We start from the raw sequence: 55,961 nt of genomic DNA, 5'->3' as shown, positions 1-55,961 counted from the left end.
GGTGTTCAGCGCCGCGGTGTACGCCGCCTTGGGGTTGCCGTTGTTGTCGAACAGCAGGGGGTTCTCACCGGTGCGCCAGGAGTCGCTGTCCCGGATGCCCCAGACGGTGACGCCGGTGCAGCGGGCGACGTTCAGGCAGGCCTGGACGGTGTTCGCGTACGCCGTGGCCGGAGCCTGCGCGATGTCGAGTTCGGTGATCTGGACGTCGACGCCGAGCGCCGCGAAGTTCGCCAGCGTGGTCTGGAAGCTCGCCGGCGGCCCGCTGGAGCTGAAGTGGCTCTGGAACCCGACGCAGTCGATCGGCACGCCCCGGGCCTTGAAGTCGCGCACCATGCGGTACACGCCCTGGGTCTTGGCGTCGCTCCAGTTCTCGATGTTGTAGTCGTTGTAGCAGAGCTTGGCGGCGGGGTCGGCGGTGCGCGCGGTGCGGAACGCCTCCTCGATGAAGCCGTCGCCGAGGACGTTCTGGAAGACCGAGGAGCGGTGTGCGCCGCTGGAGCCGTCGGCGAACGCCTCGTTGACGACGTCCCAGGCGTAGATCTTGCCCTGGTAGTGCGCCATCGTCTGGGTGATGTGGTTGTCCATCACGCTGCGCAGCGTCGTGGCGTCACCGATGGAGGAGACCCAGCTGGGCAGCTGGGAGTGCCAGACGAGGGTGTGCCCGCGCATCCGCTGGTCGTGCGCCTGCGCGTGGTTCATGATCTGGTCGCCGGGGCCGAAGTTGAACGAGCCGCGGGACGGTTCGACGGTGTCCCACTTCATCTCGTTCTCCGCGGTGATCATGTTGAACTCGCGGTCGAGAACGGTCGAGTACGTCGAGTCGCCGAGCTTGGACGCGGCGACGGCCGTGCCGAAGTAGCGGCCCGACTGCGCCGCGGCGGCCCCGAGTGAACTCGCCGCGGCGGCGGCCGGGGTGCTCGCGGCGCCGACGAATGCCAGGGTCGCGGTGACCGTCCATCCGACTGCCGCGAGCACCAGCCGCCGTGAGCGGCCGTGCCGGTTCCGTCTGGTCATGGGGTTCTCCTTCACATGGGGGGTGCGGGCCGTGGGGTGGTGCCGGGTCAGCAGGAGGAGTTGGACTGGGTCAACAGGCCCATCCGGTAGGGGAGTTGTGAGTAGTCCCCGCCGGAGCTCGGGTCGCGGCCCTGATACACGTACTGCAGATGGCAGGGGTCGATCGTCAGCGTCTGGTCGTTGCTCGCCCGGACCATCTCGCCGTGACTGATGTCGTTCGTCCAGGCGGAGCCGTTGAACGAGACGTTGGCCTTGCCGGCGAACGGGGCGCTCTCGGTGGTCGCCTGCGGGGACCAGGTACCGGTGAGGCTCGACGACGTCCAGGAGCGGAAGTAGCGTCCGTTCGCGCCGATCGCCTCGACGACGAGGAGGTACTGGCCGGTGCCGGACACCTTGTAGACGTTCGAGGCCTCGAAGAGCGCGTACTTGGAGTCCGTCATGACGATCTGGGTGTTGCCGAAGCCGTTCGGGAAGTTCGCGAGGCTGGTCTGCGCGCGGTACAGGTGGCCGTTGTCGTCGCTGAAGAACAGGTAGCAGTTCGACGTGTCGCAGATCGTCCAGAAGTCGATCCAGCCGCCGTTGCCCTTGTTCTGCGTCACGACCGCGGGCTCGGACGCGATGAACGTCTTCGGCGCCGACCAGGAGGACGGGTCGGAGGGGTCGGTCGTCGTCGAGTAGGTCGGCGGGCCGGTCTGGTAGACCATGTACCAGAGGGCCTGCGCGGAGTTGTAGAAGACCTGGGGCGCGGCGCGGTAGCCCGTCCCGATGCCCGAGGCGTCGAGGTAGTGCTGGGTGGCCGAGGCGGCGTCCGCCCACTTGTCGAAGCTGAAGTACTCCAGGTTCCAGCCGCCGGACGTGCTGGCCGTGGTGGCGTACACGTGGTACTTGCCGTTGTACCGGATGACCGAGAAGTCCTTGATCGAGGCGAGGCTGTGCGTGGCGTCCGACTGGGGCCCGGCCAGGACGCCGGTCGACACCCAGGACGGCGACGACGTCAGGGCGGTGGAGACGGTCGCGGTCCGCACCAACTGCCACTGCTGCGCCGCGGCTTGCGTGTCGGTGGCCTGAACGACCGCCGCACCGTCGGCGGTTGATGACCCCGACACACCGACGGCCTTGCCGCTGCCCCGCCCGATCAGCCGGACGTACCCGTCGGTGGAGTCGGCGAGCGTGAACCGCTGGTTGGTGCCGCCTGCGTCGTCCCACTGCTGGATGCGGGCGCCGTCGGCGGTGGACGCCCCGGCCACGTCGAGCACCTTGCCGGTGAAGCGGGAGCGGACCTCGTACGTCCCGTTGCCCGTGTCGACGAATCGCCATTGCTGCCAGGCGCCGTCGTTACGGGTGTACTGCTGCATGCCCGTGCCGTTGTCCGCGTTGCGGTCGGTGACGTCGAGCGCCTTGCCGCTGCCGCGGTTGACCAGGACGTACCAGGCGCCCGTGTCGACCGAGGCCGCCGACGCGGGGGCCGCGGTGAGTGCGAGGCACAGCCCGGCGAGCAGCGCCGCCACCGTGACGGCCACGGTCCCGCGTCGCCCGCGCCGCAGTCCTCTGTCTCCTCGTCTTCCTGCGGTCATGTGGTCCTCCTGATGTGGGGTGCAGGTGAACGTGCCGTCCCTGTCCGGCGGTTGGGGCTCGCGCGAGCGGTCAGGGAGCGGAGACCTCGACGCGCGTGACCCGTACGGAGCCGCCGAGCGAGCCGGTGGCGAAGTTGAAGAGGGCGTAGCGGTAGCCCATGAAGAACTGCCAGGCGTTGTTGAGGGTGAACGCGGTCCCGAGGGGGGTGAAGCGGGTGCCGTCGGTGCTGTAGGAGAACCGGGCGGTCCGGCCCGTGCCGGGCGTGATGTCCGCCGTGGCCCGCAGCCACACGCGGTCACCGGGCAGGCCGGCGCTCGCACGCACCGTGCCGGTGCCGGTGGTGTTCCAGTTGGCGTCCATGGTGAGTCCGTCGACCATCACCACTTGGGCGCCGCCCCCGTCCCGTACGACGCCGATGTACGCGGACGAGTCGCGCAACAGGGCGAGGCCGGCCCGGTCGCCGTCCCGCATCCCGGAGAAGTCCAGCAGCGCGGTCGCGGTGGAGGCCGGGCCGGGAACGCGGTGGGTGAGCGTGTTGCGGGCCCAGTACAGGTCGTCGGTGACGGTCGCGGTGCGCAGGGTGAGTCCGTCGCCCACCGACCACTTGCTGTCGTCGGGGTTGTGGTTCCACTCCCACCGGGGCGACAGCGACGTACCGGTGAACGCGTCGACGCCGGTCATCGGCTCCACCGCACGGTGCGGCGGAGGCGTGACGGGCAGCGGATACGAGCTGCCCCACGCGTCGTCGACGAGCCGCACGGTGGGCCAGCCCTCGGAGTTCCAGCTGACCGGCGCCAGTGCGGGGACCCGGCCGCCGGGGTAGGCGTCGACGAACGCCATGTAGTACCAGTCCCCGTGCCGCGTCCTGACCAGGCCGCCCTGGTGCGGCACGCCACCGCCGGGAATCGGCCCGGGCAGGTCGAGCAGCACCTCCCGCAGCGTGTACGGACCGAAGGGGCCGCTCGTCGACTTCAGGATGTACTGCCCGTTGGCCGGCCGGGTCAGGAAGATGTAGTAGTTCCCGTTGATCTTGTAGAAGCGGGAACCCTCCAGCGTGCCGACGCTCGACGGGGTGCTGAACACCTGCTGGGTACGCACCTGTTGACGCCCGTCCGCGGACAGCTGCGCCACGTGGATGGTGGTGTTCCCGTACGCCACGTAGAGCGTGTCGTCGGTGTCGACGAGCAGACCCGCGTCGTAGTACACGGCGTCGAGGGTGGCCAGCCGGGTCCAGGGCCCTTCGACGGCGCTCGCCGTATACAGATACGTCTTGGCGAAGTCGATCTGGCCCACCCAGTAGAACTTCTTGTCGGACGGCCGGTATCCCAGTGACGAGGCCCAGATGCCGCGGACGTAACCGCGGCCGCCGTCGAGGTCGTACTTCGCGCCGAAGTCCAGACGCGGCACCGAGTGGCCGGCCAGTTCCCAGTGCGCGAGGTCGTACGAGCGAAGGATCGGCGCTCCGGGCGAGTAGTGCATCGTCGACGCCGAGGCGTAGTACGTGTCGCCGACGCGGATGATGTCGATGTCCGCGAAGTCCTGCCAGAGCACCGGGTTGACGTAGGTGACCGCGCCCGGCCCGCGTCCTTTGCCCGGCACCGCGGCCTGCGCCTCACCTCCGCCGGCGACGGCGGACAGGACGCCTCCCGCACACAGGCCCGTGCCCGTCGCGAGCACGGAACGGCGATCCATCGGCCGGAACGATTCGTGGCGTGACCATGACATATCGAGAACGCTCCTTGCGGCGGGGGCGTGCGAGCGGACGGCGGGGCGGCGCGGGCGGTTCGATGTTTCGAACATGTGACGGCTGTTCGGACGCTAAGAATGCTGGGTGACTGCTGGGGTGCGTCAACCCCTCTGCACTGTTCGGCCTGAAGTCCGAGAAAGTTTCGGTGATTTCAATGAGCGAAGAGGGGCGCCCGGCTCATCGAGGGTGGGCCGAGGAGTCCGCGAAAACGGCATGTGAATGGCCTGACACCGCCCCCTCCGCCCGACCCTCTCCGCCTCGTCGCTCACCACTGAGACACCCGGCGACGCGACGCCCGCCCCGGCGACGCCCGTCCCGCGGCATGACTCTGCTGCGACAGTGATCGAAAATTTCGCCGAATCTTTCGGAGGCGATGGGTGGCAGCCCAACTGTTCCGCCTCGACGCCCTGGGGTTCGGGCCCCTCACGTCGAGCGGTTGCGCTCGGCAAACAGTGAGGTCCCCGCACGTGTGCAACGTGGGGGACCTCGAACCGAGGGCAGGGCCGGGCTTGACCATGCCTCGAAGGGCGCCTGTGGTGACATGCTGCGCTCATGCGACGGCCCATGGATCACGAGGGCCACGCGCTCGCGCCGCCCGAGGCCGTCAGCCCGGGTAGGGCAGCAGGGTTGCGTTCACCGTCTCCCAGCCGGCCTTCAGCTCGGCCAGCAACTGCGGCTGGTCCGAGGCCAGGTCGGCCTGTTCGCGGGCGTCGGCCGCGAGGTCGAAGAGGTGGTCTTTGCCGTCGGCGTCCCGGTAGTACTTGAGGTCGCCTCGTCTGAGCGCCCGGTTGCCGCGTACCCGCCAGAACAGGTCGCGTTCCGGCGGCTGTTCGCCGCGCAACAGATAGCCGGCCAGGCTCTGGCCGTCCAGCGGGTACGCCGGGTCGGGTCGGGCGCCGGCCACCTCCAGCAGGGTCGCGGTCCAGTCCGGCGTGTACACCGGGACATGGCTGACCTGCCGGCCGTCGACCCGGTCCGGCCAGCGCAGGATCGTCGGCACCCGGATGCCGCCCTCCAGCAGCGAGGCCTTTTCACCGCTGAGCGGCCACTGGTAGGAGAAGCGCTCACCGCCGTTGTCGGAGGAGAACACCACGATGGTGTTGTCCTCCTGCCCGGAGCGGCGCAGCGCGGCCAGCACCTGGCCGACGGCCCGGTCCAGGCTCTCGACCATCTCCGTGTACTTCGTCACCGAGCCGCCGTCGTTGTGCAGCAGTGCGCCGAGCGCGCTGCCGGCGCGGACCTTCGCGGCGATCTCCGCGCCGGTCTCCTCGTCGTCCTCGGTGAGCCAGGGCCAGTGCGGCGTGGTGAAGTTCAGGTTCAGCAGCCACGGCTGTTCGTGCCCCCGGCCGACATAATCCACGGCGCGCTCGGTCAGGACGGTCGTGTAGTAGCGCAGGTCCTTGTACTCGGCATCGCCCTCGTACAGGTCGTAGTCGCCGAGCTGGCCCAGCTTGGAGAAGTACTCGAGGGCTCCGCCGAAGTTGCCGAAGAACTCGTCCCAGCCGGACTTGGTCGGGCTGTAGTCGGGCAGCCAGCCGCAGTGCCACTTGCCGATCAGAGCGGTGGAGTACCCCGCCTTCTTCAGCAGCGAGGCGAGGGTCGGATGGCCGGGGTCCAGTCCCTGGCTGCGGTTGGCGATGGGCTCGGCGAGTCCGCCTTTGGTGCGGCCCGGGAAGCGGCCGGTGTACAGGCTGAACCGGGTCGGGGAGCAGGTCGCCGACCCGGAGTAGGCGTCGGTGAACCGCACGCCCTGTGCGGCGAGCCGGTCCAGGTTCGGGGTTCTGATGTGCGGGGCGCCGTAGACGGACAGGTCGGCCCAGCCGAGATCGTCGGCGAAGACGAAGAGGATGTTCGGCCGCCGGCCCCGGCCGGCATGTGCACGGGCGCGGAAGGGGCGCTCGGCGGGAGTGGATGCTTCGGCGGTAGCGGCCGTGCCTGCGACGGCCGTCGCGGCGCCGCCGCCGATCAGGCTGGTGAAGGCACGGCGGGATATTCCAGACATATGGGCTCCTCGGAGGCGGCCGTGTCCCAGGACGGGCACGGCGGGTGAGAGGAAAAGAAGGAGAGAGGAGAGAGGAGAAGGGAGAGGCCGGCCTTCAGCTACAGATCGCGCTGGCCTGACGGCACAGGTCGACATGGCGTCGCGCCACCAGCGCGACGCACACCCCTGTGCGGACAGTGGAGAGCCTCATGATCACGCACGCTGTCAGGGCGAGCGGTGGCCGTCAATACAGAACGCGGCCGATGGGGAAGGGCTTCATACGCCGTTCATACCGGCGCGTCGACCCGATGCGCCCGCGGTGGGCGCCCCCTCGACAGACATGTTGCGCTCGGTGGTGAAAGGACGCGGGCGGCGGTGTGTTGGTCGGGCACAGGCCCGCGGAGCGCGACGAAGAGTCCGGGGTCTGTCCGGCGAGTCCTGACCAAGGTCCGCCAGGATGCTCGGGATCAGGGGGGGTCGGGTCGGTCTCGCCCCATGCGACGGCGACTCGTGTGCACGCCGTTCGGGGGTCGGTCCTGCGGAAGACGACGCCTTTGAGGCGGATCCGGCGGATCCTCTCTGGGGCCGGCGACACGCCTGGACCGGTTTCCACCAGGGCGCGGACCGTCTGCCGTACCACGGCGTGCGGGGCTACCAGGGGGTGGAGCCCGCGGCGACGCGGAGATCGACGATCTGGTCGTACAGCGGCGGACCGACGGCACGCGGCAGAAGTGCGTCATCTCCAGGATGTCCAGCGCCACGGCGGGAAACGGTTCCCGGAAGGTACGCAGGAGGCTGGGGAGGACGGTGAGGGCGAGCGAGGCCGCGAGGCCGCCGCGCCGTGACCAGGGGCGGCGGCCGGCCCCCTGCGAGGTGGAGGAGAGTCTGCCGAGCGGCGGGGCGCAGTTCTCGCCCTGCCGGCGTGAGGCTGATGCGGGGTCACCAGGCCAGAGGGGAGGCGCCGAGCGGTTCGGCGCCGCGGTCCAGGTGCGGGCGCAGGGTCGAGTACGTGATGCGGGTGGGCAGGTAGCCGACCTCGCCGAACGGCCCCTGCACGGTGGCCAGTTCACCTACGGCGCGCCCCGGGTCGGGGGCGGGCAGCGCGGCGACGGCGGCGCGGGGGAACAGTCCGAGGTCCTGCACCCACATGCAGACCTTCGCCAGGTCGATGTGCACTCGCCAGCTGCCCCCCTCGCATGCCCGGCGGCGCAGCGCCTCGATCGTCCCGGCCGCGCCGAGGATCGCCGCGAGGTAGTCGTTGAGGAGGTAGGTCGGCGGCAGCCGCGGAGCGTCGAAGGAGCCCTCGGCGGCGGCGAATCCGGTGGCGGCGCAGGCGAGTTGGTCGAAGCCGCCGCGCCGTGACCAGGGGCCGGTCGTGCCCCAGCCGTGGTAGTCGAGGATCACCAGGCCGGGGCGCTGTGCGAAGAGGGCCTCGGGGCCGAAGCCCTTGGTGTCCAGGTTGAGGTAGTTGCTGACGTACACGTCCGCCTCGGTGAGCACCTGCCGGAAGGCCGCGGCCTGCGCCGGGTCGAGCAGGTCGCAGAAGGCGGCGCGCTTGCCGATCCCGGTCTCGATGATCATTCCGTTGGGGTCGGGGTGCACGGGCGAGGAGACGTGCAGGACGTCGGCGCCCAGCTCGGCGGAGACCCGTGCGGCCATCGGGCCTGCGATGACGTGGGAGTTGTCGAGCACGCGCAGCCCCGCCAGTGGCAGGTCCCCGACGGCCGGGAAGGGCTCGGGCGCACTGTCGGCCACCTTCTCCAGATGGATCAGCGGTCGGCCGTCGAGGAGGCGCCCCTGCGGGTGGGCGCGCCACTCCGCTTGCGTGCGTACGGCGATGGCGGTGCCGCCGCGCGAGCAGACCGCTTCCTCAAGCGCGAACGCGTCCCAGTGCGCGATCGCGTCGGCCATGCGCTGCCGGTCCGGCGGGCAGTCGAGCACCTCGCAGGCGATGTCGCGCAACTGCGGGTAGGAGAGCAGCACGTAGATGTGGCGGCCGTCGGCGGCGCGGTAGAAGTCGCTGTTGCCCAGCAGGTTGGGATCCTCGCCCAGCTCGGTCACGGACACGCCGCTGACCCGGGTGAGGAAGACCGCCATCAGCTGGTGGATCGCGGACTCGACGGAGACGGTCACGTCCTGACCGGCCCCGCCGCGCTCCCGCCACAGCGCCGACACCTCGGTGCCGAGCGCCGCGAGAGCGGCCGCGCAGGCTTCGCCGATGCGGTGCACGGAGGGGGTCAGCGGGTCGGCGCCGGTGATGGTCACCTTGCCGCCGGCCTGTTCACCGGTGATGCCGAGCTGGTGGTAGAGGTCCTGCAGTGCGTCGTACGCGTTCGTGGTCCCGGTCCCGGTCCCGGTCCCGGTCCCGGTCCCGGTCCCGGTCTCGGTCCCAGTCCCGGTCCCGGTCGCGCTCTCGGTCATGGCCCTTGTCCTTCCGCGGTGGCTGGTTCGGCATTTCCATAAGAGCAGCGGGAATTGAAGGACGTCCAATACAAGTGACAGTGGGAAGCGATATGCAATGCCCTATACGTGTGGGCTGACCTGCTGTCATATCCGGTCCGCTATCGGCTTCTCGGGTGGCCGGTATTGGACACGCCCTGCGGTTCGGACTTTTCTTGAAGGTGTCGCAACGACCGACAGGAATTCCATGAAGGGAATGCCGTGAAAGGAATGCTTTCCGGAGTCCGCGTCGTCGAACTGGGCAGCGTGATCATGGTTCCGTATGCCGCCCAACAACTCGGTGACCTGGGTGCTGACGTCATCAAGGTCGAGGCCCCGGGCGGAGACATGACCCGCCACTATCCACCGGCCCGGCACCCCGCCATGGGCGGCGCCGGCCTCAATCTCAACCGCAACAAGCGCAGCGCGGTCATCGATCTCAAGGCGCCGAACGGCCGCGACGCGCTGCTCGCCCTGATCCGTACGGCGGACGTGTTCGTGACCAACGTCCGCCCGCAGGCCCTGGCCCGGCTCCGGCTCGGGTACGAGGAACTGCGGGCGATCAACCCCGCTCTGGTGTACGTCAACGCGCAGGGCTTCCGCTCGGACTCCGCGCTCGGCGGCCACGCCGCGTACGACGACATCATCCAGGCCGTGTCCGGTCTGGTGTGGCTCAACGAGCAGGCGGGTGGAGAACCTCGGTTCGTGCCCAGTCTGATCGCCGACAAGGTCTGCGGACTGCAGATCAGTCAGTCCGTCCTCGCCGCCCTGCTGCACCGTGAGCGCGGCGGCGGCGGACAGCACATCGAGGTGCCGATGGCCGACACCATGCTCGCCTTCAACCTGGTGGAGCACCTGGCCGGGGCCGTCATGGAGGGCGAGTTCGGCGCGCCGCGCTCGCTCAGCCGCACCCGGCGGGCGCAGCGTACGGCGGACGGCTGGATGTGCGTCCTGCCGCACAGCGACCGCAACTGGCGGGACCTGTGCACCTTCGCCGGGCGCCGCGAGCTCGTCGCCGACCCACGGTTCGCCGACCGCGCGCTGCGAGCCCGCAACGCCGACGCGATGTACCCGGTGCTGGAGGAGATGACGCTGACGCGCACCTGCGCCGAGTGGCAGGAGTTCTGCGACGGTTCCGGCATCCCCGCCTCTCCCGTGCTCAGCCTGGAGTCGGCTGTCGCCACCGCCTACGCCCGCGACGGCGGACTGCTGGCCGAGGCCGAGCACCCCACCGAGGGCAGGTACCGCTCCATCGCCCGCCCGGTGCGCTACTCCGCCGACCCCGAACCGGCCGTTCGCCCCTGTCCCGCCCTCGGGGAGCACACCGACGAGGTGCTGCGCGAGGCCGGTTTCGATCCCGCCCTGCTGAACCAGTCGAGCGACCTGAACAAGGAGCAGTGCCATGACCACGACCACTGACACCGTTCAACTGCGCCGGGAGGTCAGGGAGTTCCTCGTCGAGGAGCGCGCCCGCGGCACGGTGCTCGGCCGTCCCGACTCCTGGCTGACCGGCTGGGACCCGGAGTTCAGCCACCGGCTCGCCGGGCGCGGCTGGGTCGGCATGGCGTTGCCGCCCGAGTACGGGGGCGGTGGGCGCGGGTTCGCCGCCCGCGTCGTCGTGATCGAGGAGTTGCTCGCCGCCGGGGCTCCCGTCTCGGCGCACTGGGTCGCCGACCGCCAGGCAGGGCCCTCGATCCTGGCCCACGGCACCGAGGAGCAGAAGCAGCGGTTCCTGCCCGCCATAGCCGCCGGGCGCTGCTTCTTCTCCATCGGCATGAGCGAACAGGAGGCCGGGTCCGACCTGGCCCATGTGCAGACCCGCGCCGAACGGGTGCCCGGCGGCTGGCGGCTGACGGGTACGAAGAAGTGGACCGGCGGCGCACACGTCAACGACTACGCGATCGTGCTGGCCCGAACCAGCGAGCGCGAGGACCGGCACCAGGGGCTCAGCCAGTTCATCGTGGACCTGCGCGCCCCCGGCGTACGCACGGAGCCGATCCGTCTGCTCACCGGCGAGCACACCTTCAACTGGTTCCACCTCGACGGTGTGGAGGTTCCCGACGGCATGCTGCTCGGCCAGGAGGGCGACGGCTGGAAGCAGGTCACCGGCGAGCTGGCCTTCGAACGCAGCGGGCCCGAGCGGTACCTGTCCACCTTCCCGCTGCTGGTCTCACTGACGCGCGAACTGCGCCGGGGCGCTGCGACCCCCGACCAACAGGCCCGGCTCGGCGCCCTGCTCGCCCGGATCTTCGCGGTACGCCAGCTCTCGCTCGGTGTCGCCGACGCGCTGGACGCGGGCCGCCCCGCCGACGTGCGGGCCGCACTGGTCAAGGACCTGGGCACGCGCCTGGAAGGCGAGCTCGTCCACGAGGCACGGCGCATCCTGCCGGTCACCGCCGACACCGCGGCCACCCCCGGCTCGTATCCCCATCACCTCGCCTACGCGCTCCTGCACAGCCCCGGCTACACGCTGCGTGGCGGCACCAACGAGATTCTTCGCGGCATCATCACCCGCGGTCTGGAGCAGCAGTCATGACCACCACCTTGACCACCCACGTCACCGCCCTGCGTGAGGCGGGCCGCCTCGCCGAGCCCGGCCCGTTCGCCGATACCGTGCTCGGGCACCTCGAACTCGCCCTCCCTGACACCGCGTTGACGGTCGCACTCGCCGACGGCCTCACTCTCGCGTACGCCCACCCCGCCGTCACCCGGGTCGGCCCGGTCGGCACCTCGGGCGAGGACGCCGCCCTGCACGTCTCGGGCACCCTGCCCCGGGTGCCGTACGGCGCCACGTCCACGGTCCTCGTACTGACGCAGGGTCCGGGCGGGCCTGTCCTGTTCCCGGTCGAGACAGGCCGAACCACCGTCACCGTCGTCCGCGGCACCAACCTCGCCGGTGAGCCCCGCGACACCCTCCACCTGCACGACTACGCGGTGGCCGCCGCCGACGTCCACCCCCTCGCCCCGGCCGAGCTCGCCGAGGCCGAGCTCCGCGCCGCCCTCGCCCGCGCCGCGCTCATCGCCGGCGCCGCCGAGCGCTGCGTCGAGCTGACCGTCCAACACACCACCACCCGTGTCCAGTTCGGCCGCCCGCTCAGCCGCTTCCAGGCCGTCAAGCAGGAGGAGGCCCGCCTGATCGAGGAGTGTGCACTGGTCCGTGCCGCCGTGGACGCCGCCGCCCGCGGCCTGTCGCCGGTCGCCGTGGCCGCCGCCAAGGCGCAGGCCTCCGCTTCGGTCGCCGAGATCGCCCGTATCGCCCACCAGCTGCACGGCGCGATCGGCTTCACCGAACTCAGCGAACTGCGCCTGGCGACCACCCGGTTGTGGTCCTGGCGCGACGAGGACGGTGACGAGACGTACTGGGGCGCACGGCTGGGCCGCGAGGCGCTCGCCGCGGACGACGTCTGGGCGCTGCTCGCCGGTTGACCCGTGGGTCCCCGGCCCCGGGCCCCCGGCCGACCGGGGCCCGGGCAACTGGCCGCACCGACAGACCATGTGAGCTGCGTCGATCTACGCTCACCGTATGGATCTCACGCCCCGCCTGCTGGAACAGTTCACCGTCCTGGCCGAGGAGAAGCATTTCGGCCGCGCGGCGAGCCGTCTGATGATGAGTCAGCCACCGCTCAGTCAGGCGGTCCAGCGCCTGGAGCGGATCATCGGCACCCGCCTGCTCGACCGGAGCAGTCAGGGCGTCAGCCTGACCCCCGCCGGTGAGGCCTTCGCGACCGACGCCCGAAAGATACTGGAGGCGCAGGAGTCCGCTCTCGCCCGCGCGCGCCGGATCGCCTCCGGCAAGGAGGGCGAAGTGCGGGTCGGCTTCGTCACCGGCCTCGGCCACTGGCACCTGCCGCGGGTGCTCGCCGACGCCGCCGAGCAACTGCCGGGCCTGCGGCTGCACGTGCGGCAGGGATCCAGCGGGGCGCTGACCGAGCTCGTCCGCAGCGGCACCGTGGACCTCGCGCTGGTACGCCAGCCCGAACTCGACGAGGACGACCTGACGGTCCACCGGCTCACCGAAGAACGCCTCGTCGCCGCCCTGCCCGTGGCGGACCCCCTCGCCAAGAACGAGCGCCTCGCGCTCGCCGACCTGCGCCACCACCAGTTCGCCGGCCTCGGCGACGGGCCACTGCAGCAACTGGCACGGCGCGTGCTCCAGGCATGCGAACGCGCGGGTTTCGTCCCCGGCCTGCAGGCTTACGCTGACGACCTGCCGGGCCTGCTCGGCTACGTCGCCTCCGGTCTGTGCGTCGCCCTGGTCCCCGAGCACACCGCCGCGCTCTCCTTCCCGGGCATCCGCTTCCTCCCGCTCACCGACGAGGCGCCCGAACTCACCACCACCATCGCGGCCCTGCACCGGCCGCACGCCGACCCGGCCGTACGCTCGCTGCTCGCCGTCGCAGCCGCCTCGCTCTCGGGCTGACGAGCTCGTCGGTCGGCAACCCGTCCGCTACGTCCTCCGGAACGGAGCTGTCCGCCTGCCGCTACGGTCCAGCGCTCAGCGCATCGGACGGTACGTCGCGATGATCACGCCACTGCTGGTGGGCTCGGCGCTGACCAGTTCCAGCTTCTTCAGAGCAGTGTCGTCCTTGAACAGCTTCTTCCGGCCTTCGCCGGCCACCACCGGGTGGATCAGCAGCACCAGTTCGTCCAGCAGATCCATCTCCAGCAGCGAACGCACCAGCGTCGGGCTGCCCGCGACGGTGATGTCCTTGCCCTCGCCCGCCTTGAGCTTCTCGATCGCGGCCGGCAGGTCGCCGTTGATGAGGGTGCTGTTGGCCCAGTCCTCGACGCTGTCCAGGGTGGAGGAGACGACGTACTTGGGGGACTCGTTGATCCACCGGGCGAAACCGGCGTCCTCGCCGCTGGTCACCGTCGGCCAGTAGCCGGCCCACTCGGTGAAGGTCACCCGGCCCATCAGGATCGTGTCCGCCGTCTCCAGCGCCTTCCCCAGCGCCGCGCCCATCTCCGCGTCGAAGGCGAACTGCCACTGATCCGGTGACTGGACGACACCGTCGAGCGAGATGAACGGACTCGAAACGACCTTGCGCATGATTCCTCCGTGATGAGTTCCGGGCCGCCTGCCCGGCTACGTGAGGAAACCTATGCGGGCATCGAGGACGAGGGCTTGTACAGAAGCGACAGGGGTTCGGTCGCGTCCGGGCAGCTCAACCGCGTGGCGGTCCGGCCGATGTACCGGGTCAAGGACCGAGCCAGGTGTGGCTGATCGAAGTAGCCCAGCCGGTGCACGACGTCCTGGGCAGGTGTGCCCTCCTGGATCAGCACCGCCGCCTCACGGGCCCGTTGGATCTGCCGGATGGCGCCCCGGGTGAGCCCCGTGGTCGCGACGAAGCGGCGTTGGAGGGTGCGCTCGGAGACATCGGGAGCGGCGCCGTCGAGCACGGCGGGCACGATCGGGTCGCGGTCCACGATGCCCTCACGCACCATGCGCCGTACGAACGCCTCCGCGTTGTCGTAATCGGGCGGATGCCAGGCAGAGCCCTTCAGCCAGACCGAGCGGCGCGTCACATCGGGTATCTCCGCGCTGGCGCCCACGAGCCGGCTGATCGGTATGTGCGGCATCGAGGTACCCAGCGCGAAGCTGATGCCGAAGAACGTGGCGTCCTTGGGCACGGCGGCCGGACAAGCCCTGGGTTCGGGGCCCATGACGGCCGCCTGGACCTGGCCTTCGTGCTCCCAGAAGACGAGCTCCCAGTGCGATGCCGCGATCGACGTCATCCGGCCCACCGCGTCGCTGCGGCTGCGCCAGACCCGCTCGATGTACGGCAGCTCCGACGGTCTGCTCTCGATCTCCAGACCCACCGCATCCCCCCACAACTGCTGCCTGAGCGGTCAGTGTGCCACGCCGCCATGACAGCCGGGCCGCGTGCGAGACGAGCAGGGAGGACCGGCGCGGACCGGTCCGACCGAGTGTCTCGCACGGTCGCTTCTTGGTAAGTGCCGCTCCAGCCACGCCCATGCGGCGCCGCTGAGATCATCCCGACGGCGCTGTCCGCGGCCTCGGCAGACCAAGCACACCGTCCCGGTGCTGCAGACGCGGCCGACCATGCGGCGGCGCCGCGGAAGCGTCGGCGGCCGGCCTCCGGGCTCCGACCGCGGACGGCCCGCCCGTCGCAAGGCGGTGCGGCGAACCACCTTGGCGCGCAGAGGAGTTCGGTCGGTGGCGACCCGATACAACAAAGGAGGCATACGTGTTCGGCGACACCGCTGGCCCCACCACGGTCCGGCTGTGGCTGCGTTCCTGACCTGCGGGGGTCACGCGATGTCGGCGTGCCGGTCGACCTCGTCCAGCACGGCGTCGAGCAGACGGGGGAAGCGGGCGTCGAGCTCTTGGCGGCGGAGGGTGACCAGGCGGGTCTTCCCGCTGGTGCGCACGGAGATGACGCCCGCTTCGCGCAGGATGCGCCAGTGGTTGGACAGGGTGGAGCGGGCCACGGTGACGCCTTCCGGGCTGCAGGTGCATTCTCCGTCCGCGGCCAGGCGTCGCAGCAGGTCCAGGCGGACCGGGTCGCCGAGTGCGTGCAGCACGGTGGCGATGGCGAAGTCCTGGGGCCGGGGCTGGGGCAGTGCGGGCATCGGGTCGTCCTCCTTTGGGTCTGTGTCTATGATGACGCACGATTCCACAGTTCGGGAATATCGAATTGATCTTCAGGGGTGGGCGTGAAGGTACTGAGGACACTGGCTCGGCTGTACGTGGACGATCTGGATCGGGCGTTGCCTTCACTGCGCGCGCTGACCGGGGAGGACGTCAGGATGCGCTTCCCCTACGCCGACGTGGAACTGGCGGGGATCGGCGGGTTCCTGGTCGTGGCGGGTACGGAGGAGGCCCTCGCCCCCTTTCGGGACGTGCGGAGCACGGTCCTCGTCGACGATCTCGACGGCCTGGGCGATCTTCTCGATGCGCACGGCGGCGAGATCCTCTCCGGCCCGCATCAGGTCCCCACCGGCCGTAATGCCACGGTGCGACACCCTGGTGGCATCGTTTTCGAGTACGTCGAGCACGCCGTGTGAGGTCGCCTACGGGCATCCCCGAGAGGATCGCCCCTGACCCGTCGGGTGCGGTGCTCTCCAGGAGCCGCTGCGCGCCCGGGACCGGCAGGCCCTGGGCGAACCGGGGCGGCCGGCGCCCCGAGTCGACGGGGAGGCGGGTCAACGGGATCGTCGGGCGGCGTTCGACCGATGGTGTTCCAGCGCGCCGATGGACAGTGCCGCCGCGCCCATCAGCCCGAACGTGATCGAGCTCGACGCGCCTCCGTGGTGCCGCTCCCAGATACGGAACCCGACCAGAAGAACGACGGCTCCGAACAACGCGACCTGTATCCACCGGATGGTCGCGGCCTGCGGGCCGTGACCACCGACGTCGCTGTCCCTTGTCCGCACCGGCGAACTCCTCTGCATCTCGAGTGCGCCAACTGTACTGCCGGCGCCAGCCGTTGGAGCCGATCGGACCTGGCCCGTCCGCCGCTGCCGCGGGGGCGCCGGTGGTGAGCACGGGGTCGAGGCGGCCCGGCCGGGCCGAGTCGGCTCGGCATACAGCGCCGCGAGTGATCGTTGCGTTGGTCGGGCGAGAAGACCGAGCGGGGTAGAAGAAGCAAGCTGGAGGCTTGACGATGTGGCATGGTGCTGACTCGGTACAGGTGCCGGTGACGGACAGATTCGACTGGTTTGCGCAGACGGTGTCCAACGCGTTGATGCCTTCCGCGTTCGCTCCGCAGGATGCTGCCGGATTTCATGCGGAAGGTGCCTTCCTGGACCTCGGTGCGGCCCAGGTGTCGAGGTTCTCGTATGCACCACTGCGTTCATGGCGCACCCCGGCGCTGATCCGCCGTGGGGATCCGGAGCAATACCAACTGGGTCTGGTGACCAGGGGATCCGCCTGGTACGCGCAGGGGGACAGCGAGGCGGAGCTGTACGCCGGGGACATGGTGCTGTGGGACACCTCCCGCCCGTACAAGTCCGGTTCGGGCCTCGACGGCGGCACGGTGGATGCCCTGGTCCTGCAGATACCCAAAGCGCGGATGCCACTGCCCTCCCAGCAGATCGACCGACTGCTCGCACGACGCATGTCCAGCGGCACGGGCATGGGGGCCATCCTGGCCCAGTTCCTGGTCTCTTTGGCCGGGAGCGGTCCGGACTGCAGGCCCCTGGATCTGGGTGTGCTCGCCAACTCGGCAGTGGAGCTGGCCGTTTCGTGCCTGAGCCAGCAACTGGGCGCGGAAGTGCATACACCGGCCGGCGCCCGGGCGCAGGTCATGCGGCGTCGGATCGACGCCTTCATCGAACAGAGGCTGGGCGATCCGGGCCTGACACCCCGTGCGATCGCCGATCATCACCACATCTCGCTGCGCACCTTGTACACGCTGTTCCAGAGCCATGACGAGTCTCTTGGCGCGGGCGAAGGGGTGGCGGCGGTGATCCGCCGACGTCGACTGGAGCGCTGCAGGGCCGACCTGGCCCGTCCGCAGCTGCGTCATCTTGCCGTTCACGTCATCGCCGCTCGGTGGGGGTTCACCAGTGCGGCGTCGTTCAACCGGACCTTCCGTGCCAGTTACGGGACCACCCCGCACGCTTACCGCACCGAGGCCATGGGGTCCGGGCGGAGGGTATGACCTGGCGGACAGAAGACACATCGGTCCGGGGCGCGTGAGCCGGGGACGGCGCTCGACGGATTCCGCGTGGGCGGGGACCTCAAGGCACTTCCAGGTCGCACCCTCACGCAGCTCCTGCACGCGTTGTCCGTGAGGTCTGCACGCGATGCGCCTCACTCCGTGCGGCGTCGGCCTAGCATCCGGAAGCGGGATCGACGGAGGCAGCGGAGTCACACGTATGCCGTTCGTATGCCGAGCCGGGCCGATCGCCCGTGCGCAGCGCGGTCGTTGCCCCTTGATTGTCGACGTCATCGCCCTCGGCCCTGCTCCGTCAGCTGTGGAACACCGCACCCGAAGAAGGCAACCGCGCATGAAGAAACTCCTCAACGCCGCCCACCTCTACATGATCCTCGGTGTGGTCAGCGGCCTGTACTACCGGGAACTCACCAAGGCCGAGCATTTCACCGGGCAGACCCAGCTGGGGGTCGTGCACACCCATGTTCTCGCCCTGGGAATGCTGTTCTTCCTCGTCGTGCTGGCGCTGGAGAAGCTGTTCTCCCTGACGGCCAGTGCGCTGTTCGGCTGGTTCTTCTGGATCTACAACGCGGGCCTGGTCATCACCGTCGGCATGATGACCCTGCACGGCACCCTGACGGTCCTCGGGCGCGACAGCGGCGCCGCCGTATCAGGCATCGCAGGCCTCGGCCACATCCTGCTGACCGCGGGTCTGGTCCTGCTGTTCATCACGATCGGCAAGCGCCTGCAGGCCCAGCCGCAGCCATCCACCGCGGGCGCGGCCACCGTCGCCCCTTCGACGCTCCAGGACCGGTGACACCTCCATGACGATCACCGCATACACCCTCGCGATTCTTCTCGATCTGCTCGTCCTGTTCGTCGGCGCGCGGTTCCTCTACTCCCCACATGCCGCGGCCAACGGGTACGGAGTCGCGTCCCCATCGGGCAGTCCCACCGCCTACCTGCGTATCAAGGGCCTGCGTGACGGCAGTTACGGCCTGCTCGGTCTCGCCCTGCTTGCGTTCGTCGGAGCCCGCGCCGAAGCCTGGTACATGCTCGTCGTCGCGCTGCTGCCGCTGGGCGACACCTTGATCGTGCTGCGCAACGGCGGTTCCCGGGCGATCGCCTTCGGCATCCACTTCGCCACCGCTGTCCTGGTGTTGGTGGCGTCCGCCCTGCTGTTCGCCCTCTGACCCGGCACATCGGCACAACTCCTCGGCGTCGAGCCGACCTGAACCCCTCACGGAGGATTGAAGGATGTCCCTCATCACTGGAGATTTCGATGAATCCGTGGTGGTCCGCGCCGCGCAGGCCGAGGTCATCGGCCGGGCCCCGAGCACGGTCCGGCTCCTGGCGGACAGCAGCGCGACCGGTGGCGCCCTGTCCACGCAGCGGGTCACCCTCACCCATGGCGCGGACGGTGCCCGGCCGCACCACCATGCCCACTCGGCCGAACTGTTCTACCTGTTGGACGGGACCGCGCAGCTCCTGTCCGGCGAACAGCTCGTCACAGCCGAACGCGGCGACCTGGTCATCGTCCCGCCCGGCCTGGCCCACGCCTTCGCGGCCGCACCCGGCCACGACGCCGACATCCTCATCGTCATCACCCCGGGTGTCGAGCGCTTCGAATACTTCCGGCATCTCGAGCGCATCGCCTACGGCAAGGTCCCACCCGAGAGCCTTCTGGATGTCCAGGAGCTTTACGACACGTACTTCGCGACCAGCACCACCTGGACCAATGCCAGGGAGGCGCACCCTGCCGGCTGACTGGCCTGGACGGTTGAGCGGAAGGCCGACCGTACGCGGGGGACGGCCGCAGCCGATGGCGTGCCCGCCCACGTGCTCCGGGAGCACCACACACCACACACCACACACCACACACCACACACCACACACCACACACCACACACCACACACGGGAAATGGCCATGCTCAAACACGTGACACGCACACTCGCCGCACTTGCGCTGACGGTTGCCGCCCTTGCTACCGGCGCCACTCAGGCCAGCGCGCGGTCCGCGCCCACAGGTTTCATCTGCTACCAGGCACACGTGCAGAACATCGGGTGGATGGACTGGAACTGCGACGGTGAATGGGCAGGCACCCGAGATCGCGCGCTGAACCTCGAAGCCGTCCGCATCCATGTCAACTCCGGGACCGACTCCTTCAAGGTCTGCGCCAAGGCCCACCGGTCCAACTACGGCTGGGACGACCACTACGAGTGCGCCAGCAATGGCCACGACATCCAGATCGGCACCACCGGAACCATTGGCTACTACAACCCGATGGAGGCCATGCGGGTCTACTTCGACGTGTCCATGGGCACGCCGGACGGCAACGCCTACGTCAGGAACATCGGCTGGCTGCCCGGACCCACCTTCTACAACTACGGGGGGACCATGGAGATCGGCACCACGGGTCGTGGTATCCCGATGGAGTCGTTCTGGATCAAGTCGGTTTGATCCGAGGCAGGGGCGCGGCAGCCACCCCCGCCCCTGGACACCACCTCGCGAGCGGACTTTTCGGCTATGCGGCCGCCCACTGGTGGACCGGCGAGTGGGACGCGGCACTCGCCCGTGCCACCGACATCGCCCGTGCCCACGACGACTCCCTCGGCCTGGCCTGGATGCACCGCAGGACCGCCGTCGCCCACGGCACGGCCTACCGCGACAAGGAGGCACTGGACGAACTGGAGCGCGCCCTGCAGCTGTTCACGGAGCGCGGAGACCGCCTTGCCCGGGCCTCCACCCTGGCAACGTGGCCAACGCCCACGTCCAGCTCAAGGACGGCGCCCGCGCGCTGCCCTGCGCCGAGCTGTCCGGCCCGCGCCCGCCAGCACCTCGGCCTGGAACGCCTTGCGGAACAGGGATTCTGAGCGGCGTTGGGCCGATGTTGGGTCGTCGTTGGAGACATCCGGTGAAGTGCGTGACGGCAACGGGCCCGTACGCAGGCGGCCCGCGGAAGGCAAGGAAGAGAACAGACATGTTCAAGAAGAAGACCGGCACGCTGCTCGCTGCCGCGGCGCTCGCGGCCGGCGTCCTCGGCGTCACCACGACCACCGCGCAGGCGACCACGGCCAACGGGTACGTCGACGGGTCCGGCCCCATCCACGACGACTGGTCCGACGAAGGCATGCTCTCCGTCACCCAGCACCCGCGCAGCGGCGCCACGGGTCTGTGGCAGATGGTCCTCTGGCAGGACGGCTACCTCACCGAAGCCGACGTCGACTGCAAGTTCGGCGCCAGGACGCAGGAGGCCACCAAGCGCTGGCAGGCCGACCACCTCGGCGCTTCCGAGGCGGACGGCGTCGTCGGCCCCAAGACCTTCGGCAAGGCCTCCCAGAACCTCGACTACGGCAGCAGCGGCTCCATCCTCTACAAGAAGCAGTACCTGGGCCGCGAGCCGGGCTCCAACCGGTACTTCTTCTCCACCGACTACAGCCACGGGTTCATCTTCGCGGACTACAACAGCATGACCGGCTGCCCGTAACTCCCGGATCACGGGGGAACAGCGGGGGAGCACGGCGCAAGGGCGGCGCCCGGACCGGGGGAATCCGGTCCGGGCGCCGACGTCGTGAGGTGACCTGAACCGGACTCCGTTCAGTTGCGGCACCGGAAGATGATCCGCATGAATTCTCCGCCTGGGGCGCGGCCCGCTCCGGAAAATCTAGTGGGTCAGCTGCACGAGTTGTAGTCGTACCCGGCCGCCCTCACATTCCCCTTGCGGTCGATGAAAAGGTAGTGGCCGTACTGATCCCGCGTAAGGGGGAGGTGATAACCAGAATACGGTCCCTGGTATTGGAGATACAGATTCTGTCCGTCTGCCTCACTACCGGATACGTACCGCAGGCCCGCGCCGCTCCAGCTGTCCACAGCGCCCCAGGTTCCCTTGCCCACCGACCCGTCGGCGGTGAGGCCGAACCATCTCTGCAGCTTCTTTGTGGCGTCCTGGGTCTTCAGGCCGAAGATTCCGTCGATCTCCGTCTCCGCGAGATACCCGTGAGCCCACAGGATTCTCTGCCACAGGCAGATGGCATTGGAGCCGCGGCTGCCCTCGGGCCCGCCGACTTGCAGGATGCCTTCATCGCCGAAGTCGTCGGTGAAGGTTCCGCCCCCGGTCACATAGGGCAGGCCGCTGTAGTACCCGACCGCAGCCGCAGGCGTGGTGCTGGAGGCCAGCATGCTGGCAGCCAGCGCTACCACCGCGCACGCTCCCAGCCTGATCCGCTTACCTGTTGACATAGTTCGACTCCTGGTTCCATTGAAGAGGGGAATGCGCCTCGACGGCATGTGGCCACGCGTTCTTCCCGTTCCGCGTTTTCACGCCATCGGCGCATGATTGCCCGACCGCTCAACGCGACGTCAACGCCTGCTCAACGCCGGGAGCCGTGCGGCATGAACGGGACGGCCCCGAGCCGGTTTTCCCTCGGCTTTCACGCCCGGCTCCGATACCCGACAACGCTTCGTGCGGCAGCGCCCGCGCCTTACGACGGCGGCTTCCGCGGCAACCGTGCTCCCGGTGCCCATGGAACCGCGTCTTCCTTGACACGCCGTCGTCACGCGGGCACGGTCACGTCGGGGAGCGCCGTGGCCGAGCGGTGTGGGGCCTGAACGCTGCCGCGGCCCTGGCGGATCAGGCCTTGGGGAACGAGATCCGGATCCGGTAGCGCTTCTCCAACTCGGCTATCTTCTTGGGGAGTTCGGCACACACCCTCGCGATCTCGGCGGCGTGAGAGGTCTTGAACCGCACGGCCGCCTGCTCGCGGAGTGGCAGCCTCGCTGCTTCCGCGGGCTTCATGCAGGTGGCGTAGATGGGTCCGAGGCTGCGGGCGGCTGAGGCGTCGGCGGCCTGCAGCCGTTGGTCGACGAGGTTGAGGAAGGCGCTCTCGTCGCGCGCGTTCACCTGGTGGGCGGTGAAGCAGTCGCCGAGGCCGGCGAAGGCCCGCCGGACCTCAGGGGCGCGGTCGACCGCCGCGATCTCGGCGAACCAGGCCGACTGCAGCGGACCGTAGATCCCGATGAGTTCGCGTCTGACCGCAGCGCCCTGGGCGACGCACTTGCGAAGCTCCGGGCTCGGCTCGGCGGGCGTGTCCGTCGTAGAACGGGTCGCGGGCGGCGTGCCCGGCACGACGCCGTTCCCCGCGAAGCCGTTTACGGCGAGGAAGTCCAGGTCGGGAAGGGCCTGGTACCGGGTGAACATCGGAGGCGGGGAGTTCGGGACGGTCCCGCCGAGACGTCGCGCGCATCGGTCGACGCCCCAGGCGGCGGCGATCCTGCCGAAGGCATCGAGGCCTTGGGCCCACCGGGTACCCACCCCCGTCGTCGGCAGCACCATGGAGGCGATGTCCGCGGGCATGTCGTACGAGATTGCCGCGGGGCGGTGCTGCGGGACGGCCGGGGCCGGCACGCTCGCGGGGCCCGCGGGGCTGGTGCAGGCGCCGACGAGAAGGCCCAACACTGCGCACAGGACGGCAGCGCCGAGGCGGCGCGAGCCGCGTGGGCGGCTGATGGGTCGGGGCATGCCGTGGCTCACTTCGTGGGCTCAGGGTGTGGTGTGAAAGGGGGCCGGGGGCCCGTCGCTCGGCGCGCGGCGGGCCCACCGGAGCCGGTCAGTGGGTGATCTCGACCCAGTCGCCGCCGTCCCACTTGCTGGCGACGCTGAACTCCCGGCCGCTGGTGAGGTTGGAGACCAGGACGATCTCGTTCAGGGCGTGGTGGCCGTCGTCGGCGTAGACGTAGCCGCGCGACCCGATGGTCCAGTAGCCGTAGGCGTCCCTGTAGTAGCCCGCGTACGCGTCTCCGTAGGCGCCGCTCTTGTCATCGGAATAGGTGAGATTCAGGTCGCGGCAGCCGCTGCTGGCCTTGTACGCCGACTGGCCGGGGCTCAGAAAGCCCGTCCAGAGTCCCGATGTCACGCAGCCGGCCGCCGAGGCGGAGGGTGCGGCGGTGAGCAGGGCGGCGGTGACGATGCCGACGGCGGCGAACCCGGCGAGGGACTTCCTCATGTGGATCTCCAAGGAACAGGGTGTGAGGGTCCGTCGAGTACGGACCGGCCTTCACCTTCGGCGTCCGGCGGGCGGCGACGCCAGGGGCCGCGGAGTTCCCGGGACGTCCCGGGTTTCCTGGGAACGCGCTCGGAGAGCCCCGCAAGCGGGCCGACAGCTCGCCGTCGCGCTCCTCGGCCTTTCCGAGCAGGTCGGTCTGCCACTTGGCGAAGCAGCAGGGGTGATCCGGCCCCCGCGGCCGCCCCGATGTCCCGGACGCCCGCGTCGGCCCACGCTCGAAGGCGCGCAGTACGGGCGTCCGGGTGGAGAAGTGCGTCATGCGTCTGATCACTCGGCGCATTGCAGCCCGCGGATCGCCGGGATGGCGAGCAGCGCCGCGCATCCGGCCAGGCAGACGGTGGACGACACCGTCAGCAGGCGTGCGGGGGACGCGAGTTCGATGGCCGGTCCGGCGAGGATCTGGCCGATGGCGATGCCGGACACCGAGCCCGCCAGCTCGTAGGCGGAGACCCGGTTGAGGACCTCGGGCGGGGTGTGGGTCTGCACGCTGGTCGCCCACATCACCGACCAGAACGCCAGCGCCGCGCCGCCGAGCGCATGCCCCACGAGGAGCACCGGCAGTTCGGAGCCCACCGCCACGCTCAGCGGCAGCACGGTGTACAGCGCCATGGCCACCGCGCCGGCGGCCAGCGGCCGTGCCGGGCGCACGCGCAGTGCCAGCAGCCCGCCGAGCACCGTGCCGACGCCGAGGAAGGAGACGGCCAGGCCGTAGGCGTTCGGGCCGAGCCGCTCACCGACCAGCGCCGAACTGAGCGGCACGAGCGGTCCGAAGACCAGCACGCCGTAGACCACCCAGATGAGGATCACGGCCCACATCCAGGTGCGGGCACGGAACTCCCGCCAGCCCTGACGCAGTTCGCGCCGCAGCGAACTCCCTGTCCGCGCGGGGGAGTCGGCGGCGTTCGGGGCGAGCCGGATGAGCGCCAGGCACAGGGCGCTGAGGAGAAAGGTGCCGGCGTCGATCGCGTACACGGTGCCGGCGTTGGTCACCGCGATCAGCAGGCCGGCGAGTGCCGGGCCGAGCAGGTGGGCGAGGGCGTCGGCCACCTTGAGCGTGGCGTTGGCCCGCTGCGGGTCGGCCGCCACCAGCGGCACCATGCCGTTCACTCCCGGCAGGAACATCGCCACCGCCGCGCCGGCCAGCGCCGCCATCGACACCAGGAGCCAGAACGGCGGTGTTCCGGTGAAGAACGCGACGGCGAGCACGCCCTGGGTGAGGACCCGGACGAGGTCGGCGCCGACCATCATCCGGCGCGCCCCGAACCGGTCGGCGAACACTCCGCCGAACAGCACCAGCACGACGAACGTGCCCGTCCACACGCCGAGCACGAGGCCGACGCCCGACACCCCGTACAGCGCGCCGACCGCGAGGGCGGCGGCCACCGGCATCATCGCGTCGCCGAGCAGCGAGACCGCGCGGGCGGCGAAGTAGGGCGTGAAGCGCCGGTCCCACAGCGGGGATTCCGGGATGCTCGGGGCGCTCTGGGTGCTGTGTGTCGCTGTGGAAGTCACAGGGCCGATTTTGGACTGGACCAATGAGTCGATCTCAGTGTCTCGAACGACACGATGAGGTACTTTCGCGCCATGACCCCGGTTTCGCCGCCGAACTCGCCCGCAGTGCACCGGGTTGTGGCGCTCATCCAGTCGCCGCAGCCCACCTTTCCCCTTGCCTGTGCGAGCGAGGTGTTCAGCGACCACAGCCCGGCTGTCCCCGTCCGCTACGCATTCGAGACCTGCACTCCGCGCCCCGGGCCGGTGTCCACCCGGGCCGGCTTCGACCTGCTGGTCGAGGCGGGCCTCGAAGCGCTCGAGCACGCGGACACCGTGCTGGTCCCCGGCTGGCAGCAGCCGCGCGATGGCGACGTGCCACCGGCCGTCGTCGCGGCGGTGTCCCAGGCGCACGCACGCGGCGCACGGATCGTCTCCCTTTGCTCGGGAGCCTTCGTCCTCGCCGCCGCCGGGCTCCTCGACGGCCGCCGGGCCGCCACCCATTGGGCCGAGGCCGCCGAACTGGCAGCCCGCTTCCCGCGGGTGCGGGTCGATCCCGCGGTTCTCTACGTCGACCACGGCGACGTTGCCACCAGCGCCGGATCGGCGGCTGCCGTGGATCTCTGTCTCCATCTGGTCAGTTCCGACTTCGGCTCCGCGTACGCCCTGCGGATCGCCCGGCACCTGGTGATGCCGCCCCATCGCGAAGGCTGTCAGCTTCAGTACGCCGAACTGCCCACAAGTGGGCCTGTCGCCGACTCCCTGGCCCCCTTGCTGGACTGGCTCACCGACAACCTGGACCAACCTGTCAGTCTCGCCGACATGGCGGCCCGCACCGGGGTCTCCGGCCGTACCCTGACCCGGCGGTTCACCGATCAACTGGGCATCAGCCCCGGGCGCTGGCTGATGGACCGGCGTATCGCCGCCACCCGTGCGCTGTTGGAGGAGACCGATCTCCCCGTCGAAGCCATCGCACACCGCGTAGGCCTCTCCTCCGCCGTCAACCTCCGCCGTCGTTTCCACGAGGCCCTGCGCACCACACCCGGCGCCTACCGGAGAGCCTTCCGAGCGGGGCAGGCCAAGCAGCCCGAGACCGAGCAGGCGTACGCCCATCGCTGACAGTGCGGTCGACGGCAACGACACCACCTGGCGGGGCACGACCGTTCGGCGAGCCTGCGCCAGTCGGCGGAATGAACTCGATGTGCCCGGCCTCCACAGTCCGAGCACCACGGTGGACCGTCGGATGCGTGGGCAGAGCCACCTCGCGAGCTGGGACGTAGGGTCTCCTGCATGCAAGCAGATAGTTCTCCAGAACCTCGTTCTCTCCTGATCAACGGCACTGTCGGCGTCGGCAAGACATCAGTGGCTGAGAGCGTGGGCGGCCTTCTCGCCGATGCGGGGGTGCCCCATGCCGTCATCGACCTCGACTGGCTGTGTCAGTCATGGCCGGCGGCACCGGAAGATCCCTTCAACTTCGGCCTGATGCTGCGGAACCTTCGCAGCATGGCCGAGAATTACTTCGCTGCTGGGGCGGTTCGGCTGGTTCTCGCCGGTGTGATCGAGGACTTGGACGGTCGAAAGTTGTGCGGCGATGCGGTCGGGACGGACCTTTCGGTGTGCCGGCTCCAGGTCGATCTGCCGGTCAACCACCAGCGACTCATGCGGCGCCACGAGAACGAGCCCGAGGCGTTGCGTTGGCACTTGGCCAGGGCTACCGAGCTGGCCAAGATCCTCGACCGCGCGGCAGTCGATGACTTCACCCTTGACACCACGACGCGCTCGGTCGACGAGGTCGCAGCCGATGTGATCAAGAAGGTCGGCTGGCTGTGACCTCGTGCTCATGGGTGCACGCCGGCCGCGGATCGTCTCGATCGAGACGATCCACGGAGCCGGTGCGAGGGATGGGAGAGCGTCCGGCCCGGTGAACCGCGAGACCTCGATGAAGGTGTTCGCGGGGTGGACGCAGACCGCTCCCCGTGTGCTCGGCCTGCTCCACTCTGTAGCGCTGTGATGGCGGTGGACCGCTGCCCGTGACGGACCCGGGCAGGAGGCAACCCGGCTCAGGGGATGCTGATCACCACCTTGCCGAAGGGACCGCCGGTGCTGAGGTACTCGTACGCCTTGACCGCCTCGTAGAAGGTGAAGACGCGGTCGATCACCGGGTGGAGGGCATGCTCGGCAAGGGTCGCGTTCATGCGCTCGAAGCTGCTCCGGGTGCCCACCGCCAGCCGCTGCAAGGAGAAGAAGCGGCCGTTGAACACGTCGGGGTCCATCAGCGTTCCGTCGCCAGGGAAGGCTCCGGTCACCGAGAGCTGCCCGTTGAAGCCGATGGACTGGATGGACTTGGCGATGCTGGGGGCTCCGACAGCCTCCAGCACGACGTCGGCGCCGCGTCCGGCTGTGAGCTCACCGACCGCGAGGTGCCAGTCGGGCGTCAGCTGCCGGTCCAGCACTTCGGCGGCGCCGAGCTCCTTCAGCCGCTTTGCCCTCTCCTCTCCGGAGGACACGACAATGACGCGTCCGCCCAGGGCGGCGGCGAACTGCACGCCGAACAAGGCCACCGCGCCCGCGCCGACCACGAGAACGGTGTCGCCCTCGTTCATCGGTCGCGGCCCGGTCGTCAGCCCCGACCAGGCGAGCACGCCGGCGCACGGAAGCGTCGCCGCCTCCTCGTAGGAGAGGTGCGCCGGGATTTGTACCACCGACTCCTCGTCGACCACCTGGTATCCGGTCAGCATCCCGTTCAGGTTGGCCCCGTACTGTTCGCCGACCAGCGGCAGTGTCATCGGGCCGTCGTTCCAGCGGCGGAAGTAGGTCACGGCCACCCGGTCGCCCACCTTGGCGCGTTGCACGCCGCTGCCGACCGCCACGACCTCGCCGGCACCGTCACTGAGCGGAACGACGCCAGGTGTCGCCGGGACCGGGTAGGTCCCGGCGAGAAGCATCAGATCCCGGCGGTTGAGTGAGGCCGCGCGTACCCGTATCAGCACCTCGTGAGGTCCGGGCGCCGCGAACTGCTCCTCCCGGACGGCCAGTCCGTCGAGGCCGTCCTGTGGGCGGTCGACGTGGTAGGCGGCCCCGGTCCAGCTCTGAGAATCCGTCATCGTGCTTTTCCTGTTCGTAAGTTGTGACATCGACGGCAACGCTATGGAGATCATGACTTCGGTCAGGCCCGTCGGCCGTGCGTCTCGCATCCCAGGGATGCCGCAAGGCGCGACCGCGGGCATTCGGGACGTTGTGAGACGCGCGGGACGCCCGGGACGCCCGGGGACCTCACGTGCGCCCTACTTGTGCGCATGTCGTCCAAGATCACGCGCGCTTCGCTGCCGTGGCCGCCGCGACCGCTACTGGGATCCGTCCCACGCGTGCCCGTCGGCCCCCGGCGGCCACATCACCGTGAGGGGCTGACGGGTAGGTGTTCGGCGCCCTGACTTTCAGGCGCGTGACGCCTGCGGGCGAGCTCCGAAGATCTTCCGGTCGGCCCGGTCTATCGGGATGTCGTTGATACTGGCCTCGCGCCGCCGCATGAGCCCGTGGTCGTCGAACTCCCACTGCTCGTTCCCATGACTACGCCACCACTGCCCCGCGGCGTCGTGCCATTCGTACGCGAAACGCACCGAGATGCGGTTGCCGGTGTAGGCCCACAACTCCTTGCGCAGGGCGTACTCCTGCTCTTTGGCCCACTTGCGGGTGAGGAAGGCGACGATGGCCTCGCGTCCGGTGAGGAACTCGTCACGGTTGCGCCAGACGGAGTCCGGTGTGTACGCGAGGGCGACCCGTTCGGGGTCGCGGCTGTTCCACGCGTCTTCGGCGGCCTGGACCTTCGCCGCCGCGGTCTCGGCAGTGAAGGGGGGTACGGGGGCACGGACATCGGACACTTCTGTCCTCCTGAAATGGGAAGGGGGGCGGGGCACGAACGGGCGGGACGGATACAGCCGCCCCGCCCCGTGTCCGTGCGCTACTCGCGGGCACCCACCGGCGCGGGCAGGGCATCGAGGGCGGCGAGGTCGGCGGTGGAGAGGACCAGGTCGGCGGCGGCCGCGTTCTCGGCCAGGTAGCGCGGGTTCTTCGTGCCGGGGATCGGGACGATGTGCTCGCCCTGCTCCAGCAGCCAGGCCAGGGCCACCTGGCCCGCCGTGGCCTCATGGCGCCGGGCGACTTCGTGCACGGCGTCCACCTGCGCCTGGTTGGCGCGCATGGCCTCCTCGGTGAAACGCGGCAGGCCGCTGCGCCAGTCGCCGTCGGTCAGGTCGGACGGCGCGCTGAAGCGGCCGGTCAGCAGGCCGCGGCCGAGCGGGGAGTACGGCAGGAAGGCGATGCCCCGGTCACGGAGGTAGGGCAGGACGTCCGTCATGGAGCCACGGGTGAACAGCGACATCTCCGACTCGACGGCGTCGACCCGGCGGACGCTCTCGGCACGCTGGATCTCCGCCAGCCCGACCTCCGAGAGGCCGATGGCCCGGACCTTCCCCGCGTCGGCGATCTCACCCAGGGCGCCCCAGCTCTCCTCCAGCGGCACCTCCGGGTCGATCCGGTGGAGAAAGTAGAGGTCGACGTAGTCCGTGCCCAGCCGCTTGAGGCTGGCGTCGATCGCCGCCCGCAGGTGGTCGGGGCGCCCGTTGAAGCCCAGTCCCTCCTCACTCATGGTGAGCCCGCCCTTGGTGACCAGGACGGCGTCCTCGCGACGGCCGGCCAGCGCCTGGCCCACCAACTCCTCGTTGGTGTAAGGGCCGTAGACATCGGCGGTGTCGATCAGAGTGACGCCCAGGTCGAGGGCCTGCCGGATCACCGACACCGAGGTCGCGTCGTCGCGACCCTGCGGGTCGTACCCGAACGACATGCCCATGGTGCCCAGACCGATGCGGCCGACGGTGGGGCCGTTGACTCCCAGGGTGGTGGTACGCATTTCGTGTTCCTGTTCTCTCGATGGCGCGGGCGCGCGGGGTGAGGTGGCGTGCCGGGCGGTGCCACGGCGCGCCGGAGGGTCAGAGGGAGGTGAGTGAGTCGGTCAGGGCCCGCCGACGGGCGGCGAGCCAGCCGTTTCGGCCCACCGACAGGGCACCGACCGGGCGGCCGTCGCGGTGATGGGTGACCTGGAGCTTGCGGGCCGGCAGGTCGTACTCGGCCACCTGGTGGTCGTCCGCTTCGGACGGCAGGCCGACGGCCCGCAGGGTGACGCCGTGCAGGTCGGACCAGAAGGACGGCACCGAGGTGAAGGGATGTACGTCGTCGGACCGGAGCAGGTTGCGGGCGGCGGTCGCCGCCTGGTCGACAGCGTTGCTCCAGTGTCCGAGGGCCACGAGGCGGCCGTCCGCCAGCGGATGCGGCAGCCGGACGACGTCCCCGGCGGCGACGACGCCGGGCAGGACCGAACCGTCCTCGTGCCGTACCCGCAGATACGGATCGCAGATCACGCCGTGGTCCACGGCGACGCCCGAACCGCTCAGCCAGCCGGTGTTCGGGGTGCCGCCCAGGGCGAGGACGACGAGGTCCGCCGCCGGCAGCGAGCCGTTCGACAGCGAGCCCCCGGCGAGCCGCCCGGCGGACGCCTCGGCCGTCGCTGTCTGTCCGGTCAGCACGGTGATGCCGGCCTCGCGGTGCAGAGCGGCGGCATAGCTGCCCGCCGCCGCTCCCACCACCCGTGCCAGGGGCTGGGACGCCGACGTCACCAGGGTGACGTCCAGACCGTGTCCGCGGATCGATGCGGCGACCTCGCTGCCGAGGAAGCCGCCGCCCACGACGACGGCGTGCCGGTGAGGGAGCAGTTCGTCCCGCAGCCGGGCGGCGTCGTCCCGCGTGCGCAGGGTGAACACGGGGGTGAGCGGGGGACGTTGGGCCGGTGCCGGTGTGCGGGCCGAGGTACCGGTCGCCATGACCAGCCCGTCGAAAGGGATCAGCCGGTCGTCGGCCAGCCGCACGACGCGGTGGGCGAGGTCGAGGCCGGTGGCCGCCGTGCCGAGCAGCCAGGCGGCGTCGACATCGTCCGCGACCGGCAGGTCGACGTCGGCGTCCCGCGCGTCGGAGGCCAACTGGCCCTTGGAGAGAGGCGGGCGGTCGTAGGGAAGGTGCGGTTCGTCGCCGATCAGGGTGAGTTCACCGGCGAAACCCTCGTCGCGCAGGGTGTGCGCGGCGTGGAGACCGGCGAGTGACGCGCCCACGATCACGATGCGTCTCATGGCGCCGACCCAAGGATGGTGATGGCTCGCACGGGGCACATCCGTGCGCCCTCGCGCACCTGGTCCAGGAGCGTGTCGGCGGGCTCGGCGTCGTAGAGGAGGTAGTCCTCGTCGTCGAAGGAGAACACCTCGGGTGCGGCGAAGACGCACTGACCGTGGCTCTCGCAGAGGTTCATGTCCACGTGGATGCGCATGGGGCGCCTTCCTTGGCTGTTCAGGAGACGGGCGGGTCAGGAGACAGGCGGGTTGAAGCGTGAGTAGGCAGGGGCGCTCCAGCGCAGCGGCACGGCGTCGTCGATCTGCACGACGTCGGTGACGGTGAACTCGACGAGGCGCTGCGCGCCCGGGACGCGGGAGATTTCGGCGGTGTCCCAGACCGTGCGGGCCGTTCCGGACAGGTGGAGCGTGGAGCCGTTGTCCCAGCCGGGCACCAAGAGGCCGGCCGCGGAGCGCAGTTCGAGGTTGCCCAGGGTCAGGAACATCGCGTTGCCGACGTAATCGGGCCAGCGCAGCAGCGTCGGCGAGAGCACCTCTACGAAACCGGGGTTGCCGCCGCGGTGCGAGGCGTCGGTGTTGCCGCTGCCGTCGGAGGTGGCCACGAAGAAGGTGTCCGTGGCGCGCAGGGCGGCCTGTTGCGCCGGGGTGAGCGAGGTGCCCCGCGTGACCGCGTGGGACGCGGGTGCCGTCTCCGTCTCCCGCAGGGTGCGGACCTCGCGTTTCTGGATGTACTTGGGGCAGTTGGAGATGACTTGGTCGAGGTCGACGCGCAGCCCACCGTCCACCGGGGTGGACCGGCCGTTGAGGCGCATCCGGCGCCGGGTCGCGGGCTCGATGGCGATCATGCCCACCGTTGCGGGACCGCCGAGGACCTCTGCGAGTGGGTCCTTCGGGTGGGGCACGGCGTCGACGGTGAGGGTGGTGGGATCGGGGGTTCGCAGGAAGCCGGGCGCACCGGTGAGCTGGGTGGCCCAGATCCGGCCGGCGGCGTCGGTGCCGCCGACGACGATCATCCGCTGGTCCGCAAGGAACGCCGCGGCTATCGGCGGGACGGTCCCGCCGATGCCGGCGAGGGCGTGCGAGGCCTGGTGGGCCAGTTCGGCCCGGTTCTGGACCGCGAGTTCCCCACGGTGGTACTGGCGTGCCACGGCATTCCTTCCTGAGCAGTCGTACGGGGCGGGCGGCGCGGATGCCGGCAGGTCCTAGAAGAAACCGCAGGTGGGCGCGTTCTCGGTGGGGGCGTCGGCCGGATCGGCACCGGTCGGGGCATAGATCTCCAGGCGGATCCCGTCGGGGTCGGTGAAGAAGATGCCGCCGGAGGTGCCGTGTTCGCCGTGCGGGACCACACCGTCATGGGCGAAATGCGCGTCCAGCTCGCGCAGCACCTGCTCCGCGGCCTTCACCTCGTCGATGGTGTCCACCTGGAAGGACAGGTGGTGCAGACCGGGCAGCGCCACGGGGAACTCGCCCGTGCTCTGTTCCCACAGGGTGATCAGGGCCTTTCCCTGACGCCCGAGAAAGGCGAACCGGCGGTTCTCCTCCTTGCCCTCCGCGATCGTGTCGAACGCGAAGACGGTCCTGTAGAAGGCCACGGACCGGTCCAGGTCCGTGACGTTGAGCCCGACGTGGCCGGTCTGCAGCGTCTTGAGGGTGCTCACTGTCGTCCTTCTTTCTCGTGGGTGTGTTCGCGGTACGGCACCGGCCTCGGGCTTCGCCGTGCCGGCAAGCAGAAAGCTAAACCGTTCGGTTCATGACGTCAACCGATCGGTTCAGTTGGAAAACTAGACAGTTCAGTATTGACGGTGAACCGTCTGGTGTAGTTCAGTCGTGGCATGACCTTGGAGACCAATGCGGCCGCGGTCGTCACCGTCGTCGCGGGCCGGAGTGTCGTACGCGTCGCTCCGCCCTTTCACACCTTTGAGGGCGCCGGATTCCCCGTCCGCCGCCCCTTCCCGGCAGCGGAACTACCTTTTGTCGACCCGTTCCTGATGGTTGATCAGGTCGGTCCTGTCGATCTCGGACCCGGCGAGGCGAAGGGCGCGCCCCCACACCCCCACCGGGGCTTCGAGACGATCCAGTACGTCCTGGACGGAGACATCGCCAACGCGGACTCACGCGGCCACCGCGCTGTCGTCCGGGCGGGCGGGGTCCAGTGGCTCACCGCGGGCTCGGGCATCGTTCACGAGGCCCTGCCCACACCGGAGTTCCTCGCCGCGGGCGGTCGCCAGCACATGCTGCAGATCTGGCTGAACCTCCCCGCGCGCCACAAGGGCGTCGCACCGCGCAGCCAGAACGCGGAGGCGGCGGACCTCCCCACCGTGACCACGCCCGACGGCGCCGAGGTGATCGTTCTCGCCGGGACGAGCCATGGCGTCACGGGCCCGTTCGCCACCCGCACACCGGTCCTCGTCGCCCATGCCCGCATCGCCCGGGGCGGCCGAGCCCGGTTCACCGCTCCGGCCGCGCACAACGCCATGGTCTACGTCATGCAGGGCGACGTCGTCACCTGCGGCCGGCCGGTACCGGACGGACACCTCGCCCTCCTCGCCCAGGACGCGGACGAGTTCACCGTCGAGGCGCCCGGCGCCGCGGCCGAGGTCCTGGTCCTGACCGGCGAGCCGATCGGCGAACCCGTCGCCCGCAGCGGCCCGTTCGTGATGAACACCGCCGCCGAACTCCGGCAGGCAGAGCGGGACCACAGTCGCGGGCTGATGGGGCGGATGCCGGTATGACGGCCCTCTCCGCGCCGGCCGGCAGCGAAGTGCGCCGGGTCCCGGGCGCGCTGCTGGCCGCGCTCGCCGCACCCGCGGCCATGGGAATCTCCGGCCCTGCCCTGGTGCTGCCCGCCGCCGCCCGTGACCTGGGTGTCACCGCCGGGGTGTCGGCGCTGCTGATGACGGCCTACGGGATCGGGATGGCCGTCGGCACACCCCTGCTGACCAGCACGGCCGGACGCCGTGGGCCCGCAGGGATGATACGGGCCGGAGCGCTGCTCGTGGCCCTGGGCGCGGCGACGGTGGTACTGGCCCCCGGCCTGCCGTCGGCGGTGGCCGGGCGCGCCGTGCTGGCCATGGGCGCCGCCGGGATGAACGTCGCCGCCTTTCAGCTCGCCTCCCGGGACCCCGCGGGCCGCGCGGCGGGGCTGGTCGCGATCGGCAGCGCGGCGGGCGGGACGGTGGGCCTCTTCGGCGGGGCGGCCGTGGCCGCGGCGATCGGCTGGCGCGGCGCCCTGATCCTGCCGCTGCTCAGCCTGTGCGTCCTGTCGCCCGCGCTGCGGCTGGCGGGACGGACGCAGCCGGTGGACGCCGTGCCGTCGGCCGGACGTCCCGCGGCACGCCTTCCCGCCATCCTGCGGGACGGGCGGTTCCGTGCCGCCGCGGGGCTGATGCTCCTGGTGTCGACCGTCAACTTCGCCCTGGTGTCCACAGCCCCTCGCCGCATCGTCGCCCTCACGGGCTGGAGCGCCGTGCACACCGGCGCGTTCTCCTCGCTGACGACCCTGGCCGGGGCGCTGCTGTCCTGGCAATTGATTCGAGCCGCCCCGCAGCTGGGGGAGCGCAGGGTGCGGATTCTGCTGGTCGCCGGCTCCCTCTCCGCTGCCACCGTCGCGGCCTTCGCGCCTTGGCCCGCGCTCGTGCTCCTCGGCTCGGGAACAAGCGCGCTCGCCTCGACGGCCGGACAAGGGCTGCTCACCGGAGCGGCCACCCGGAGCCTTTCGGAGGAACTGCGCGGCCCCGCTGTCGGCTGGTTCAACCTCGCGTTCCTGGCGGGCGTCGCGGCCGGTCCCGTCGTGGCCACCTTTGCAGACCAAACCGTTCAGTTCATATACTGACGCGCGCCGTTCCCCCTCGGCGCGGTGCCCCCCACCCCAACCGTGTAAGGACAGCCATGGGAGCCGAACCCCAGAAGAGCGTCGATGCCTATGGCATCCCGATCATCCCGGACCCCGCCGACGCGGCCTCGCGCAAGCACCAGGCCATCGTCGACGCCGCCCTCACCGAGTTCCTCGCCGAGGGGTACTCGGCGGCGTCGATGGAGGCCATCACCAGCCGCTCGGGTGTCTCGAAGGCGACGATCTACAAGCACTTCGGCAGCAAGGAGCGCCTGTTCCTCGCGGTCATCGGCGGCGTCCTGCCGAAGACGTACGCCGACCTGAAGCCGATCAACTCCACCATCGCCGAGGCGCCCGACGTGCGCGCCGCCCTCGTCCAGCTCGCCCACGACTGGGCCCGCCTCCTGCTGCGCCCCGACATCATGTCGCTGCGACGCCTGGTGATCGGTGAGATCGACCGCTTCCCGCAGCTGGGCCAGCTGTGGTACCGGGTCAGCTACGACATGAACAACGGGCCGCTGATCAAGGCGTTCACCGAACTCGACGCGCGTGGGGTCCTCGACGTCCCCGACCCCAAGCTCGCCGTGCAGCAGTTCGTCGCCGCCACGGTGGGTGTGCCGCAGCTGGTCCGCACGTTCACCCCCGAGACGCCGATCGAGGACGCCGAGCTGACCCGTATGGTCAGTTCGGGAGTGGATCTCTTCCTTGCCCGTTACGCGCGTTCCTGAGTCGTCGGCACCAGGCCCACCCCAGGAGCGCGGCCGTCCAGGCACCCGTGGTCAGGATCTGGGTCCGGCTCACGGCGTCGCCCAGCATGAACAGCAGCACGCCGCCGATCGAGGCCAGTACGGTCACCGCGCGGACGGAGGCGCCGTGCAACCGCAGGTGGGAGGCCGCGATCAGCGCCCATACGACGAGGATCGCGGCCCCGATCGAGTTGAGCAGAAACGGGAAGACCGTCGCCGGCCAGACCAGACTGAGCACGACCGAGCCGAAACCGAAGGCCGCCGAGGCCAGCACCGCCGCGTAGGGCACGCCCCGGCCGAGACGTCCCAGGGCTCGTGGTGCGTCCCCGCGTCCCACCAGCGCGTACAGCATTCTTGACGAGCCGTAGATGTTGGCGTTCATCGCCGACAGCAGGGCCACCAGCACCACGGCCTTCATCAGATCCGCGGCGCCCGCCACGCCGACCCGCTGCATCGCGGCGGCATAGGGCCCCTCGACGAGGTCGGGAGCGTTCCACGGTACGAGGGCCACGATCACCGCCATCGAGCCGATGTAACACACCGAGACCCGCCACATCACGGCCCTGACCCCCGTGCGCACCGCCTTGACCGGGTCCTCGCATTCGGCGGCCGCGATCGTCACCGTCTCAAGCCCGCCGAAGGCGAAGACCGCCGCGACCATGCCGACAGCCACACCGTGCCAGCCGTGCGGCAGGAAGCCTCCGTCGCCGATCAGATGGGAGGTGCCCGGTGAGGCGTGTCCGGGCAGCAGCCCCGCGAGCGCGGCACCCCCGATGGCGAGGAATCCGCAGATGGCGGCGATCTTCAAACCCGCGAACCAGAACTCCAGTTCGCCGAAGTTCCGCACCCCGGCGAGATTGCTCAGGGTGAACACGCTCATGAAGACGGCCACCCACGCCCAGTCCGGCACCGCCGGGATCCACCCGCTGACGATGTGCGCGGCACCGAGCGCCTCCGCCGCCACGCTCACGACGAGCAGGGCCCAGTACATCCAGCCGGACAACACCCCGGCCCACGGGCCGAACGCGCGACGCGCATGCTCCGCGAAAGAACCCGTGACCGGCCGGGCCGCCGACATCTCGCCCAGCATCCTCATCACCAGCATCGTGAGCGCGCCCGCGAGAAGGTACGAGACGAGAATGCCGGGCCCGGCCGCCGCGATACCGATCCCCGACCCGACGAACAGCCCGGCACCGATGGCGCCGCCCAAAGCGATCATGGCCAGATGCCGCTGCCGCAGGCCGGCGGCCAGTGCATGCCTTGTCATGTTTCCCCCCGAAAATGCAGATGAACGAACTGGATCATGGCTGAGAATGGCAGCTTCAACAAGCAAGATCCGAACGCTGAGACGTCCCGTACCGTCCCGGTGCGTCCCGGGACGGTACGGGACGCCGCGTAGGCCCGTGGCGGGCTCGCGTCGGCAACGTGCGTCATGATCCAGACACATTTCCGAGTCGTACGATGAAGCAGACAGGCGCCGCGACAGCGTGGCCCGGTCAACTGTCAGGCGGGGGGACAGAGTGGTGAAGTTCGGCCTGCTCGGCCCACTGTTCGTGCACGACGGCACGGCGCCACAGCCGGTGTCCGGCCCCAAGGTCCGCGCACTGCTGGCGGCGCTGCTGCTACGACCCAACCGGGTGGTCTCCCGCGACGCGCTCAAGGCCGCGCTGTGGGGTGACGACGTACCGGCGAGCGCCGACGCCGCACTCGCCAACCATCTCACCCGGCTGCGCAGAGGGCTGCCCGCCCTGGACGGCGTCGTCGAGGAGCGTCTGCGGACCGTGCCACCTGGGTACCAACTCCGCGTGCACGAGGGCGAACTGGACATCGACGTCTTCGACGCGCGGATGCACGCCGCACGGCGCGCACACCGGCGCGAGGACTGGGCGGCGGTGCTCAGGGAGAGCACCGCCGCCCTGTACCTGTGGCGCGGCACACCACTGGCCGACGTCCATCCGTTCGCGGAGCAGGACGAGGCCGCGCTTCGCGTGCACCAACTCTGCGAAGAACGGCTGCAGATCCTTGAGTGGCGCTTCGACGCCGAACTGCACCAGGGGCGCCATCAGCAGGCTGTGGCTCCGCTCACCGCCCTTGTGGCGGAACACCCCTTGCGTGAGGGGCTCCACGCGCGGCTGATGTCGGCCCTCCGGCAGTCCGGTCGCAGGGCGGACGCCGCCGCCGTCTACCACCGGCTGCGCCGCACCCTGTCCGACGAACTCGGGGTCGAACCGGGAGCGGACGCCCAGCGTGCCTACGCGGCCCTGCGCACCGGCCCGCGCGGAACCGCCACCACGAGCACCGCCCGTCCCACACCGCCCTTCCAAGTGCCGTGCGAGAGCACCGCGTTCGTCGGGCGCGACCAGGAGAGGGAGCAGGTGACGGCACTGCTCGGCGGCGCAGGCGACCCGCCCGTCCGGCTGCCCCGGGCCGTGGTCGTCTCGGGCATGGCAGGTGTGGGGAAGACGGCCTTCGCCGTGCACGTCGCCCACCGCATGCGCGACCAGTTCCCGGACGGCATCCTCTACGCCGACCTGCACGGGTACTGCAGTGCCCGGCCCCGTCCCGCCGGGGAGGTGATCGCCCGCTTCCTGTCGGATCTCGGGATGCACCCCGAGATGGTGCCGGACGACACCGACGACCGCGCCCTCCTCCTCCAGGAAGCACTCGCCGGACGCCGCGTGCTGCTGCTCCTGGACAACGTGCGCGACAAGCGGCAGGTGGCCCCTCTCCTCCCGGTCGGCGGCCGCAGCGTCGCCCTGATCACCAGCCGCAAGCTGCTTCCCGGGCTGACCGACACGGCCGCAGTCACCTTGCTTCCCCTGCCCCGCAGCGATCAGCGGGCCCTCCTGTCCGCGCTGTGCGGCGCCGAACGACTCCTCGCCGAACCTGACGCTGCCGACGAGATCATGGCGGCCTGCGGCGGACTCCCCCTGGCCCTGACCATCGTCGGCGGACGGCTGTTGTCCCGGCCGCAGTGGCCCCTCTCCCTGCTGGCCGGACGCCTGACACCACGTCAAGGACGGCTGGAGGCACTCTCCATGGACACTGCCGACGTGGAGCGCGCCTTCTCCATGAGCTACGTGGCCATGCGGGACAGCGCCCTGCCCCTGGAACGCCAGGCCGCGCGCGCCTTCCGACTCCTCGGCCTGTGGGCCCATCCGGTCACACCGAAAGCCGCCGCCGCCCTGCTGGACGTACCGGTGCACCGGGCCGCGGTCCTGCTCGACCTGCTGACCGACGCCCATCTCGCGTACAGCCCCGCGCCCGACCACTACGCCCTGCACGACCTGCTCGGCGAGTACGCGGAGCGGCGCGTCACCGAGGAGGAGTCGCCGCAGGAACGGCGGGAGGCGCAGATACGCCTGCTGTCCTGGTACGCGGCGGCCGTGGCCGAGGCGTGCCGCACGGCCACGAAGGAGACGCAGACGCCACCGCCGCTCGACGACGGCCGGATTCAGGAGACCCCCGTCTTCGCCGACGACGAGGAGGCGATCCGTTGGTCCGTGGGCGAACTGCCGGCCATCCGCGAGGGAATCGCGCGCGCCGGTGAACTGGGCCGCTCCGACATGGCGTGGCGTCTCGCCGCCGGCCTGTTCGGGTACGCCACCACTCACGGGTGGACGGGGGAGTGGGACCACTGCCTGCATCAGGCGATGGACATCGCCCGCGCGCACGACGACACCCTGGGGCAGGCGTGGCTGCACCGCCGGATCGCGGTCGCGCACGGCATGGCGTCCCGTAATGAGGCCTGCCTCGCCCATCTGCGCATTGCCTGGGACCACTTCAGTGGCCACGGCGACCTGCGCGCCGAGGCGTCCCTCCTCGGCGGGATGTCGGCGGCCCACGCCCGGCTGGGGGACGCCGAACAGGCATTTGCGTGCGCGCTGCGCTCCCGGGAGTTGTTCCTGGAACTCAACCCCGAGCCGGGTGACGTGCGCATCGAGGCGCTCTCCCTCAGCCGCCTCGCGGTCGCGCGGCAGCTGCGCGGCGAACACGAGCAGGCCGCCGAGGAGCACCGGCAGGCGGCCGATCTGCTCAGAAAGGCCGGTCACAGCATCCTCCTCGCCGACAGCCTCACCCGGCTCGGTGACGTACTTGCCCTCCTCGGACGACGTGAAGAGGCGTTCGACGCGTTGTCGGAGGCACTGGAGGTCCGACAGAGGATGAATGACTACTCCGGTACCGCGGACTGCCTGCGCTCCATGGCCACGGCCCACGAGCAGTTCCTCGAATGGGACGAGGCGCGGGAGAGCTGGGAGGCCTACCTGGAACTGGGGCGGCGCCACCACCTGACGAGACGGGCCGAGGAAAGCCGCACGGCCCTGCGCCGGCTCACGGAACAGGGCCACTGACGGACCGTCTCACACCGTCGCGCCACGTCGCTGTCGCACCGGGCGGGGGCGTGCGGCGGCGAGAGTGAGGAGACTGCCCAGCACGGCACCGGCCGCCGAGGCCAGCGCCAGCGCCCGGAGTTGGGCGCCGGACAGGTGTCCGGAACATCCTGCGGGGGACCCCGCACCGCACTGCCCTGCGTCGGCCGGATGGCGGGAAGAACCGCGTTCGGCCTCCACGTGGGCCAGGCACTGCTCGAAGCGTGCCAGCAACGGCTGTACGTCCTGCTCCGCGGCAGCGGCGAACTGCTCGATCGCCACGCGCGTCGGCAACTGCTTCTGGTTCAGGAACCTTTCCCAGGAGGACCTGCTGTAGTGCGTGCGCCTGGCGAGCGTCGCGTAGCTGAGGTTCGTCGTGTCCTTGATGCGTTTCATCTCGGCTGTGAGCTCGTCCCACGGGTTCGTGTGCTCCCGCGGGCGGGCTGCGTCGCCATGGCGGTCTGCCATGCCGCGTCCTTCCCGTTCCATGCCCTTGTATCCGGCGGGGCATGTTCGCTCTCCCGCTCAACGCGGCGCCAACGATCCTTCAACGTCCGGGAGCCGGGAGCCGGGGCAGGGCGTGCGGACAGCGGCGATCGGCCGCGGCCGACGGGACGTCCTGGGGACGGGCGGGACGAGGGCTGGGCCCACAACTGCTTCTAGGGTTCCGGTGTCGGCAGGCGCACCGCCCGTTCCCCGACACAACCCCTTCCTCCACCTGGAGTCAGCCATGCCCTCCTCCCGAGCTCTCACACGCCGCGCCGCCCCGGTGTCACGGCTTCTCACCACCGGCGGCGCCCTGGCCGGCATCCTGCTGGCCGGCCTCGTGCCCTCGGCCTCGGCCACCACCGTGACCCCCAGTGCCACCACCGCGGTCACCGCCACGGCGACGACCATCACACCCGACTGCCATGCGGCCTGCTTCGTCCGCGTCCGGACGGGCGCCTACGCCGACTACGACCGCATCGTCGTCGACCTCGGAGGCCCGGACCTCCCCTATCTCGAGTACGAGTTCCTCGGAGGCACAGGCCTCACACCCATGAGCGGCAAGGGGGACGGGAGTGAGCCGCGTGTCCCCCTCGACGGCAAGACCTACTTGACACTGCAGTTTTTCGGAGCCACCACCTACACGACCAGCGGCGCCGCCGCGTTCATCGGCGCCACCCCGAAGGTGCTGGACATGCCCTCGGTCAAGGGCTACGCCGTCCTCGGCAGCTTCGAGGGCCACGCCAAATTCGGTCTCGCTCTGGGCGACCTGAGCGACTACCACGTCTTCTTCCTGAGCAACCCCAACCGGCTCGTGATCGACGTCTACCACTGACCCTGCCTGCGGTCCCGCCTCCCTGCCATCACCTGGAGTCACTCATGCCCTCCTCCCGTGCACTCACACGCCGGGCCGCCCCGGTGTCACGGCTTCTCACCACCGGTGGCGCCCTGGCCGGCATCCTGCTGGCCGGCCTCGTGCCCTCGGCCTCGGCCACCACCGTGACCCCCAGTGCCACCACCGCGGTCACCGCCACGGCGACGACCATCACACCCGACTGCGAGGCGGCCTGCTTCGTCCGCGTCCGGACGGGCGCCTACGCCGACTACGACCGGATCGTCGTCGACCTCGCAGGCCCGAACCTCCCCAAGATCGTGTTTCAGGACCTCGGAGGCACGGGCCTCTACGCCCTCGGCGACGGGAGCGAGGAGCGCCCGCGTATCCCCCTCAACGGCAAGACCTACCTGACCCTGAACTTTTCCGGAGCCACCACCCTCACGACCAGCGGCGCCGACGCGTTCATCGGCGCCACCCCGAAGGTGCTGGACATGCCCTCCGTCAAGGGCTACGCCGTCCTCGGCAGCTACGAGGGCTACGCCGGCTTCGGTCTGGCTCTGGGTGACCTGAGCGACTACCACGTCTTCTTCCTGAGCAACCCCAACCGTCTCGTGATCGACGTCTACCACTGACCCTGCCTGCGGTCCCGCCTCCCTGCCATGAGAAAGAACCCCACATGAAGAGAGAACACCGCCTGCGTGTCGCCCTGTTGCGCTGGACAGCCGTGTGCCTGAGCGCGCTCGCCCTGTTCGCCGCCGCACCCTCCGCCTCCGCGGAGGAGGACCCCAGGATCGACCGGAACGCCGAGATCTGGTTCGCCTACAACGAGGAAGAGGGCATCGAGCACCGGTGCGCCGAACACTCGGACTACTTCCGCTTCCGCTTCTACTACCGGTCGAACTACGGCGGAGCGTTCATCAACATCGGCCAGCCCATCTGGGACCTCAAGTCGGTGAGCAACACCTCATACTCGGCACCTCTGTTGTTCTGCGGCGGTCCCTCCGACGGCCGGGGCCAGGAGGTCGCGAACAACGCCGCGTCCGCCTACAACTGGTACATCGGCTACTGCGCCACCAGCTACTACTACAAGGGCTACCAGGGTGCGTCCTCGGGTTACGCGGACACCCTGTCGCCCCGGACCGGGCGCAATCTCGGAGTGACGGCGAACAACAACCGCTCCGTCAACTTCGCCTCCTGCCGCCTCAGCTGAGACCGGCAGATCTGTTCGATCCCTCCCGAGCAGTACGCCTGCTCCGGCAGCGGCCCAGGGCGACCTGGGCCGCTGCCGCGTTCCCGCCCTCTTCCCGCGACCGGAGAACCCGCGTGTCCCGATACCGTCGCCCCGCCCTGTCACGGATCACCGTCCTGGCCGCTGTCGTCGCGGCACTCGTCGCGACCGGATGCTCCCCGGACCGGGACAGGACGTCCCCTGCCCTCCCTCACGACGCACCCGACACCTCACGCTGGACGCTGCCGCTGACGGCGTACCAGCCGACCGAGGAGGAACGGCAGATCCTCCTGCGGGCCGAACACCGACTCGTCCGCGCCTGCATGCGGCGCTTCGCCATCGACTGGCGGCCCCCGGCCGACCTCCCCGTCGTCGGCCCGCGCAACAGCATGGACTGGCGCTACGGCATCCACGACGCCCGGCTCGCCGCCACTCGCGGCTTCCAGCCCGACGCCGCCCAGCAGCGTCGCCACGACCGGGCGATGCGCGCCGAAGCGAAGGCCCCCGCGCTCTCACCCGACCAGGAAGTCGTCCTCGGCGGCACCGATCTGCCTCCGGAAGCACGAGACGCGGCCGGGAAGGAGGTGCGCGACGGCACCTACCGCGGCCGGAAGGTGCCGCACGGAGGCTGCTTCACCGAGGCCCGCGACCGGCTCCGAACCACCACCTACGGCGTCTCACCTCTTGCGGCCGACCTGTACAGCCGATCGTTCCCGGCGGCGACGCGGGACCCCGCCGTGCGGGCCGTGTTCCGCCGCTGGTCGGCCTGCATGAAGGACAAGGGCTTCACCTACAAGACCCCGGTGCAACTGTTCGACGACCCGCGGTTCGGACGCCAGCCGCACAAAGTGACCGGGACGGAGACCGCCGTCGCCCTGGCGGACATCGGCTGCCGCGCCCGGCTGCCGGTCGCCGAGACCTGGCACGCGGCCGAGACCCGGTTGCAGCGGCGGTACGTGCGCGAGCACGCCGACCGGCTGAACACCGCGCGCCGCGCCCTCGACCGCTCGCTCACCGAGGCCCGCAAGGTTCTCTCGTAGCCCGTCAGGCTGTGAGTCCGTCGTCGGTCGTGCACACAAGAAGGCCCGGGGAGTCACTCCCCGGGCCTTCTCGTGTGCGGCCGGCTCAGCCGGCCAGGTTGCGCATGGTCTGCTCGAACGAGTCGGCGAAGAGGCGGGCCCCCTCGATCTTCGGATGGAAGGACTGGGCCGACGTGCCCGCCTTGATCAGATCGGTCTCGACCAGCGGGGTGTCACTCTCGGTGTAGTCGTTGACGAATCCGTGCACGGTCTCGGGACTGCCGCAGATGCCCTTGCCCGCGAACTGCTGCTTCGGATTGGAGAACACGACGTCCACGCCCTGGGCGCGGGCGTCGGCGACGGCGCCGTCGAGCTCGCTGAGCAGCACGTCGCCGATCGAGTTCAGCCACGTGGCGTTGTCGTACGAGTCCAGGAGGACGCACGCGCCGTGGTTCTCCAGCAGCGGCGGATACCCCATCAGCACGATCTTGGCCTGCGGCGCCTTCTCGTGGATGGCCGCGAGGACCTTCACCACCTGCGGTCGCACCACCTTTTTGAACCGGTCGGGAAGGTACGTGGCCAGCGACGGTGACCGACGCCCCAGAGGTGTGCCGTCCGCCGCCAACTCCTCGATGTCGGCGTCCTTGCACCCCAGCTTGGCGGCGATGGCGATATAGCAGCTCTTGAAGACGTCCGTGAACTGGGCGTCGTTGCCTCCGGCCGACAGTGTCACCAGGTCGGTGTGCTGGTCCAGGTATCCCTTGTCGAGCTGCGGGAGTTCGCCGTACTGGGACTTGCTGCCGGGGAGCATGTTGTAGGTGCGGGCTCCCGAGCACGCGATGAACAGGTAGTCCATCGACGGGTCACGGCTGTCCGCCAGCGCACCGACGGACTTGCCGGTGCCGGGCAGGGTGGCCTGGCGCGACCATGCCTTCGTGGAGCGGTGGCAGGCGTCGCGCGTGGCCGGGTTGTTCGTGTCCCGGTAGTCGGTCTCCCGGTAGTAGTCGCCGCCACCCGTGACGGACGCCCCCTCGCCCGAGGAGAACGAGTCGCCCATCGCCACGATCTGGTGCGCGGGCTTCCCGGGCAGCGGCTGGAAGGCGACCGCGTCCCAGGCCACGTCCTCCGTGCCGTTGCCGTCCGCCGTGATGTTGCTCAAGGAGACCTTAGGCGTGCCGGTGAAGCGGAAGGCACCGAGATCCACCCAGCGGTTCTCCCGGGTGCGCTGCGGAGTGACCCGGGTCGGGCTGGTGGAGTCCGTGCCGCCGACGACGTACTGGGCCTGCCGTGTGTGGGCGCCGTGGTCCGGCATATGGACCATGACCCGGGCCCAGCCGCTGCCGGGGATGTTCTGGCCGAGCGTCCAGGTGCCCTTGGTGTACAGGCGCTGTCCGTTCTCCCCCACTGGGCTCTGGGTGTGGGAGAACCAGAAGTGGTTTCCGTAGCCCGCGCCGATCTGGTGGAGATCTATCTTGCCCGGGTACGTGCCGTTGCTCTCGGCGAAGGACAGGGCGAACGTGCCGGCCGAGGTGATCGTGCCGCAACTGCGGGCGTCCGAGCCCGCCGGCCGGACACCGGTGGGTACGTCGTCGACGACGAGGGCGTTGGACGGCAGACCGGCGACGCACTTCGGCGGGTAGGAGTTCTCGTCGGGCTGCTCCGGGTAGGTGGTGTCGAAGCGGTGCACGGCAGTACCGCACTGGGCCTGGTCGCAGTTCTTCCACTGCACCGAGTGGTGAAGCCAGCAGTGCAGATCATCTCGCGTGCAGGCGCCGAGTCCGGGCTTGTTGGCGTCGTTCGGGCCGATCAGAACAGGGTTGCAGTAGTTCGTGGCGTCGCAGAAATTCTCGTCGGCCGGCCTGAGGCCGGCCGAGCGGTAGGCGTTGCTGTTCCACCAGGCCGCCTTGTAGCCGGCCGCCATGGTCCCCGGTTTGAAGACCACGGACGGCGGCCGCGCGGCCCAGCCCATCACCTTCTCCTGGTAGGGCCAGTCCTGGGGGTGTGCGGCGTCGGAGTAGTCGTCGCCGCCCGTCTCCGACTCCAGGAAGGGGGTGCGGTTGGCCTTCCAGAGAGGGTTGGCGGGGTTGTTGGTCCAGCCCACACCCCACTGGCCCTTGTTGTCAGCCGCGCTCGCCTCGGGGTAGAAGCCCGAGTTGTAGGCCCACAGGGCGAAGTACCAGTTCTCGATGTGCTGCGGCTTGCCGTTGTTGACGACCAGCCCGGCGTCCCGGGTCTGGTTCCACTTCTCGGACAGCTTGTCCACGCCCGCGGCGATGTTCGCCGTGTAGTCCAGGGCAGCGGCCTCCTGCTGGGCGGGGGTGAGGGTGCTCTGGCCGTGGCCGGGCAGCCGCATGCCGTCCGTGATCTGGGTGATGCCGTAACCGCAGTCGGCGTTGGCCCAGTCGATGGCCCACGGATCCCTGACCTCGCCGCTCGGCTCACGAGGAGTGCCGTAGTAGTTGCCGATCAGCGGGTTGGCGGTGACGCCGGGGACCGCGAAGCGCGTGGCCTGCCACATGTTCGACTCCTGGGCGGTGACGCCCAGCATGATCGACGCAGGGATGTGCCAGTTGTCCGCCTTGTCAGGGTATCCGTTCGGGTCGCCGCTCAGCGGGCGCAGCGGGAACAGGCTCTGCGGGTTGTAGCCCGCCATGCCCATGCTCTTCCAGTTGGGCTGCCGGTAGATCAGCGGGTTGAGCGCGCCGATGACTGCCTGGTCCACCGCCCACTCGATCTGCCGGGGGGTGGGCTGGAACGCCTGCTTGCGAAGGTCGCCCCGGGGCACGGAGCAGGTGCGCTCCGCCTCGACGGGGTCGGTGGGTGACGCGAACGCGGCCTTCGTGCCGGTCTTCGCGCCGGTTTTCGAGGGCGCGCTGCCCGCGAGGCGCAGTGACGGGCTGAGAGCGGACCCCTGGGAGAGCCTGGCCGCCGACACCGGGGCCGCGGCGGGCAGGGCCCGGAGCGTCACCTTGCGGCCCGTGGACAGGACCGTCAGGTCGGTGATCACCGTGCGCTCGGTCGTGGCCTGCTGGGCCTGGAACGGCGTGTTCTTGCCGCGGGCCCACCGGGAGACGACCGCGGATCCGGCCCGTACGCCGATCGTGGCGCCCTTGGCGAGCGTGCCCGGGTTGTGCAGGTGGGCCGGGAGAGGGCCCTTGCCGCGGGCTTTGCCGGTGACAAACACCTCGCCCGACGCGGAGCTGGTGAGGTCGAGTTCGGTGAGCCGTCCGGTGGCCACGGTGCGCGCGGGCCGCGGGCGGTCGTGGCCGGTGGCGCGGACGGTCCGTGCGGTCAGATGCTTCACCTCCGCGCGTGCGGCGGTGCTCGCCTTGGAGCCACGGGCGGTGCCGGCCGGCCGGTCGATGAAGGAGATGCCGCCCGCTGCGTCCCGGACGATCTGGAAGGGCACGTGCGCGGTCCTCGCGATGCGCCGTCGGGTGCCGTCGGCACCGATCCGCACCAGTGAGGCGCCCTCGGCGGCGATCAACTGCCCGTCCTCGTACGGGATCGCGGAGGTCAGCTGCCCCTTGAGCTTCAGCGGCTTGCCGGCCTTCGCGCCTGCCGCGTCCACGGTGAGCAGCCGTGTGGCGTTGTTCTTGTCGTTGTCGTCGGTGAACTGCGAGAGGACCGCCTTCTCACCCGCGCCGCAGCCGGGCGAGAAGTACGACAGGCTCGCCTGCACCGGCAGTTTGGTGACCTTGCCGGTGGTCAGGTCGACCACTGCGGTGAAGGCGCCGCGGCTCATCAGGTCGGGCTTGTTGGTGAACGTGCGCGGCGCGTAGGCGACAACGGCACGCCGTCCGGACTCGGTGACGCACGCGTTGCCGATCCAGGTGTCGGTCTCGAAGCCCGGCTCGGAAAGGGTGGCCGCCGTCTTCCAGGCGTACCCGGCGCGCGCGTCGGCGACGAGCAGGTGCAGGCCCGTCGCGTCGCCGGAGGTCGTCCAGGCGCGGTCGGAGGTGGAGCCGACGACGGCTCGGCGCGTGGCGCGCGGGACGGCGGTGGGGGGTTTGTCGTCGGGCAGGGCGCGGCGGGAGGCGGGAGCCTTGTCCGCAGGCTTGTGTTGCCCACTGGCGGTGGCACCACGAGCGGTGGGCTCCTGGGCCTGGGCCGGGAGTGCCAGTGGCGCTGCCACGGCCATCGCGGCGAGGACGGAGAGGACGCTCACGCGTCTTCTCGTCCGTCTGCTGTCTGGTGTCACGACTCTTCTCTTCCGTGGGTTCTTCCGGGGTGGGAACGCCCGCGACCGTGTGTCCCGGCGCGGGCGTTCGGCGCACGGGGGCCACGGTGCTGCGGACATGGGAAGGGCCGGATCGACGACGGCTGTCGCCGGGGGGACGAGGAGTGGCGCGTCGTACGATCCGGCCCCCGGAAAATCTCCAGGTTGCGGGGGGTGGTTGAACAGGGAGCGGACCCCTCCCGGGACATCTCGGGGACGGCGCCCCCGCGCGGGCGCCGCAAGCACGGGAAACGGGTGGCACGGCAGGCGCCGTGCCACCCGTTCGGGGACGGAGGGATGAGGAGAGATGCGTCGTGGGCCGCGGACGGCCGAAGGGATCAGAGCGCCCGGGCGAGGAAGTCGCGGATGAGTGCGGCGATTTCGGGGCCGTGGGTCTCCAGGGCGAAGTGTCCGGCGTCGAGGAGGTGGATCTCCGCGTCGGGCAGGTCGCGGGTGAACGCCTCGGCGCCGGCCGGGCCGAAGATCTCGTCGTTCTTCCCCCAGGCGATCAGTGTGGGCGGCTGGTGGGTGCGGAAGTACTCCTGGAAGGCGGGGTAGCCGTCGAGGTTGAACTGGTAGTCCCAGAACAGCTGGAGCTGGATCTCCTTGTTGCCTGGACGGTCGAGGCCGGCCTGGTCGAGCGTCCAGGTGTCGGGGGAGAGCCGGTCCTGGCGCTCGGCGGGCACCCCGTGGGTGTACTGCCAGCGGGTGGCCTCGGCGGTGAGAAGCTCCCGTACGGCGGGTTCGTGCGTGGCGCGGTCCTTGGCGTGCGCGAACAGGACGTCCCAGAAGGGGGTGAACCCCTCGGCGTAGGCGTTGCCGCTCTGGCTGATGAGGGCGGTGACGCGGTCCGGGTTGCGGGAGGCGATCCGCAGGCCGATCGGGGCGCCGTAGTCCTGGATGTAGAGGGCGAAGCGGTCCACCTTCAGGGCGTCGAGGAGGTCCAGGGTGATGTCGGTCAGTGCCTCGAAGCTGTAGGTGAACTCGGTGACGGGCGGGGTGTCCGACTGTCCGAAACCGAGGTGGTCGGGGGCGATCAGGTGGTACGAGTCGGCCAGGTCGCGCAGCAGGTTGCGGAACATGGCGGAGCTGGTGGGGAAGCCGTGCAGCAGCACCAGGGTGGGGTTGGCGGGGTCGCCCGCCTCCCGGTAGAAGATCTGGTGGCCCTGTATCCGGATGCTGTGGTGCCGGACCTCGTGCAGGGCGACGGCCGGGGTGGTGGGAGCCGTTGTCATGTCGTTCTCCGTACGGTGAGGAGTGGCCGGGGCGGGCGGGGGCTCAGATCTGCTCGGGGACGCCGGGGGCCAGTCGGCGTAGGCGTCCGGCGAGGTCGGGGGTGGCGAAGGCGGCGGTGATCCGGGCCGGGTCCTCGAAGAGGTGGTCCCAGGAGTCGAAGTGGATCGGGATCACCGTGCGGGGGCCCAGGGTGCGGGCGAGGGCGGCCCCCTCGCGGGCGCTCATCGAGAAGGCGCGGTCGCCGGTGGAGGGGAAGTGCGCGTCGCCGAGGTGGAGGAACGCGGTGTCGATGCTGAAGCGTTCGGCGATCTCGTTCAGTGCGTCGTGGCGCACGGTGTCGCCGGAGATGTAGAGGGTGCCGCCGTCGTGCTCGACGACGAAGCCGGTGACAGGACCGGTGGCCTGCTCGGTGCCCTGCGGGCCGTGCCGGGCGGGGGTCGCCGTGACGGTGACGGTGGTGGTGCCGGAGGTGATCTTCCGGCTCTCCCAGGTGACCAGGCCCTCCGCCTGTCCGCCGAGCCGTTCGGCGGCCTCGGGGGTGGTCAGCACGGCCTTCGCCCGGCCGAGCACCTCCCGGCCGGCGCGGTCGAGGTTGTCGGCGTGCTGGTCGTGCGAGAGCAGGACCAGGTCGATGGGCGGCAGCCGGTCGGCGGTCAGTGCGGGATCGAGCCTGCGGTGCAGCGGGCGGACGGCGGGATAGTCGGCAGGTGCCCGGTCGAAGGCGGGGTCGGTGAGGACCGTGAGATCGCCGATACGCAGAAGCACGGTGGCCGTACCCACATAGGTGGCGGTGATGTTCACGAGCGGCCCTCCGCGGCGTCGATCTTGCGCTGGAGTTCGGTGAGCAGGCCCTGGAGCAGGTCGATGGTGACCTGATCGGTGAGGTTGCCGTCGGCGTCGAAGCGTTCCTGCGAGCGGAAGACGTGGACCTCGGGCTTCACGACGACGTCGCTGTTGATCCACACGAAGACCTGACGAAGCGCCAGTTGGGCGCGCACGGTACCGAAGTTGGTCGGGGCCGCGCCGAGGATGGCGACGGGCTTGCGGTGCAGCGGCAGACCCTCGTTCTGGGTCCAGTCGGTGCTCAGCCAGTCGAGTGCGTTCTTGAGTACGCCGGGGATCGAGTAGTTGAACTCCGGCGTGGCGATGAGGAGTCCAGCGGCCTCGGCGACCTGGCGGCGCAGGTCCGTCACGGCGGCCGGCCGGTTCTCGGGAGTGTCGAGGTCCTGGTCGTACGGCGGTATCTCGCGCAGTCCCTCGTAGAGCTCGATGTCCAGGCGGCTGGGGTTGAACTTCTGCGCCGCGCGCAGCAGTTGGGTGTTGTGCGAGGCGGCGCGCAGGGAGCCCGAGATGGCGAGGATCTTCGGCGCGGTCATGGGTGCCTCCTTGGTGAGGTCGAACGGGGCGGTGCGGGTGGCAGAACCCGACGCCGAGAAAACTAAACCGAACAGTTCATGCTGTCAACCGATCGGTTCAGTCTATAGACCACACCGTTCATTCTTGAGCTTGTGCTCGCGTGCTTACTGAGTGTTTCGCTCTGTTCCGTTCCGGCATCTCCCCGCTCCCCTCTCCTCCCACCTCGGCACCTGTCGAGGCCGTTTGGTCGCCGGTCAAGGGCGTCAAGCTGCGGCATTTCTGCAACATGGCTCCGCACGACAGGTATCCGAGCGACCTGTCCGACCAGGGCTGGGAACTGATCGAACCCGTGCTCGCCGCCTGGCGGAATGAAGGGCGCCAGCACGCCCTGGACATCGGTCGCCGACCCGAGCACGACCTGCGCCAGATCATGAACGCGATCCTGTACGTGGACCGCACCGGCACCGCCTGGTCCGCGAGCGCGAGGGCCGCGACGCCGAGCCGTCGGCCTGTGTGCTGGACCCTCAGACCATCAAGACCTCCGCCAACGTGCCGCGGGCCGGCCAGGGCGCCGACGCGGATAAGCGGATCATCGGGCGCAAGCGGCACCTGGGCTGCGACACCCTGGGCCTGCTGCTGACGGTGCTGGTCGCTGCGGACAGCGTGTCGGACACCGCGGCCGGCGTTGAGACTGCTGTCCCGCATCGCCACGACCCACCAGGGCATCCGCAAGGTACGGGTGGACGCCGGCTACCGCACCACCGCCATCGATCACGGCGCCCGCCTGGGCATCGGCGTCCATCCCGTCCACCGCCCGTCCGGCGCCCGCGGGTTCACGATCATTCCGCGCCGTTGGACCATCGAGCGCAGCATCGGCTGGCTCATGCACCACCGCTGCCTCGCCCGCGACTGCGAGGGGTACCCGCACCACTCGAAGCCATGATCCACCTCGCGATGATCGACCTCATGGCCCGCCGCCTCACCGGCGAAACCACCCCCAACTGGCGCGGAACCTGACCCGGGACCAAACACAAATCACCGGACCTGACACTCAGTCAGCCCGAACTTGCCCATTCGTGAGCGGAATTGGGTCGCGATGTCTTCGCTGCCACGGTCACTGTGGATCACGCGGCCGGGCTCCGGCTTCCCTCGGCCGTGGGTCATGTCGAGGGCGTCGACGACAAGTTCGGTGCGGTGGTGGTCGGGCATGGTGCAGCCAACGACCTCGCGGGTGGCCAGGTTCAGCCAGCAGGCAAGGCAGAGCCGGCCCTCGGCGGTGGGTGGGTGTTGTCGCCGACCAGCTTGGCCCCGGGGCGCTCGGCGTGAAAGTCGCGGCCAATCAGGTCCAAGGCCGGCACAGCCTTCTTGTCCGGCCGGGTCAGCGGGCAGTGCTTGCGTCGGGTGACGCCCCGGATGTCGCGCTCGCGGATCGCGCGGGCGACGCGCGTGCGGTTCACCCGCCGTCCCAGCCACCGTAGTTCAGCGCGGACGCGCGGGACACCGTAGGCGCGGCGCGAGGCGATATGCAGCACAGTGATCTCGTGCACGAGCGGTCCAGGTCCAGCACGCTTCTGGCGATCCGGGCCGCCATGGCGGCGGCCGGCGTCTCTCCGGGCGGGACGGTGGACTGGGCTTCGGCCGCTGCAATGGCGGTCTTGGCGAGCGAGGAGGCGTTCTTGATGCCTCGGTTCTTCAGCCCGCTTTCGAGGCGACGGACGCCGATGCGGCGGATCGCTCCCGGCGTCAGCGGGGCGATTAGCCCTCGACCCTTGCCGGTCAGGGCGCGCTCCAAGACCGTTGTGGCTCAAAGGAGTTGTTCGCGCAGCCGGTTGGTCTGTCGGGTGCGGTCGGTGACGAGATCGACGCGGCGGCCGGTGAGGATGCGCAGGTCGATGGCGATCTCGTCGCCGGGCCGGAGCAGTCCGAGGTCCTGACGCGTGCGGCCCTGGTCGGCGATGCCGTGGGTGTCCTTGGCGGCGGTCTTGCTCTGGCCGAGGCAGCCGGCCGCGGCGCGGTGGACGGCCAGACCGATGAGCAGGGCGGCGCCGCCGTGGTTGGTGTCCATCGCCCACAGGACCTCGCCCGGGTCGGCGAGGGCGAGAACATCGCGGATGAGCTCCAGCAGCTCGGGGTCGTCGTTGCCGACACGGCGGGACAGCTTCCGTTCACCGCGGTCCTGCGGCGTGTCCGGTGCCTTGTTCGCGCCCTCGCATGACATGGCGATCCGCAGAGGGCCGATGCCTGTAGGCGGGGCGAGCTCGAAGTTCATGCGCGCACGCTGTTATCGCGCCCCATAACATCATCACTCAGGCGGAACTGCGCCCAAATACGCATGAAGATCCGCCCTTCAAGCATCTCCGATGCGGTTCTGCGCCGCCGGCATCACCCTGCCGATCGTGGTGGCGAGTGTGGCGCCGAGGGCGCTGACGCCGACCAGGGTCAGCCAGATCGTGGCTGCCCCGGCGGACAGCAACCCGGAGAGCGCGGCCGGAGCCACCGCTCCCGCGACCGTCACGGCGAGCTGGTTGAGGGCCAAGTACCGGCCGCGGAGAGCGGCTGGGGCGCTCTCCGCGGCGACGGTCGACGTGATGGGGCCGCCGAGGATCTCACCGAAGGTGTAGCTGCCCGCGCCGAGCAGCACGACGGCGACGGCGAGGGCGAGCGCGGCCACTCGGTCGGCGGCGAGGAACAGGACGTAGCCGGCCGCGAAGCAGGCGTGTCCGGCGACGAGTACGCGGCTGCGGATCCGCCCGCCGAGCCACCCGAGGACGACGCCTTGACCGAAGCCGACCATCAGGGTGTTGAGCGCGAAGACCGCGCCGGCAGTCCAGCCAGGCAGTCCCAGGACGTCCACGGCGTAGACGGGTATCGCGATGTTGAGGGCGAACAAGGAGATCGCGAAGCACAGTTGATGCGCGACCAGCGACAGATATCGCCGGTCCCGGAGCACGCGTCCCCAGCCTCCAGCAGCGTCCCGGCCCGCTTCGGGGCGACTGTTCGGCACGGTTCGCATCAGAACGAAGGCGGCGACGTAGGACAAGGCGTTGACGACCACGATCGCGGCGTAGACGCCGTGAGTTCCGAAACTGACGGCGACGGCGGAGAGGAGGCCGCCGAGTGCGTAGCCGAGGTTGCGTACCGACCCCATGAGACCGAACCAGCGCTCGCGTTGGCCGGGCGCCGCCAGCGCCGTGACGGTCACGCCGTAGCAGCTGAAGAACACCGCCCGCCCGGCGCTGTTCAACCAGGCGAACACGGCGATCTGCCACGTCTGGTCCACGACGAGATACCCGGCGAAGCCGAGCGCCTGGGCCAGGTTCGCCGCCTGCAGTACCGGCTTGGCGCCGTACCGGTCGACCAGCCCTCCGGCCAGCGGACCCGCCGGGAGCGCCAGCAGCCCGGCCGTCGTCAGTGCAGCGCCCACCTGCACCAGGGTCAGCGAGGTCGTGGCCAGGAAGTACAGCATCGAAACAGGGATGAAGACGCCGGTGCCGATCGAGTCGATGACGATCCCTGCGACGAAACGGCGGTGCCGGGCTATGGAGGGACGGAACGTGCGTTCGGGAGTGGTCACAAGCTGGAAGGTATAGATTCGATACTGGTATCTACAACGCTACCGGGAGTCGGCATGGGTAACGCCTACAACGTCATGGCCGCGACCTGCCCCAGTCGCACTGTTCTGCACCGGATCGGGGCGCGCTGGACCGTGTTCATCGTCAACGCGCTGGACAACAGGCCGATGCGATTCACCGAGCTCAAGGCGCACATCCGGGGGATCACGCCGAAGGCGCTCACGGAGACGCTCCGCGTGATGGAGTACGACGGCCTGGTCTCTCGCACGGTGATGGCCGCGAATCCCCCGCATGTCGAGTACGCCCTTACCGACCTCGGCCGGTCACTGCTGACACCCCTGCGGGCGGTACGCGAATGGGCCGAGAGCCACGTCCCCGACATCGAACGCGCCCGCGCCCGCGCACAAGCCGACGCGCAACGATAACCCCGTTTCCGAGCTTGAAAGCGTGATGCCGTGGAGGCCCGATGGGTTGTGAACATCGCGGTATGCCGTACTTCTGAGGTACGCGCAAAGTGGTGGTTTGACGGCCGAGCGGCGGGCGGCCCGTGCGCGGCTGCGGCTGCGGCTGCGGCTGGGAGTGGCTGCGGGGTGGTTCGGGGCGAGGACAACGCGGTGATCGCGAGGACGCTGCGGGTGTATGTGCGCTCGCTCCAGCGGTGGCGCCGGGCCTGGGAGTTGCGCGGGGAGAGGGGCCTGCGGACCAAGGACCCGGTCTCGTATCCGCTGTTGAGCGAGGAGCAGTGGGAGTGTCCCATCGACGGCGGATCCGATGATCAAGGAGACGCCTGATGAGCGAGACCATCACCGAGTACCAGACCGTGGAGGGGCCGGTCGTTGAGTCGACTGCGGAGGCGGTGTCGGACGAGCAGTTGGTCTCGATGTTGGTCGACCGTGCTCGCTCCGAGGGGCTGCAGCTGACCGGCGAGGGCGGGCTGCTGCAGCAGCTGACCAAGAAGAGTTCGAGGCCTTCCGAGTGCGGGACATTGGTTGCCGCACAGGGCGTTCGCACTTCTCCTGGCCGACCGTGGCGTCGAGGTCGTCGGCGTCGCCCCCGCACAGGGGTCCATCGACCAGGCGGTGTCGACTCAGGACCGGAGGCTTTTCAGACTCCGTGCGGTGAGTTCGACGAGTGCTGTTCTTCTTGCGGGGGAGCCTCCCAGGTGGCGGTGATGTCGCGGGCGACATCGCGTAGGAGGTCGATCAGCTTGTCTGCGAGTGGTGTGAGGCTGGCGTCGGTCTTGGTCAGGGCGTAGAGCTGGCGGTAGGGCCTGGGGTGGGCCAGTTCTCGATGGGTGGTGCCGGGTGCATGGGTCAGGGCCAGGCGCGATACCAGAGCCACGGCGCTGCCTGTGCCGACGAGGGCCTGGGCAACGTCGTAGGACTCGGTCTCGAATCGAACGGTGGGGGTGAAGCCGGCCTCGCGGGCAGCGGCGTGGAACTGTTCGCGGGCGGCGTGGCCGGCCAGGATGGAAACCCAGGATTCGTCGCGTAGTTGTTCCAGGCGCAGTTCGGCGTCCGCGGGCTGCCCGGTGGTCAGTGGGTGGTCGTCGGGGAGAACCGCGACCATCGGGTCCAGCAGGAGCGGGTGGGCGCGTAGGTGCGGGGGCGGCGCGAGCGGTGTGCCCCAGGACGCGACGATGGCGAGGTCCAAGTGCCCTGCGCTGATCTCGTCCGCTCCGCGTCCGGACACCACGTCCACGACGGAGACGTCGGCGTCCGGATGGCGGTGCCGCAGGGCCGTCAGGGCGGGTGGCAGCAGGTGCAGGGCAGCCGCCTGGAACGTTCCGACCCGCAGCCGTAGGGAGAGGTGGCCGAGGAGTGCGGCCAGCTGCACCTCGGCCCTGTCCGACGCCTCCTCCACGGTTCGACCGTGGGAGGCGAGCAGCGCACCGGCCGCGGTGAGCGTTGCTCCGCGAGGACCACGGACGACCAGGGGCACCTGCCAGTCGCGCTCGGCC

Annotated in this window: 56 protein-coding genes and 2 pseudogenes (2 of these 58 running past the window's edge); 26 read left to right on the top strand and 32 right to left on the bottom strand. The window is 70.0% G+C overall.

The features are described from left to right. The 6 genes from J3486_RS09090 to J3486_RS09070 all read right to left on the bottom strand — a co-directional run. Nucleotides 1-1,014, bottom strand: the 5' portion of a protein-coding gene (locus tag J3486_RS09090; protein ID WP_207819637.1) for an endo-1,4-beta-xylanase. 438 nt of this gene lie to the left of the window's left edge; the window shows 1,014 of its 1,452 coding nt (coding positions 1-1,014); the start codon lies at nt 1,012-1,014; the stop codon falls past the left edge of the window. Nucleotides 1,015-1,061: 47 nt separating this feature from the next. Then, nucleotides 1,062-2,588 carry a non-reducing end alpha-L-arabinofuranosidase family hydrolase gene (locus tag J3486_RS09085; RefSeq protein ID WP_207819636.1) on the bottom strand — a complete coding sequence of 509 codons (1,527 nt, stop codon included), beginning with the start codon at nt 2,586-2,588 and terminating at the stop codon, nt 1,062-1,064. A 70-nt stretch (nt 2,589-2,658) separates the two neighbouring features. Further along, a complete protein-coding gene (locus J3486_RS09080; protein WP_207819635.1) occupies nt 2,659-4,281 on the bottom strand; it encodes a glycoside hydrolase 43 family protein in 1,623 nt (540 codons plus the stop codon). A 659-nt stretch (nt 4,282-4,940) separates the two neighbouring features. Further along, entirely contained in the window at nt 4,941-6,338 is a 1,398-nt protein-coding gene (locus J3486_RS09075; RefSeq protein ID WP_207819634.1) for a sulfatase-like hydrolase/transferase, read from the bottom strand. A gap of 94 nt (nt 6,339-6,432) precedes the next feature. Continuing rightward, the gene (locus J3486_RS45170; protein WP_374194702.1) at nt 6,433-6,528 is read right to left on the bottom strand and encodes a putative leader peptide; all 96 of its coding nucleotides are present in this window, start codon (nt 6,526-6,528) and stop codon (nt 6,433-6,435) included. A 728-nt stretch (nt 6,529-7,256) separates the two neighbouring features. Then, entirely contained in the window at nt 7,257-8,738 is a 1,482-nt protein-coding gene (locus J3486_RS09070; RefSeq protein WP_207819633.1) for a CoA transferase, read from the bottom strand. A 249-nt stretch (nt 8,739-8,987) separates the two neighbouring features. On the opposite strand from J3486_RS09070, the gene J3486_RS09065 reads away from it, so the two are divergent. From J3486_RS09065 to J3486_RS09050, 4 genes are all read left to right on the top strand, one after another. Beyond that, nucleotides 8,988-10,175, top strand: coding sequence for a CaiB/BaiF CoA-transferase family protein (locus J3486_RS09065; protein WP_207819632.1), 1,188 nt, complete (start codon nt 8,988-8,990; stop codon nt 10,173-10,175). Continuing rightward, entirely contained in the window at nt 10,159-11,292 is a 1,134-nt protein-coding gene (locus J3486_RS09060) for an acyl-CoA dehydrogenase family protein (protein WP_207819631.1), read from the top strand. Before J3486_RS09065 ends, J3486_RS09060 begins: the two co-directional genes overlap by 17 nt. Then, a complete protein-coding gene (locus J3486_RS09055; protein WP_207819630.1) occupies nt 11,289-12,182 on the top strand; it encodes an acyl-CoA dehydrogenase family protein in 894 nt (297 codons plus the stop codon). Before J3486_RS09060 ends, J3486_RS09055 begins: the two co-directional genes overlap by 4 nt. Before the next feature lie 97 nt (nt 12,183-12,279). After that, nucleotides 12,280-13,176, top strand: coding sequence for a LysR family transcriptional regulator (locus J3486_RS09050; protein ID WP_207819629.1), 897 nt, complete (start codon nt 12,280-12,282; stop codon nt 13,174-13,176). Between the two features lie 75 nt (nt 13,177-13,251). Here the strand turns inward: J3486_RS09050 and J3486_RS09045 are convergent, their stop codons facing one another. From J3486_RS09045 to J3486_RS09035, 3 genes are all read right to left on the bottom strand, one after another. Continuing rightward, complete coding sequence (locus J3486_RS09045; protein ID WP_207819628.1) at nt 13,252-13,806, bottom strand: dihydrofolate reductase family protein; 555 nt, start codon at nt 13,804-13,806, stop codon at nt 13,252-13,254. Between the two features lie 50 nt (nt 13,807-13,856). Beyond that, nucleotides 13,857-14,576 (bottom strand): helix-turn-helix domain-containing protein, encoded by a 720-nt coding sequence (locus J3486_RS09040; RefSeq protein WP_207819627.1) that lies wholly within the window; start codon nt 14,574-14,576, stop codon nt 13,857-13,859. 453 nt (nt 14,577-15,029) lie between these two features. Next, nucleotides 15,030-15,350, bottom strand: a complete 321-nt coding sequence (locus J3486_RS09035; RefSeq protein ID WP_207819626.1) for a helix-turn-helix transcriptional regulator — start codon at nt 15,348-15,350, stop codon at nt 15,030-15,032. An 84-nt stretch (nt 15,351-15,434) separates the two neighbouring features. Between J3486_RS09035 and J3486_RS09030 the strand changes: the two genes are divergently transcribed. Further along, on the top strand, nt 15,435-15,785 hold the full coding sequence (locus J3486_RS09030; RefSeq protein WP_207819625.1) for a VOC family protein: 351 nt from the start codon (nt 15,435-15,437) through the stop codon (nt 15,783-15,785). A gap of 138 nt (nt 15,786-15,923) precedes the next feature. Here J3486_RS09030 and J3486_RS09025 read toward each other — a convergent pair whose 3' ends face one another. Next, on the bottom strand, nt 15,924-16,154 hold the full coding sequence (locus J3486_RS09025; protein WP_207819624.1) for a hypothetical protein: 231 nt from the start codon (nt 16,152-16,154) through the stop codon (nt 15,924-15,926). Between the two features lie 230 nt (nt 16,155-16,384). Between J3486_RS09025 and J3486_RS09020 the strand changes: the two genes are divergently transcribed. The 7 genes from J3486_RS09020 (at nt 16,385) to J3486_RS08990 (ending at nt 20,866) form a co-directional block, all read left to right on the top strand. Beyond that, a complete protein-coding gene (locus J3486_RS09020) occupies nt 16,385-17,383 on the top strand; it encodes a helix-turn-helix domain-containing protein (protein WP_207819731.1) in 999 nt (332 codons plus the stop codon). 349 nt (nt 17,384-17,732) lie between these two features. Then, entirely contained in the window at nt 17,733-18,194 is a 462-nt protein-coding gene (locus J3486_RS09015; RefSeq protein WP_207819623.1) for a DUF2871 domain-containing protein, read from the top strand. Nucleotides 18,195-18,201: 7 nt separating this feature from the next. Further along, nucleotides 18,202-18,570 carry a DUF4267 domain-containing protein gene (locus J3486_RS09010; RefSeq protein WP_207819622.1) on the top strand — a complete coding sequence of 123 codons (369 nt, stop codon included), beginning with the start codon at nt 18,202-18,204 and terminating at the stop codon, nt 18,568-18,570. Between the two features lie 64 nt (nt 18,571-18,634). Next, complete coding sequence (locus J3486_RS09005; protein ID WP_207819621.1) at nt 18,635-19,144, top strand: cupin domain-containing protein; 510 nt, start codon at nt 18,635-18,637, stop codon at nt 19,142-19,144. A gap of 173 nt (nt 19,145-19,317) precedes the next feature. Further along, a complete protein-coding gene (locus J3486_RS09000) occupies nt 19,318-19,839 on the top strand; it encodes a hypothetical protein (RefSeq protein ID WP_207819620.1) in 522 nt (173 codons plus the stop codon). After that, nucleotides 19,836-20,252 carry a hypothetical protein gene (locus J3486_RS08995; protein ID WP_207819619.1) on the top strand — a complete coding sequence of 139 codons (417 nt, stop codon included), beginning with the start codon at nt 19,836-19,838 and terminating at the stop codon, nt 20,250-20,252. The genes J3486_RS09000 and J3486_RS08995 overlap by 4 nt, the downstream gene beginning before the upstream one ends. A gap of 107 nt (nt 20,253-20,359) precedes the next feature. Further along, nucleotides 20,360-20,866, top strand: coding sequence for a peptidoglycan-binding protein (locus J3486_RS08990; protein ID WP_207819618.1), 507 nt, complete (start codon nt 20,360-20,362; stop codon nt 20,864-20,866). 185 nt (nt 20,867-21,051) lie between these two features. Here J3486_RS08990 and J3486_RS08985 read toward each other — a convergent pair whose 3' ends face one another. The 4 genes from J3486_RS08985 to J3486_RS08970 form a co-directional block, all read right to left on the bottom strand. Beyond that, a complete protein-coding gene (locus tag J3486_RS08985) occupies nt 21,052-21,618 on the bottom strand; it encodes a peptidoglycan-binding protein (RefSeq protein WP_207819617.1) in 567 nt (188 codons plus the stop codon). 391 nt (nt 21,619-22,009) lie between these two features. Further along, nucleotides 22,010-22,897, bottom strand: coding sequence for a hypothetical protein (locus J3486_RS08980; RefSeq protein ID WP_207819616.1), 888 nt, complete (start codon nt 22,895-22,897; stop codon nt 22,010-22,012). Nucleotides 22,898-22,985: 88 nt separating this feature from the next. Beyond that, nucleotides 22,986-23,381, bottom strand: coding sequence for a hypothetical protein (locus J3486_RS08975; protein ID WP_207819615.1), 396 nt, complete (start codon nt 23,379-23,381; stop codon nt 22,986-22,988). Between the two features lie 327 nt (nt 23,382-23,708). Continuing rightward, nucleotides 23,709-24,953, bottom strand: coding sequence for an MFS transporter (locus tag J3486_RS08970; protein ID WP_307804740.1), 1,245 nt, complete (start codon nt 24,951-24,953; stop codon nt 23,709-23,711). 72 nt (nt 24,954-25,025) lie between these two features. On the opposite strand from J3486_RS08970, the gene J3486_RS08965 reads away from it, so the two are divergent. Continuing rightward, on the top strand, nt 25,026-26,048 hold the full coding sequence (locus J3486_RS08965) for a GlxA family transcriptional regulator (RefSeq protein WP_207819613.1): 1,023 nt from the start codon (nt 25,026-25,028) through the stop codon (nt 26,046-26,048). 171 nt (nt 26,049-26,219) lie between these two features. After that, the gene (locus J3486_RS08960) at nt 26,220-26,759 is read left to right on the top strand and encodes a hypothetical protein (protein ID WP_207819612.1); all 540 of its coding nucleotides are present in this window, start codon (nt 26,220-26,222) and stop codon (nt 26,757-26,759) included. A 230-nt stretch (nt 26,760-26,989) separates the two neighbouring features. Here the strand turns inward: J3486_RS08960 and J3486_RS08955 are convergent, their stop codons facing one another. From J3486_RS08955 to J3486_RS08925, 7 genes are all read right to left on the bottom strand, one after another. Next, nucleotides 26,990-28,156, bottom strand: a complete 1,167-nt coding sequence (locus J3486_RS08955; protein WP_229377685.1) for an NAD(P)-dependent alcohol dehydrogenase — start codon at nt 28,154-28,156, stop codon at nt 26,990-26,992. A 207-nt stretch (nt 28,157-28,363) separates the two neighbouring features. Then, complete coding sequence (locus J3486_RS08950) at nt 28,364-28,807, bottom strand: nuclear transport factor 2 family protein (RefSeq protein WP_207819611.1); 444 nt, start codon at nt 28,805-28,807, stop codon at nt 28,364-28,366. An 80-nt stretch (nt 28,808-28,887) separates the two neighbouring features. Continuing rightward, a complete protein-coding gene (locus J3486_RS08945) occupies nt 28,888-29,835 on the bottom strand; it encodes an aldo/keto reductase (RefSeq protein WP_207819610.1) in 948 nt (315 codons plus the stop codon). 79 nt (nt 29,836-29,914) lie between these two features. Continuing rightward, nucleotides 29,915-31,105, bottom strand: coding sequence for an NAD(P)/FAD-dependent oxidoreductase (locus J3486_RS08940; protein WP_229377684.1), 1,191 nt, complete (start codon nt 31,103-31,105; stop codon nt 29,915-29,917). Continuing rightward, complete coding sequence (locus J3486_RS08935; protein WP_207819609.1) at nt 31,102-31,299, bottom strand: ferredoxin; 198 nt, start codon at nt 31,297-31,299, stop codon at nt 31,102-31,104. The genes J3486_RS08940 and J3486_RS08935 overlap by 4 nt, the downstream gene beginning before the upstream one ends. 36 nt (nt 31,300-31,335) lie before the next feature. Continuing rightward, nucleotides 31,336-32,250: a pyridoxamine 5'-phosphate oxidase family protein gene (locus tag J3486_RS08930; RefSeq protein ID WP_207819608.1), complete on the bottom strand. Its 915-nt coding sequence runs from the start codon at nt 32,248-32,250 to the stop codon at nt 31,336-31,338. Nucleotides 32,251-32,304: 54 nt separating this feature from the next. Next, nucleotides 32,305-32,760, bottom strand: a complete 456-nt coding sequence (locus tag J3486_RS08925; RefSeq protein WP_207819607.1) for a VOC family protein — start codon at nt 32,758-32,760, stop codon at nt 32,305-32,307. 174 nt (nt 32,761-32,934) lie between these two features. Between J3486_RS08925 and J3486_RS08920 the strand changes: the two genes are divergently transcribed. From J3486_RS08920 to J3486_RS08910, 3 genes are read left to right on the top strand one after another with little or no spacing between them, the layout of a single operon-like run. Continuing rightward, nucleotides 32,935-33,834 carry a pirin family protein gene (locus tag J3486_RS08920; RefSeq protein ID WP_207819606.1) on the top strand — a complete coding sequence of 300 codons (900 nt, stop codon included), beginning with the start codon at nt 32,935-32,937 and terminating at the stop codon, nt 33,832-33,834. Then, nucleotides 33,831-34,934, top strand: coding sequence for an MFS transporter (locus J3486_RS08915; protein WP_207819605.1), 1,104 nt, complete (start codon nt 33,831-33,833; stop codon nt 34,932-34,934). The genes J3486_RS08920 and J3486_RS08915 overlap by 4 nt, the downstream gene beginning before the upstream one ends. Before the next feature lie 56 nt (nt 34,935-34,990). Beyond that, the gene (locus tag J3486_RS08910; RefSeq protein ID WP_207819604.1) at nt 34,991-35,662 is read left to right on the top strand and encodes a TetR/AcrR family transcriptional regulator; all 672 of its coding nucleotides are present in this window, start codon (nt 34,991-34,993) and stop codon (nt 35,660-35,662) included. Here J3486_RS08910 and J3486_RS08905 read toward each other — a convergent pair. Further along, nucleotides 35,616-36,947 (bottom strand): amino acid permease, encoded by a 1,332-nt coding sequence (locus tag J3486_RS08905; protein WP_207819603.1) that lies wholly within the window; start codon nt 36,945-36,947, stop codon nt 35,616-35,618. The two genes, J3486_RS08910 and J3486_RS08905, sit on opposite strands and share 47 nt — an antisense overlap. Before the next feature lie 253 nt (nt 36,948-37,200). On the opposite strand from J3486_RS08905, the gene J3486_RS08900 reads away from it, so the two are divergent. Continuing rightward, nucleotides 37,201-40,032: a BTAD domain-containing putative transcriptional regulator gene (locus J3486_RS08900; RefSeq protein WP_207819602.1), complete on the top strand. Its 2,832-nt coding sequence runs from the start codon at nt 37,201-37,203 to the stop codon at nt 40,030-40,032. A gap of 9 nt (nt 40,033-40,041) precedes the next feature. Here the strand turns inward: J3486_RS08900 and J3486_RS08895 are convergent, their stop codons facing one another. After that, on the bottom strand, nt 40,042-40,518 hold the full coding sequence (locus tag J3486_RS08895; RefSeq protein WP_207819601.1) for a helix-turn-helix transcriptional regulator: 477 nt from the start codon (nt 40,516-40,518) through the stop codon (nt 40,042-40,044). Between the two features lie 262 nt (nt 40,519-40,780). Here J3486_RS08895 and J3486_RS08890 point away from each other — a divergent pair, with 262 nt between their 5' ends. The 4 genes from J3486_RS08890 (at nt 40,781) to J3486_RS08875 (ending at nt 43,639) form a co-directional block, all read left to right on the top strand. Beyond that, nucleotides 40,781-41,371, top strand: coding sequence for a hypothetical protein (locus tag J3486_RS08890; RefSeq protein ID WP_207819600.1), 591 nt, complete (start codon nt 40,781-40,783; stop codon nt 41,369-41,371). 44 nt (nt 41,372-41,415) lie between these two features. Beyond that, complete coding sequence (locus tag J3486_RS08885; RefSeq protein ID WP_207819599.1) at nt 41,416-42,003, top strand: hypothetical protein; 588 nt, start codon at nt 41,416-41,418, stop codon at nt 42,001-42,003. 44 nt (nt 42,004-42,047) lie between these two features. Then, the gene (locus J3486_RS08880; RefSeq protein WP_207819598.1) at nt 42,048-42,581 is read left to right on the top strand and encodes a hypothetical protein; all 534 of its coding nucleotides are present in this window, start codon (nt 42,048-42,050) and stop codon (nt 42,579-42,581) included. Between the two features lie 113 nt (nt 42,582-42,694). Beyond that, nucleotides 42,695-43,639, top strand: coding sequence for a hypothetical protein (locus tag J3486_RS08875; protein ID WP_207819597.1), 945 nt, complete (start codon nt 42,695-42,697; stop codon nt 43,637-43,639). 85 nt (nt 43,640-43,724) lie between these two features. Here J3486_RS08875 and J3486_RS08870 read toward each other — a convergent pair whose 3' ends face one another. From J3486_RS08870 to J3486_RS08855, 4 genes are all read right to left on the bottom strand, one after another. Beyond that, nucleotides 43,725-47,786, bottom strand: a complete 4,062-nt coding sequence (locus tag J3486_RS08870) for an SGNH/GDSL hydrolase family protein (protein WP_307804739.1) — start codon at nt 47,784-47,786, stop codon at nt 43,725-43,727. 389 nt (nt 47,787-48,175) lie between these two features. Next, entirely contained in the window at nt 48,176-49,072 is an 897-nt protein-coding gene (locus J3486_RS08865) for an alpha/beta fold hydrolase (RefSeq protein WP_207819595.1), read from the bottom strand. Between the two features lie 43 nt (nt 49,073-49,115). Further along, nucleotides 49,116-49,874, bottom strand: coding sequence for an MBL fold metallo-hydrolase (locus tag J3486_RS08860; protein WP_207819594.1), 759 nt, complete (start codon nt 49,872-49,874; stop codon nt 49,116-49,118). Continuing rightward, a complete protein-coding gene (locus J3486_RS08855) occupies nt 49,871-50,449 on the bottom strand; it encodes an NADPH-dependent FMN reductase (protein ID WP_207819593.1) in 579 nt (192 codons plus the stop codon). The genes J3486_RS08860 and J3486_RS08855 overlap by 4 nt, the downstream gene beginning before the upstream one ends. A gap of 266 nt (nt 50,450-50,715) precedes the next feature. Between J3486_RS08855 and J3486_RS08850 the strand changes: the two are divergent. After that, a pseudogene (locus J3486_RS08850) lies at nt 50,716-51,446 on the top strand (transposase). 18 nt (nt 51,447-51,464) lie between these two features. On the opposite strand, the gene J3486_RS45165 reads toward J3486_RS08850, so the two are convergent. The 4 genes from J3486_RS45165 to J3486_RS08835 all read right to left on the bottom strand — a co-directional run bounded on the left by J3486_RS45165 (nt 51,465) and on the right by J3486_RS08835 (nt 54,003). Further along, on the bottom strand, nt 51,465-51,668 hold the full coding sequence (locus tag J3486_RS45165) for a DDE-type integrase/transposase/recombinase (RefSeq protein ID WP_374194708.1): 204 nt from the start codon (nt 51,666-51,668) through the stop codon (nt 51,465-51,467). 2 nt (nt 51,669-51,670) lie between these two features. Next, nucleotides 51,671-51,976 (bottom strand): IS3 family transposase, encoded by a 306-nt coding sequence (locus J3486_RS44905; protein WP_207819592.1) that lies wholly within the window; start codon nt 51,974-51,976, stop codon nt 51,671-51,673. Nucleotides 51,977-52,233: 257 nt separating this feature from the next. Then, nucleotides 52,234-52,698 carry a transposase gene (locus J3486_RS08840; RefSeq protein ID WP_207819591.1) on the bottom strand — a complete coding sequence of 155 codons (465 nt, stop codon included), beginning with the start codon at nt 52,696-52,698 and terminating at the stop codon, nt 52,234-52,236. Nucleotides 52,699-52,776: 78 nt separating this feature from the next. Then, nucleotides 52,777-54,003 (bottom strand): MFS transporter, encoded by a 1,227-nt coding sequence (locus J3486_RS08835; protein ID WP_307804738.1) that lies wholly within the window; start codon nt 54,001-54,003, stop codon nt 52,777-52,779. 54 nt (nt 54,004-54,057) lie between these two features. On the opposite strand from J3486_RS08835, the gene J3486_RS08830 reads away from it, so the two are divergent. From J3486_RS08830 to J3486_RS43970, 3 genes and pseudogenes are all read left to right on the top strand, one after another. Beyond that, nucleotides 54,058-54,426: a helix-turn-helix domain-containing protein gene (locus J3486_RS08830; RefSeq protein WP_207819590.1), complete on the top strand. Its 369-nt coding sequence runs from the start codon at nt 54,058-54,060 to the stop codon at nt 54,424-54,426. 189 nt (nt 54,427-54,615) lie between these two features. Beyond that, nucleotides 54,616-54,792 carry a hypothetical protein gene (locus tag J3486_RS08825; RefSeq protein WP_207819589.1) on the top strand — a complete coding sequence of 59 codons (177 nt, stop codon included), beginning with the start codon at nt 54,616-54,618 and terminating at the stop codon, nt 54,790-54,792. 163 nt (nt 54,793-54,955) lie between these two features. After that, nucleotides 54,956-55,080: pseudogene (locus J3486_RS43970) on the top strand (SAM-dependent methyltransferase); the annotation flags it as partial. Between the two features lie 25 nt (nt 55,081-55,105). On the opposite strand, the gene J3486_RS08820 reads toward J3486_RS43970, so the two are convergent. Then, nucleotides 55,106-55,961, bottom strand: the 3' portion of a protein-coding gene (locus J3486_RS08820; RefSeq protein ID WP_207819588.1) for a LysR family transcriptional regulator. Its footprint extends 119 nt past the window's final position; 856 of the gene's 975 nt are visible here — the last part of the coding sequence; the start codon falls outside the window, past its right edge — the gene reads right to left on this strand; the stop codon is at nt 55,106-55,108.

The sequence above is a fragment of the Streptomyces sp. VRA16 Mangrove soil genome, from assembly GCF_017377775.1.
Classification (GTDB): domain Bacteria; phylum Actinomycetota; class Actinomycetes; order Streptomycetales; family Streptomycetaceae; genus Streptomyces.
The sequence above is the reverse complement of the archived record's forward strand: the minus strand, read 5'-3'. Positions and strand labels throughout refer to the sequence as shown.

Excerpts from the sequence above, each read along its gene's own strand:
- J3486_RS09085 (WP_207819636.1), bottom strand. The coding sequence starts at position 2,588 with ATGACCGCAGGAAGACGAGGAGACAGAGGACTGCGGCGCGGGCGACGC.
- J3486_RS09080 (WP_207819635.1), bottom strand. The coding sequence starts at position 4,281 with ATGGATCGCCGTTCCGTGCTCGCGACGGGCACGGGCCTGTGTGCGGGA.
- J3486_RS09075 (WP_207819634.1), bottom strand. The coding sequence starts at position 6,338 with ATGTCTGGAATATCCCGCCGTGCCTTCACCAGCCTGATCGGCGGCGGC.
- J3486_RS45170 (WP_374194702.1), bottom strand. The coding sequence starts at position 6,528 with ATGAGGCTCTCCACTGTCCGCACAGGGGTGTGCGTCGCGCTGGTGGCG.
- J3486_RS09070 (WP_207819633.1), bottom strand. The coding sequence starts at position 8,738 with ATGACCGAGAGCGCGACCGGGACCGGGACTGGGACCGAGACCGGGACC.
- J3486_RS09065 (WP_207819632.1), top strand. The coding sequence starts at position 8,988 with ATGCTTTCCGGAGTCCGCGTCGTCGAACTGGGCAGCGTGATCATGGTT.
- J3486_RS09060 (WP_207819631.1), top strand. The coding sequence starts at position 10,159 with ATGACCACGACCACTGACACCGTTCAACTGCGCCGGGAGGTCAGGGAG.
- J3486_RS09055 (WP_207819630.1), top strand. The coding sequence starts at position 11,289 with ATGACCACCACCTTGACCACCCACGTCACCGCCCTGCGTGAGGCGGGC.
- J3486_RS09050 (WP_207819629.1), top strand. The coding sequence starts at position 12,280 with ATGGATCTCACGCCCCGCCTGCTGGAACAGTTCACCGTCCTGGCCGAG.
- J3486_RS09045 (WP_207819628.1), bottom strand. The coding sequence starts at position 13,806 with ATGCGCAAGGTCGTTTCGAGTCCGTTCATCTCGCTCGACGGTGTCGTC.
- J3486_RS09035 (WP_207819626.1), bottom strand. The coding sequence starts at position 15,350 with ATGCCCGCACTGCCCCAGCCCCGGCCCCAGGACTTCGCCATCGCCACC.
- J3486_RS09020 (WP_207819731.1), top strand. The coding sequence starts at position 16,385 with ATGTGGCATGGTGCTGACTCGGTACAGGTGCCGGTGACGGACAGATTC.
- J3486_RS09015 (WP_207819623.1), top strand. The coding sequence starts at position 17,733 with ATGAAGAAACTCCTCAACGCCGCCCACCTCTACATGATCCTCGGTGTG.
- J3486_RS09010 (WP_207819622.1), top strand. The coding sequence starts at position 18,202 with ATGACGATCACCGCATACACCCTCGCGATTCTTCTCGATCTGCTCGTC.
- J3486_RS09005 (WP_207819621.1), top strand. The coding sequence starts at position 18,635 with ATGTCCCTCATCACTGGAGATTTCGATGAATCCGTGGTGGTCCGCGCC.
- J3486_RS08990 (WP_207819618.1), top strand. The coding sequence starts at position 20,360 with ATGTTCAAGAAGAAGACCGGCACGCTGCTCGCTGCCGCGGCGCTCGCG.
- J3486_RS08985 (WP_207819617.1), bottom strand. The coding sequence starts at position 21,618 with ATGTCAACAGGTAAGCGGATCAGGCTGGGAGCGTGCGCGGTGGTAGCG.
- J3486_RS08980 (WP_207819616.1), bottom strand. The coding sequence starts at position 22,897 with ATGCCCCGACCCATCAGCCGCCCACGCGGCTCGCGCCGCCTCGGCGCT.
- J3486_RS08975 (WP_207819615.1), bottom strand. The coding sequence starts at position 23,381 with ATGAGGAAGTCCCTCGCCGGGTTCGCCGCCGTCGGCATCGTCACCGCC.
- J3486_RS08965 (WP_207819613.1), top strand. The coding sequence starts at position 25,026 with ATGACCCCGGTTTCGCCGCCGAACTCGCCCGCAGTGCACCGGGTTGTG.
- J3486_RS08960 (WP_207819612.1), top strand. The coding sequence starts at position 26,220 with ATGCAAGCAGATAGTTCTCCAGAACCTCGTTCTCTCCTGATCAACGGC.
- J3486_RS08955 (WP_229377685.1), bottom strand. The coding sequence starts at position 28,156 with ATGCCCGCGGTCGCGCCTTGCGGCATCCCTGGGATGCGAGACGCACGG.
- J3486_RS08945 (WP_207819610.1), bottom strand. The coding sequence starts at position 29,835 with ATGCGTACCACCACCCTGGGAGTCAACGGCCCCACCGTCGGCCGCATC.
- J3486_RS08940 (WP_229377684.1), bottom strand. The coding sequence starts at position 31,105 with ATGAGACGCATCGTGATCGTGGGCGCGTCACTCGCCGGTCTCCACGCC.
- J3486_RS08935 (WP_207819609.1), bottom strand. The coding sequence starts at position 31,299 with ATGCGCATCCACGTGGACATGAACCTCTGCGAGAGCCACGGTCAGTGC.
- J3486_RS08920 (WP_207819606.1), top strand. The coding sequence starts at position 32,935 with ATGACCTTGGAGACCAATGCGGCCGCGGTCGTCACCGTCGTCGCGGGC.
- J3486_RS08915 (WP_207819605.1), top strand. The coding sequence starts at position 33,831 with ATGACGGCCCTCTCCGCGCCGGCCGGCAGCGAAGTGCGCCGGGTCCCG.
- J3486_RS08910 (WP_207819604.1), top strand. The coding sequence starts at position 34,991 with ATGGGAGCCGAACCCCAGAAGAGCGTCGATGCCTATGGCATCCCGATC.
- J3486_RS08905 (WP_207819603.1), bottom strand. The coding sequence starts at position 36,947 with ATGACAAGGCATGCACTGGCCGCCGGCCTGCGGCAGCGGCATCTGGCC.
- J3486_RS08895 (WP_207819601.1), bottom strand. The coding sequence starts at position 40,518 with ATGGCAGACCGCCATGGCGACGCAGCCCGCCCGCGGGAGCACACGAAC.
- J3486_RS08890 (WP_207819600.1), top strand. The coding sequence starts at position 40,781 with ATGCCCTCCTCCCGAGCTCTCACACGCCGCGCCGCCCCGGTGTCACGG.
- J3486_RS08885 (WP_207819599.1), top strand. The coding sequence starts at position 41,416 with ATGCCCTCCTCCCGTGCACTCACACGCCGGGCCGCCCCGGTGTCACGG.
- J3486_RS08880 (WP_207819598.1), top strand. The coding sequence starts at position 42,048 with ATGAAGAGAGAACACCGCCTGCGTGTCGCCCTGTTGCGCTGGACAGCC.
- J3486_RS08865 (WP_207819595.1), bottom strand. The coding sequence starts at position 49,072 with ATGACAACGGCTCCCACCACCCCGGCCGTCGCCCTGCACGAGGTCCGG.
- J3486_RS08855 (WP_207819593.1), bottom strand. The coding sequence starts at position 50,449 with ATGACCGCGCCGAAGATCCTCGCCATCTCGGGCTCCCTGCGCGCCGCC.
- J3486_RS08840 (WP_207819591.1), bottom strand. The coding sequence starts at position 52,698 with ATGAACTTCGAGCTCGCCCCGCCTACAGGCATCGGCCCTCTGCGGATC.
- J3486_RS08830 (WP_207819590.1), top strand. The coding sequence starts at position 54,058 with ATGGGTAACGCCTACAACGTCATGGCCGCGACCTGCCCCAGTCGCACT.